The sequence below is a fragment of the Streptomyces sp. TRM49041 genome, from assembly GCF_008271805.1.
Classification (GTDB): Bacteria; Actinomycetota; Actinomycetes; order Streptomycetales; family Streptomycetaceae; genus Streptomyces.
Genome location: NZ_VSRY01000173.1, coordinates 224429 through 280865, shown reverse-complemented (window position 1 = coordinate 280865; position 56437 = coordinate 224429). Strand labels below are relative to the sequence as shown.

Below are 56437 nucleotides of genomic sequence, written 5' to 3'. Positions count from 1 at the left end.
CCGTGCAGGCCAGATCCGATCCACCCGCCAGTCACCAGGTATGGCCAAAACCCTCACCAGGGCATGACTATCGGTGACCGTGAGCTCTCCTACAGAGAGAGTTCGCTTCCTCACTGATCGTGGCATCAGCATCCGAGATCAACTCCGAGCACAGCCCAGCGAGCCGCTTGAGATCTTCCTCCGATTGGCAGCAGACGTTGTCGACTGCCATGCAGAGGTGATCGCCGGTGTCGTCGTCCGCGCTGGTAAGCGCGGCCAGAACCATGCGCAAGCCGCAGATGTCCCACCGTTCGAGCAGGGCTTCCGCCGCCTCTTGAGTGACAGCGGTGTCCTGACCGTCCAACAAGAGTCGGTGGAGGACTGCGGCTACTACGGCGACCTCCGCGGCGCTGGCTAGACGTCGTCCGGCAGCTGCCCTGGCGGACCATGATGCCGAGTCGGCGTCGTGAAGCGCCGACCTCAACTCGTCATCGATCTCGGGACGGCTCATGGCCCCACCTTGACACAAACGCTCAGGTCCCGGGCATCGGCCTTCACGGAATCACGGTCAGAGCCGTTTTTCAGAAGTCCGTGGCGAAGGCGGCGGAAGAGGAGGCCGAGAGCGCTCTCAAGCCCCGGGAACCTAAGACTCCTGAAACCTGCCTGTCAATACAAGCGACAGGGGCGGGAGTTGGGTGGAGACCCGAGCCGTTATCCGTTCGAGTCTTGACGCGGCAGGCCCCGCCGAGGCACGCTCCATCCACATTCTTGAGAGCGCTCTCAGGAAGTGGTTCCAGCTCGTTCGAAGCCAAGGAGGCTTCTCATGCCCATCGCCCGAGCCGCCAGAGCCAGAAGGGCCGCCGTCCGACTCGGTGTGGTCGCGCTGACCGGGGCCCTGCTCGCCGCCTGTGGATCCGGCACGTCGGACGGGACGTCCGATGCCGGGGGCGGCAAGGTCACGCTGACCGTCGACCTGTTCGGCTCGTTCGGCTACAAGGAGGCCGGGCTGTACGCCGAGTACGAGAAGCTCCACCCCGGCGTCACGATCAAGCAGACCGACACCGAGGACGAGCAGGACTACTGGAAGTCCCTGCAGACCCGGCTCGCGGGCGGCGGCGGACTCGCCGACGTCCAGGGCATCGAGGTCGGCCGGATCGCCTCCGTCACCCAGCAGCAGGCCGACAAGTTCGAGGACCTCACCAAGTACGGCGCGAGCGACCTCAAGAGCCAGTTCGCCGAGGCCAAGTGGTCCGCGGCCACCACGCGGGACGGCCGGGTACTGGGTCTCGGCACCGACGTCGGCCCGGAGGCGATGTGCTACCGCACCGACCTCTTCCAGCAGGCCGGCCTGCCCACCGACCGCGAGGAACTCGCCGAGAAGTGGTCCACCTGGGACGGCTACCTGGAACTCGGCAAGCAGTACAAGGCGAAGGCCCCCGCCAAGAGCGCCTGGCTGGACAGCGTCGGAAGCCTCTTCACCATCATGATCGGCCAGCAGGAGGAGCGGTACTACAACGCCTCCGGCGAGCTGATCTACGAGGACAACCCGGCCGTCAAGACCGCCTGGAACGCCGCCGCCGAGGCCGCCGCAGCCGGCCTGAGCGCCAAGCTCGACCAGTGGTCCCCGCAGTGGAACCAGGCGTTCGCCGCCGGGTCCTTCGCGACGATCCCGTGCCCCGCCTGGATGCTCGGCTACATCAAGGGCCAGGCCGGTGACGCCGGCAAGGGCAAGTGGGACATCGCCAAGCTGCCCGGCGGGGCCGGCAACTGGGGCGGTTCTTACCTTTCCGTGCCGCGTGCGGCCAAGCACAAGAAGGAGGCGTACGAGCTGATCAAGTGGCTCACGGCGCCCGAGCAGCAGGCCAGGCTCTTCGAGAAGCAGGGCAACTTCCCGTCCTCGACGGGCGCCATCGCCAAGGTCGCCGACGCCAAGGACCCGTACTTCTCGGACGCGCCGATCGGACAGATCTTCGGTGACGCCGCCAAGGACGCCCCCGTGCAGGTCCTCGGCATCCACGACAAGAACGTCGCCGACCAGATCACCAACGCGCTGAGCGAGGTCGAACGCAAGGGCACCTCCCCGGACAAGGCGTGGGCCAACGCGAGGAAGGGCGTCGCGAACGTCATGGGCTAGGGAACGTCCGGCGGATCACGCCAGGCCCCGGCCCAGGAGTGATCCGCCGGACACGACCTGACCGCCCCGGAGCCGGCCCCCGCCGGGCGCCGGCCGTCCGGCGGGGGCGGGGCGGGCTCGCTTCCCGTCCCGCGGAGGCGGGCCGGTCATGACGACCGCCTCCGCGCGCTTCCTCCCGTACCGACCTCCCGAAGGGCCGCACCATGACCCTCACCGCTCCGGCGGGCACCGCCGCGCCGCCGACCCCGCCCCCCGACCGGGCCGCACGGCCGTCGGCGGTCCGGCGGGCCTGGCGGACCGTATCGCCGTACGCCTACATCGCCCCGTTCTTCACGCTCTTCGCCGCCTTCGGGCTCTTCCCGCTGATCTACACCGCGTTCGTCTCGCTCTACCGGGTCGAGCTCCAGACGCCCGGCGACATGGAGTGGCGCGGGTTCGGCAACTACGCCGCGCTGTTCACCGACGAGTTCTTCTGGATCTCGCTGCGCAACACCTTCACCATCGGTGTCCTGTCCACCGTCCCGCAGCTGGTCATGGCGCTGGGGCTCGCGCATCTGCTCAACTACAAGCTGCGCGGCCGGACCTTCTTCCGGACCGCGATGCTCCTCCCGTACGCGACCTCCGTCGCCGCCGCGACGCTCGTCTTCGCCCAGCTGTTCGGCCGGGACTTCGGCCTGGTCAACTACGTCCTGGGACTCGTCGGGATCGCTCCGGTCGACTGGCAGACCGGGACCGTCGCCTCGCAGATCGCCGTCTCGACCATCGTCATCTGGCGCTGGACCGGCTACAACGCGCTGATCTACCTCGCCGGTATGCAGTCCATCCCGAGCGAGCTGTACGAGGCCGCCGAGATGGACGGGGCGTCCCGCTGGCGGCAGTTCCTCCATGTCACGCTGCCCGGGCTGCGGCCCACCATCGTGTTCACAGTCGTCGTGTCGACGATCGGCGCCACCCAGCTGTTCGGTGAGCCGCTGCTCTACGAGGGCTCGGTGTCGGGCGGCATCTCGCACCAGTACCAGACGCTCGGCCTCTACATGTACGAGCAGGGCTGGGGCTTCTTCCACCTGGGCCGGGCCGCCGCCATCGCCTGGGTGATGTTCCTGCTCATCCTGGTGCTCGTCGGGGTCAACGCCCTGCTCGCGCGCCGCCGTTCCCGCAAGGAGGCCGGTCGATGACCACGCGCGCGGGGCGCACGCTCCACGGCGGCAAGGTCGCGTACGCGATGCTGATCGTCGCCTTCCTCGTCTCGGCCTTCCCGTTCTACTGGACGATCGTCGCCGCCAGCCGGTCCAACGCCGATCTGGCGAAGGTGCCGCCCACGCTGTTGCCCGGGCCGAACCTGATCCACAACTTCGCGGCGGTGATGGAGGAGGCCGACATCGGCAAGGCCCTCGTCAACTCGCTGATCGTGTCCGGGTCCATCACCGTGGGCACCGTGCTGTGCTGCACTCTCGCCGGGTTCGCCTTCGCCAAACTGCGTTTCCGGGGCCGGGGCGCCCTCCTAGCGATCACCGTGGGCACGATGATGATCCCGCCGCAGCTCGGGGTGATCCCACTGTTCATGCTGATCGCCGAGTTGCAGTGGGTGAACCAGCTCCAATCCGTGATCCTGCCGGGCCTGGTGTCCGCGTTCGGGGTGTTCTTCATGCGGCAGTTCCTGGTGCAGGCACTGCCCGACGAGCTGATAGAGGCGGCCCGGGTGGACGGGGCGTCCACCGCGCGGATCTTCTGGTCGATCGTGGTGCCCATCGCCCGGCCCGGGATGGCGGTGCTCGGACTGCTGACGTTCATGGCCGCCTGGAACGACTTCTTCTGGCCGATCGTCGCCCTGTCGTCGCAGAACCCGACCGTGCAGGTCGCGCTCCGGCAGCTCGGCGGCGGCTATGTCCACGACCAGTCCGTGATCATGGCGGGCACGCTGCTCGGCACCCTGCCCGTGCTGCTGGTGTTCGGCCTGCTGGGCCGGCAGATCGTCGGCGGCATCATGCAGGGCGCGGTCAAGGGCTGACCCTCCACCACTCTTCTCCGATTGCTTTGACCGTTGGGAGTTCCATCCTCATGACCGCTGTCGACGCACAGCTCCGCCCGGCGACGGGGCACACCTTCCCCACCGGCTTCCGCTGGGGCACCGCCACCGCCGCCTACCAGATCGAGGGCGCCGCCGCCGAGGACGGCCGGACCCCGTCCGTCTGGGACACCTTCAGCCGTACGCCCGGCAAGGTCCGCAACGGCGACACCGGGGACATCGCCGCCGACCACTACCACCGGATGTCCGAGGACGTCGCCCTGATGAAGGACCTGGGCGTCACCGACTACCGGTTCTCCGTCGCCTGGCCCCGGGTGCAGCCCACGGGGCGGGGTCCGGCCGTGCGGAAGGGCCTCGACTTCTACCGGCGTCTGGCGGACGAGCTGCGCGGGGCGGGCATCCGCCCCGTCGCCACGCTCTACCACTGGGACCTGCCGCAGGAGCTGGAAGACGCGGGCGGCTGGCCGCACCGGCAGACCGCCGAGCGGTTCGCCGAGTACGCGGCCCTCGTGGCGGACGCGCTGGGCGACCGGGTCGCCACCTGGACGACGCTCAACGAGCCGTGGTGCGCCGCGTTCCTCGGGTACGCCTCGGGGGTGCACGCCCCCGGCCGCACCGACCCGGCCGCGTCCCTGCGCGCCGCCCACCACTTCAATCTGGCCCACGGGCTCGCCGTACAGGCGCTGCGGGCCGCCCTGCCGGCGTCGGCCGAGGTGTCCCTGACGCTGAACCTGCACGCCGTACGGCCGCTGACGGGCTCCGAGGCGGACCGGGACGCGGCGCGGCGCGTCGACGCGCTCGGCAACCGCGTCTTCCTGGACCCGGTGTTCCACGGGCGGCTGCCGGAGGACCTGGTCGCGGACACGGCCGCCCTCACGGACTGGTCGTTCGTACGGGACGGCGACCTGGAGGTGGCGGCCGCGCCCGTCGACTCGCTGGGGATCAACTACTACTCCCCCACGGTCGTCGCGGCCGGCACCCACGAGGGCCCGTCGCCGTGGCCGGGCGCCGAGCGGCATGTCCGCTTCGAGCCCGCGCCGGGGCCGCGTACCGCGATGGACTGGCCGGTGGACGCGGACGGGCTGTACGAGCTGCTGACCCGGCTCCGCGACGACCTGCCGCGTGTCCCGCTGGTCATCACCGAGAACGGCGCGGCGTACGACGACTACGCGGACCCGTCGGGCGCCGTCCACGACCCGGAGCGGGTGGCGTATCTGCACCGGCATCTGGCCGCCGTGCACCGGGCGCTCGCGGACGGCGTGGATGTACGCGGGTACTTCCTGTGGTCTCTGCTCGACAACTTCGAGTGGGCCTACGGCTACAGCAAGCGGTTCGGGATCGTCCATGTGGACTTCGCGTCACAGCGCCGTACACCGAAGGACAGCGCCCGCTGGTACGCGGACGTCATCGCGCGGAACGGGCTGCCGGGCCGCCCGCCCGGCTGACCGCGTAGCGCCTGCGCGCCTTCTCGCGCGCCTCCTTGCGCGCCTTCCGGGCCAGCGGGAGGTAGCGCAGCCGCTCGGGGAGTACGGGCACCACGGCCCGTACGACCCCGGCGAGGCGGCGCAGCTTCCGCTCCTGGGCGTCGGTCCACCCCAGGCCGATGGCCTCCCGGGCCTCGGGCGGCATGAAGCCGACGGTGAGGAAGGCGCGGAAGCGGGCGATGCGCGGCCGGAGCACGGGCCACAGGGCGCGCAGCAGGAGCCGGAGCGGCAGGGGGCCGCGGTCGGGCGGCGGGAACGGGCTGTCGGCCGACACCAGGTCCCGTACGACGGCGGTCATCCCGATCTCGTCGGCGAGGACCTTCCGGTAGTACGGCCAGAACTCCTCGATCGTCTGCGGCATGTCGCGGTCGTGGATGCCGAGTATCCGGCCGACCTGGAGCCACTCGCCGTAGAACTGCCGCTCCTGCGCCTCGGTCATGGGGCGCACGAGGTAGCGGGCGGCGTACCGGTGGACGGGGAAGCCGGTGGCGTGCACCCAGGCGTAGTTGGCCGGGGTGAGGGCGTGGTAGGGGCGGCCGCGGGTGTCGGTTCCCTGGATGGTGCGGTGGAGGCGGCGCAGGCGCCGCCCTTCCTCGGCCGCGGCCTCGCCGCCGTAGACCCACAGCTGGAGGGAGCGCAGGGAGCGTTCACCGCGGCCCCAGGGGTCGGTGCGGAAGACGGAGTGCTCGTCGACGCCGGCGCCGACGGCGGGGTGGGCGACCTGGAGGGCGAGCGCGGAGGGCAGCATGAGCAGGCCGCGGATGTCGCCCGCGAGGCTCCACAGGACCCCGCCGGGGGGCGGCGGTGCGGGCTGTGCGGGGGCCTGGGTCATGGGCGCTGCTCCGGGTCTGTTCCGTGTCCGCTCGGTGGACTTCCAGTATGCGATCAGAGGCGGGCGGAGGGCTTACGGGGCTTTGAGGACCGGAAGTGGGGATCTTCGCCCGGGCGCCCGGTCGTCGCAAGATTCTCTCCATCCGATGTCTACCAGAGAGTAACCGTGGCTGATTTGATGTGCGGCGCCGAGTCCGACCCCCCACCTCCGTAGGGAGTTTCCGTGCCGCGTTCCGTGCCGCGTTCCATGCTCCACCGCGCGCCTCGCGCCGCTCTGTCCGCCGCCCTTTCCGCCGCGCTCGCCGCCGTGGGCCTGGCCGCCTCCGCGCCCCCGGCGACCGCCGCCGCCGACGGGCCGCCGCGGCTGAAGGTCCTCACGTACAACGTGTTCCTCTTCAGCAAGAACCTGTACCCGAACTGGGGCCAGGACCACCGGGCGAAGGAGATACCGGCGGCGCCGTTCTTCCAGGGCAACGACGTCGTGGTGCTCCAGGAGGCGTTCGACAACTCCTCGTCGGACGCGCTGCTGCGGAACGCGGCCGACCGGTACCCGCACCGGACGCCCGTGATGGGGCGCAGCAGGAGCGGCTGGGACGCGACGGGAGGGGCGTACTCGGGGCTCACACCGGAGGACGGCGGGGTGACGGTGCTGAGCAAGTGGCCGATCGTCCGCAAGGAGCAGTACGTCTACCAGGACGCGTGCGGCGCGGACTGGTACTCCAACAAGGGCTTCGTGTACGTGGTGCTGGACGTGAACGGCACGAAGGTCCATGTCGTCGGCACGCACGCCCAGTCCACCGACCCGGGGTGCGCGGCCGGTGAGGCGGCGCGGACGCGCAGCCGGCAGTTCAGGGCGATGGACGCGTTCCTGGACGGCAAGAACATCCCGGCGTCGGAGCAGGTGATCGTGGCGGGCGACCTCAACGTGGACTCGCGGACGCCGGAGTACGCGACGATGCTCGCCGACGCGGGCCTGGCGGACGCGGACGGGCGCACCGGGCACCCGTACTCCTTCGACACGGCGGAGAACTCGATCGCGGCGGACCGCTACCCGGACGACCCGCGGGAGGACCTGGACCACGTCCTCCAACGGGCCGGGCACGCGCGCCCGGCGGGCTGGACGAACGACGTGATCAAGGAACAGAGCGCGCCGTGGACGGTCTCCAGCTGGGGGAGGTCGTACACGTACACGAACCTGTCGGACCACTACCCGGTGGTCGCGTCCGGCCGGTAGGACCCGTGCACGTACGGGGTCGTGGTGGACAGCACCTCGACCCCGAGGCGGCGCAGGAGGTTACGGCTGTCGTCGAAGGCGTCGGTCTGGAGCCGCCGCAGGCGTGAGCCGTCCGTGCCGGGCTACAGCTTTCACTCGAAGTCCAGCCCGAGCGCCCTGGAGTGGCGCACCTGCGCCTGGATCGCCCGGTCCGCGGAAGCGTCCGTCAGGTCGGGCCACTGCACCCGTTCCACGCCTCGGCGGGCCCCGTCTGCCGTACGACGTCCCCTGCCCGCTCCACCCGGCACCCGGGCCCGTCGTCGTGCACGCCGACCGCTGTGCCGCGCGCCGCCGGGCGGTCGGCCACCAGCGGCTCGACCCGGGGCCAGGTGCCGCCTGCCGGGCCGCGACCGATCCGGGGCACAGGGACCGACACGCCCGCCCGGCGGCCTCGGCCGTGAACGACCCGCACCGACCATCAGCGCCCGCGCTTTCACAGTGGTGGTGAGACAGCAATACTGTTGCAGCCGTGCGACACCACAGCGGAAGCGAGGCCCCCATGGAGACCGAGACCCAGCAGCCGGTGTTCACCGTGGACGAGCTCGCCGCGCGGGCCGGTGTCACCGTGCGCACCATTCGCTTCTACAGCACGCGCGGGCTGCTCCCGCCCCCGGTGATCGGGCCTCGCCGGGTGGGGCGGTACGGGCCTGAGCACCTGGCGCGGCTGGCGCTCATCGAGGAGTTGCAGCACCAGGGGATGACCCTGGCGGCGATCGAGCGGTACCTGGAGCAGCTGCCGCCGGACGTGAACGCCCATGACCTGGCGATCCACCGGGCTCTGGTGGCGACCTGGGCACCCGACACGGTGGAGCACCTGACGCGCGCCGAGCTGGAGCGGCGGGCCGGGCGGGAGCTGAGCGACGCCGACATGGATCTGCTCGCCGCCATGGACGTCCTGGCGGGCCCGGACGTGGAGGGTGTCCTCCGGGTCGATCTGGGGCTGCTGCGGCTGGGCGTGCAGCTGCTCGACGTGCCGATCCCGCACGAGACGATCGTGGCCGCCCGCACGGTGCTGGTGGAGCACACGCGCGAGGCGGCCCACGAGCTGACCCGGCTGTTCCGGGACGAGGTGTGGAACCCGTACCGGGAGCGCGAGTCGGACCCGGAGGACCCGCAGCACGTCAAGGCGATGAAGTCGCTGTCCGCGCATATGCAGCCGCTGGTGGTGCAGGCCCTCGTCACCGCCTTCCAGCGGTCCCTGACGGAGGAGCTGCGGGCCGCCTTCCGTGCCCCCGAGTGACGGGGCGTGGACGGCGGCCCCGGCCCTCAGTCCTTGAAGGTCTCCCCCCGCTCGGCCTTCTCCACCAGCAGCGCCGGGGGCTCGAACCGGTCGCCGTACCGCTCCGCCAGCTCCCTGGCGCGGGCCACGAAGCCGGGCAGGCCGACGCCTTCCCCGGCGCCGCCGTCGTAGCTGTTGATGTACTGGAGGACGCCGCCGGTCCAGGCGGGGAAGCCGATGCCCATGACTGAGCCGATGTTGGCGTCGGCGACCGATGTGAGGACGCCCTCCTCCAGGCAGCGGACCGAGTCGAGGGCCTCCGCGAAGAGCATGCGCTCCTTCATGTCCTCGAAGGGCACGGACGCCCCGGACCGGGCGAAGTGCTTCCGCAGTCCGGGCCACAGGCCGACGCGCCCGCCGTCCCCGTCGTAGTCGTAGAAGCCGGCGCCGCCGCTGCGGCCGGGCCGCCCGAACTCGTCCACCATGCGGTCGATGACGGCCTCGGCCGGGTGGACCTGCCAGGTGCCGCCCGCCTCCTCCACCGCGCGCCGCGTCTCGTTCCGGATCTTGCGGGGCAGCGTCAGCGTCAGCTCGTCCGTCAGGGACAACACCTTCGCCGGATATCCGGCCTGGGCAGCCGCCTGCTCGACCGACGCGGGCTCGACGCCCTCGCCGACCATCGCGACGCCCTCGTTGATGAACTGTCCGATGACGCGCGAGGTGAAGAAGCCGCGCGAGTCGTTGACGACGATCGGCGTCTTGTTGATCTGCCGCACCAGGTCGAAGGCCCGCGCGATCGCCTCGTCGCCGGTCCGCTCGCCCTTGATGATCTCGACGAGCGGCATCTTGTCGACAGGTGAGAAGAAGTGCAGACCGATGAAGTCGGCCTGCCGCTCCACGCCCTCCGCGAGGACGGTGATGGGCAGCGTCGAGGTGTTGGAGCAGAGCAGGGCGTCCGGCGCCACGACGTCCTGGACCTCCTGGAACACCTTGTGCTTGAGCGCGGTGTCCTCGAAGACCGCCTCGACGACCGCGTCGCAGCCCGCGAGGTCCGCCACGTCGGCGGTCGGCCGGATGCGGGCGAGCAGCGCGTCCGCCTTCTCCTGAGTGGTGCGGCCGCGCGCCACCGCCTTGGCGCACAGCTTCTCGGAGTACTCCTTGCCCTTGGCGGCGGCCTCCGCGGAGACGTCCTTGAGGACCACCTCGATGCCCGCCTTCGCGCAGGCGTACGCGATGCCCGCGCCCATCATCCCCGCGCCGAGGACGGCCGCCTTGCGGACCCTGCGCGGCTCGACGTCCTGGGGGCGGCTGCGGCCCGCGTTGACCGCCTGGAGGTCGAAGAAGAACGCCTGGATCATGTTCTTGGCCGTCCGGCCGGTGACCAGCTCGGTGAAGTAGCGCGCCTCGATGACGAGGGCGCTCTCGAAGTCGACCTGGGAGCCCTCGACGGCCGCGGCGAGGATGTTGCGCGGCGCCGGGTAGGGAGCGCCGTTCAGCTGCTTCTTCAGGTTCGCCGGGAAGGCCGGCAGGTTGGCGGCGAACTTCGGGTGCGCCGGCGTACCGCCAGGGATCTTGTGGCCGGGCAGGTCCCACGGCTGGTGCGACTCGGGGTGGGCGTCGATGAAGGCGCGTGCCTTGGCGAGCATCTCCTCGGGTGTGGCGGCCACCTCGTGGACGAGGCCGTTCTCCAGGGCCCGCCGCGGCGTGTACTGCGTGCCCTGGAGGAGCACCTTCAGCAGCGCGTCGGCGATGCCCATGAGCCGTACGGTCCGGGTGACACCGCCGCCTCCGGGCAGCAGGCCGAGCGTGACCTCGGGGAGGCCGATCTTGGAGCCGGGGGCGTCGAGGGCGATCCGGTGGTGCGAGGCGAGGGCGATCTCGTAACCGCCGCCGAGTGCCGCGCCGTTGAGGGCGGCGACGACCGGCTTGCCGAGGGTCTCGATACGGCGCAGCGAGCGCTTGATGTCCGAGGTGGTGTCGAAGACCTGCCGGGCGTCGGCCGGGCCGGCCCTCATCATGTCCTTGAGGTCGCCGCCCGCGAAGAAGGTCTTCTTCGCCGAGGTGTAGATGATGCCGCGGATGGAGTCCTTCTCGGCCTCGGCGCGGTCGGCGATCGCGGCGATCGACGCGCGGAACGCCTGGTTCATGGTGTTGGCGGACTGGTTCGGGTCGTCGAGGACGAGGGTGACGACGCCCGTCTCGTCCCGCTCCCAGCGGATGGTGGTACTCGTCGGCATGGCGGTCATGGCTGCTTCTCCGTTACGGGGTGCGGACGGGACGGTCAGAGTCGCTCGACGACGGTGGCGATGCCCATGCCGCCGCCGACGCAGAGGGTCGCGAGGCCGTACCGCTTGTCCTGGCGCTCCAGTTCGTCGACGAGGGTGCCGAGGATCATCGCGCCGGTGGCGCCGAGGGGGTGGCCGAGGGCGATGGCGCCGCCGTTGACGTTGATCTTGTCGAGGGGCAGTCCCATGTCCTTGGCGTAGCGCAGGACGACACCGGCGAAGGCTTCGTTGATCTCGACCAGGTCGATGTCGTCGATGGTGAGCCCGGCCCTGGCGAGTGCCTTGCGGCTGGCGGGCGCGGGTCCGGTCAGCATGATGGTGGGCTCGGACCCGGAGACGGCCGCGGAGACGATCCGGGCGCGGGGCGTCAGCCCGTACCGCTCGCCGATGGCGCGGGAGCCGATGGCGACGAGGGCGGCGCCGTCGACGATGCCGGAGGAGTTGCCCGCGTGGTGCACATGGTCGATCTTCTCGACCCAGTGGTACTTCTGCAGGGCGACGGCGTCGAAGCCGCCCATGTCGCCGATGCCGGCGAAGGACGGCTTGAGCGCGGCGAGCGAGTCGGCGGTGGTTCCGGGGCGCATGTGCTCGTCGTGGTCGAGGACGACGAGGCCGTTGCGGTCCTTGACGGGGACGACGGACCGGTCGAAGCGGCCCTCCTTCCAGGCGGTGGCGGCCCGCTCCTGGGAGAGCGCGGCGTACTCGTCGACGTCGCGCCGGGAGAAGCCCTCCAGGGTGGCGATGAGGTCGGCGCTGATGCCCTGCGGGACGAAGCCGGTCTCGAGATTCGTCATCGGGTCGGACATCCAGGCGCCGCCGTCGGAGCCCATCGGCACGCGCGACATGGACTCGACGCCGCCCGCGAGGACGAGGTCCTCCCAGCCGGAGCGGACCTTCATCGCGGCCATGTTGACGGCTTCGAGGCCGGAGGCGCAGAAGCGGTTCTCCTGGACCCCGGCGACGGTGTCGGGCAGCCCGGCGGCGATGGCCGCGATCCGGGCGATGTCGGAGCCCTGGTCGCCGAGCGGTGCGACGACGCCCAGGACGACGTCGTCGATCGCGGCGGGGTCGAGGCCCGGCCGGCGGGCCTGGAGTTCATGGATCAGGCCGACGACGAGGTCGATCGGCTTGGTGCCGTGCAGGGAGCCGTTGGCCTTGCCACGGCCGCGCGGGGTGCGGATCGCTTCGTACACATACGCTTCGGTGGTCACTGGTCGGGCCTTTCGCGTCGCAGCAGAGGTCGAGGAGGTCGCGGGGGTCGCATCACGTTCCGCAGTGGGTCAGCCGAGCAGCGAGCGGCCGATGATCTCCTTCATGATCTCGGTCGTGCCGCCGTAGATGGTCTGGATCCGGCCGTCGGTGAAGGCCCGGGCCACCGGGTACTCGGTCATGTAGCCGTAGCCGCCGTGGAGCTGGAGGCAGCGGTCGGCGGCCCGCTTCTGGAGTTCGGTGGCCCACCACTTGGCCATCGAGGCGTGCACGGCGTCGAGTTCGCCGGCCGCGTGGTCCTCGACGCAGCGGTCGACGAAGGAGCGCGTGACGGCGCACTCGGTGGCCAGCTCGGCGATCTCGAAGCGGATGTGCTGGAGCCTGGCGAGGGGCCGGCCGAACGCCTCGCGTTCCCTGACGTACGCGGTGGTGATCTCCAGCAGGTGTTCGGCGCCCGCGATGGCGGCGGCGGCGATGGCCATCCGCTCCTGCGCCAGATGGGTCATGAGATGGACGAAGGCGCCGTCGCGCTCGCCGAGGAGGTTCTCCTTGGGGACGCGGACGTCGTGGAAGAAGAGTTCGGCGGTGTCCTGGGCCTTCTGGCCGATCTTGTCGAGGTTGCGGCCGCGTTCGAAGCCGGGCGTGCCGCGCTCGACGACGAGGAGGGACAGGCCGTGCGCGCCGCCCTCGGGGGTGGTCTTCGCGACGACGATGACGAGGTCGGCGAGGATGCCGTTGGAGATGAAGGTCTTGGAGCCGTTGAGCAGCCAGTGGTCGCCCTTGTCCTCGGCGGTGGTGCGGATGCCCTGGAGGTCGGATCCGGCGCCGGGCTCGGTCATGGCGATGGCGGTGACGGTCTCGCCGGTGCAGAAGCCGGGCAGCCAGCGGCGCTTCTGCTCGTCGGTGGCGAGGCCGGTGAGGTAGGGGCCGATGATGTCGTTGTGGAGCCCGATGGCGAGGCCGGGGGCGCCGGCTCGGGTGAACTCCTCGGCGAGGACGACGCTGTAGCGGAAGTCGGGGTTGCCGCCGCCTCCGTACTCTTCGGGTACGGCGAGACCGAGGAGGCCCTGGCGGCCGGCGGCGCGCCAGGCGTCGCGGGCGACGATGCCGTCCTTCTCCCACTGCGCGTAGTGCGGCAGGACCTCCTTGGCGAGGAAGGTGCGGACGGTGTCGCGGAACGCGTCGTGCTCGGCCCTGAAGATGCGGCGCTTCAACTCGGCCTCCTGTCGGTGGGGTGGACGGCGGGCAGGTCCCAGTCGCGGGCGACCTCGTCGGCGTCGGCGCCCGGCCGGGCGGGCGCGCGGCGTACGGAGCCGGGCGTCGCGGAGAACCGGGGCGCGGGCGCCGGCTGGGTGAGTCCGCCGTGCCGGGTGAACGTGCCGCGCGCGGCGAGGTGCGGGTGACCGGGCGCCTCGCGCAGCGACAGGACCGGGGCGACGCAGGCGTCGGTGCCCTCGAAGACGGCCGTCCAGTCTGCGCGGGTGCGGGTCCGGAACCGGTCGGCGACGGCGGCGCGCAACTCGCCCCAGCGGGTGACGTCGTCGCGGTCCGCGGCCCGGTCCTCGATGCCGAGGAGCCGTACGAACTCGTCGTAGAACCGCCGCTCCAGCGCGCCGACCGCCATATGGCCGCCGTCGGCGGTCTCGTATGTGCCGTAGAAGGGGCAGCCGCCGTCGAGGAGGTTGGCGCCGCGCCGGTCCTGCCAGCCGCCGGCCGCCATCATGCCGTGGATCATCGTGGCGAGGTGGGCGGCGCCGTCGGTGATGGCCGCGTCGACCACCTGGCCGGTGCCGCCCTCGGTGCGGGCGTGGTGGAGGGCGGCGAGGACGCCGACGACGAGGTAGAGGGAGCCGCCCGCGTAGTCGCCGAGGAGGTTGGCCGGCACGGTCGGCGGCTCGCCCGCGTTGCCGATCATGGAGAGGGTGCCGGTGACGGCGATGTACGCGATGTCGTGACCGGCGCGCTGGGCGAGCGGCCCCTCCTGGCCCCAGCCGGTCATCCGCCCGTACACCAGTCGCGGGTTGCGGGCGAGGCACGCGCGGGGGCCGACACCGAGGCGTTCGGCGACACCGGGGCGGTAGCCCTCGATGAGGATGTCGGCGCGTGCGACGAGGTCGAGGACGCGGGCGGCGCCGTCGTCGGCCTTGAGGTCGACGAGGACCGAGCGTTTGTTGCGGTTGGTCAGGTCGTACGCGGGATCGATGCCGAGGCCCGCGCCGCCCGGCCGGTCGACGCGTACGACGTCGGCACCGAGGTCGGCGAGGAGCATGGCCGCGAAGGGGCCGGGCCCGATGCCCGCCAGTTCGACGACGCGCACCCCGGTGAGCGGGCCGTTGCCTGCCGTTGCCGCCATCCGGCCCCCTTGCCGTGTCGACTGTGACACTTCTGCTGTAACAGTGATGATGTTAAGAACGTGTTCCACTCCGCACAAGCCCCTTCGGCGCGCTCCCGGCGCGCTCGGCACCCTCGGGGAGCGCCACGCGTGCCGGGCGCTACCCTCTGCCTCCTTACAGCAGCGCACCGGAGCAGCGACGGAGGGCCGGATGGACACGCGGGACGGCACGGCACGGGCGTTTGACGTCGTTCTCTTCGGGGCGACCGGGTTCGTCGGCGAGATCACCGCCCGCTACCTCGCCGCACACGCGCCCGCGGGCTGCCGGTGGGCGATCGCCGGGCGCAGCCGGGAGAGGCTGGAGCGGCTGCGGGAGCGGCTCGCCGCCGAGCACCCGGCATGCGCCGCGCTGCCGTTGCTGGTGGCGGACGCCGCCGACCCGGACGCGGCGCGCGAACTGGCGGGGTCGGCGCGCGTGGTGGCCACGACGGTCGGTCCCTACGTCTGGTACGGCGAGCCGCTGGTGGCGGCGTGCGCCGAGGCGGGCACGGACTACGTCGACCTGACGGGTGAGCCGGAGTTCGTGGACCTGATGTACGTACGGTATGACGCGCGGGCCCGGGAGACGGGGGCGCGGCTCGTGCACGCGTGCGGCTTCGACTCGGTCCCGCACGACCTGGGCGTCTACTTCACGGTGCGGCGGCTGCCGCGGGACGTGCCACTGCGCGTGGACGGGTTCGTCCGGACGAACGCCTCGTTCTCGGGCGGCACGCTCGCGTCGGCGCTCACCGTGATGGCCCGGGGCCGGCACACGGCGCGGGCCGCCCGGGAGCGGCGGCTGTACGAGCCGCGGCAGGTGGGGCGGCGGGCCCGGGCGTCCCTGGGCGGGCCGCGGTTCAGCCGCGAGACCGGCGCGTGGGCGCTGCCGCTGCCGACGCTGGACCCGCGGGTCGTGGCGCGGTCGGCGGCGGCGCTGCCCGAGTACGGTCCGGACTTCCGGTACCGGCACTACGCGGCGGTGCGGACGCTGCCGGCGGCGCTGGGCGGGGCGGCGGTCGCGGGCGCGGGCTTCGCGCTGGCCCAGCTGCCACCGGCACGGCGCCGGCTGATGGACCGCTACGAGCCGGGGAACGGGCCGGACCCGGAGCGCAGGAGGCGCAGTTGGTTCAGGGTCCGGTTCGTCGGCGAGGGCGGCGGGCGGCGGGTGTGCACTGAGGTGTCGGGCGGCGACCCCGGCTACGACGAGACGGCGAAGATGCTCGCCGAGTCGGCACTGTGCCTCGCCTTCGACGAGGGCCTGCCCAGGACGTCCGGCCAGGTGACGACGGCGGTCGCGATGGGCGACGCGCTGCTGGAGCGGCTGGGTGCGGCGGGCATCCGGTTCCGGGTGGCGGACGCGCGCTGACGGATCGCGGGCCGAGAGGCCCGCGCCATCACTCCCGTACCAGGCAGAACGGGTGCCCGTACGGGTCGGCGCACACGGTCCAGCCCCGGTCCTGGCCGCCCTCGTCGAGGACCGCCGCGCCGAGCGCCACGGCCTCGGCCCGCGCCCGTTCCAGGTCGGCCACACCGACGTCCAGGTGGAACTGCTGGGGCCGCTCCGGGTCCGGCCGGGCGGGCGGGCGGTAGGGGTCGACGCGCTGGAAGGCCAGCACCCGCCCGTCGTCCAGGTGCAGCGTCGCCCAGTCGCCGTCGAGCGACCAGCGGGGGTCGGGCCGGTTCACGGCGCCGCCCAGGAGGCCCTGGTAGAAGCGGGCGAGGCGGCGGGGCTCCGGGCAGTCGAGCACCACACACTGCAGCCGGCCGATCATGCGCCGCTTCCCTGCCCTGCCGTGGCCTCCTGGAGGGCGCGGCGGCACAGGGAGTCGGCGTGCCGGGTCGTCTCGGGCAGCCGGTAACGCGGCGTCAGCGCCAGGGTGTGGGCACAGGCGTTGTCCAGCGTGACGCGGTGCCCGACGGACACGAAGACCGGTTTGACGCCGTCCCTGGTACGCAGGGCCCGACCCACCTCCTCGTGGCCCGCGAGCAGCGGTGCGGCGGAGCCGCGGCGGGTGTCCGGCTGCTCGTACGTGAAGGTGAACGGGTTCTTGGCGACGCCGATGACCGGCAGCCCGGTCAGGACGCCCAGGTGGCTGGCGAGTCCGAAGCGGCGTGGGTGGGCCTGCCCGTAGCCGTCGCACACGACAAGGCCGGGCCCGGCGGACAGGGTGTCCAGCGCCGCGAGCACGGCCGGGATCTCCCGGAACGCCAGCAGACCCGGGACGTAGGGGAAGGACACCCGGCCGACGGCGGTGGCCTCTTCGACGACGCGGAGCGTACGGGCGTCCAGGACGACGGCGGCCGCGGCGACGAGGTCCCGCTCGTCGTCGTACGCGACGTCGACCCCGGTCACGAGGCCGCTGCCGGGCGGCGGCCCCGGCTCGTCCAGGACGACGCGGCCGCGTAGTTCGTCCTGGACGGCCAGGGCCTCCGTCTCGTCGGCGGGCCAGCCTGCGGGCGTTTCGATGATCGTCATAGTGCCGCCACCCTACGGCGGACGGTCGGGTGTCAGCGGTGCGGCGGGCACGCCGGCCCGGCCCGGGCGCGGCCGGTTCCGGGGGCGGCCGCCCCCACGGTCCCCTGTCCGCTACGGCCGGTGCCAGGCGAGCCGGGACACATGGCCCTGGGCGCCCGACGCCCAGCAGCTGAGGTCCGCTGTGCAGTCGACGGTGTCGTACGAGCCGGTGTCGACGGTCTGCCAGGTGCGGCCGCCGTCCGTCGTGAGGTCCGTGCCGGTCGGGCCGACCGCGAGCGCCGCGGACCGGCTGTGCGGCAGCCAGGCCACGCCGGAGCGGTAGGCGGGCGGAGGTGTGGCCGCCGTACGCCAGTGGCGGCCGCCGTCCCGGGTGACCGCGGCGGCGTGCGGGGACGGTTTGCCGGCCCGGTAGTCGCCGCCGACGGCGATGCCGTGCGAGCGGTCCCGGAAGGCCAGCCCGAACACGCCGCGTGCGGGCTCGCCCGCCGGGATCGCCGCGTCGGCCACCGTCCAGGTCAGGCCCCGGTCCGCCGAGTGCAGCACCCGGCCGGTCGCCCCGCCGCCGGTCGCCAGCCACACATCACGCGGGCCGGCGGTCACCAGACACTGGCCGCTCGCGGCGAACCCGGCCTCGCCGGGCAGCGCGTCGGGCATGCCCGTGTCGGGCAGCGGCAGCCAGCTGCGGCCGCCGTCGGCGGTGGACAGGAGCCGGAACCTGCCGTCCACGGGGTCGCTCATCGCGAGTCCGTGGCGGCGGTCGAAGAACGTGAGGCAGTCGTAGAACGCGCGCGGGTCGGGGTTGCGGAACGTCTCCGTCCAGGTGGCGCCGCCGTCCTCGGTGCGCAGGATCCGGGACGCCTCGCCCTCTCCGATCGCCAGGACCACCGCGCGGCGCTCGTCGAACGCCTCGACGTCCCGGAACTCCAGGTCCTCCGCGCCGGGCGGTGACACGTCCAGCCACCCGCGCCCCCCGTCGGAGGTACGCAGCACGGTGCCCCGCGAACCGGCGACCCAGGCCGCGTCGCGGCTCACGGCCGCCAGGCCACGGAACCGTACCGTCGTCCCCGTCTCCGTCGGCCGCCAGCCGGACGCCACCGCGGCCGTGGAGGCCGCCGGTCCGGCCGCCCCGGCGGGCGGGCCCGCCACCAGAGCGGCCACGGCCACGACCGCCCCGCACAGCGCCGCCGCAACAGCCCGCCCGGTCTTCCCCATGGGTGTCATGGCGGGCGAACGTAGTCCCCGGCGACCACCCCGTCCAGACCGCCTTCCGAAGTGACACAGGTCACACGATCCGGCGTGCACGGACTGGCCCGATTCGTCGTCCTCTCCCGTGAGAGGGAGACCTATGAGGGAGCAGGACTTGTCCACCGTCATCGAGCAGGCCGTGGAAGCCCGCCTCGTCGCGTCCGCGCCCCGCATGGAGGTCGTTCCGGCCGTCCTGCGCTACGACTGCGACGACCCCTACGCCGTACGCATGGTGTTCCCCGCCCCGGCGACCCTGGAGGGCGTGGAGGTGGCGTGGGAGTTCTCCCGCGAGCTGCTCGCGGCCGGGCTGGACGCGCCGTCCGGCACCGGCGACGTCCGGGTGCGCCCGTTCGGGCACGACCGCACGGGTGTGGAGTTCCACGCCGTCGAGGGCGTCGCGATGGTCCATGTCCGGACCACCGATGTGCGCCGCTTCCTCAGGCGCAGCCGGCAGCTGGTTCCACTGGGATGCGAGTACCTCTTCCTGGACCTGGACCACGACCTGGCCGAGCTGCTGCGCGACGCGTACTGACCCGATCCGTACCGGCGCCGTAAACCGATTGCCGCGCCCGCGGCTCGGGGCCTAGCGTTCTTCCCGGCCCCTTTGCCGTCCGATCGGAGTAGGACATTGCTCGTCTGAGGTCTTGAGACACCGTGCCGCCGCACAGCGCGCGCTTTCCGCGCCGCGTGTGGCGCCGTGTTCGACCTCGGCGTACGAGCAGCCGTCCTCGGCCCCCGCTTGTGCTGTGCCGTCACGCGGACCGGTCGCCTTCCCGGTGTCTCACCCGTTGCCCTCTTCCTCTTCTCACGCAACCGGGAGACCCTTGTGTCATTTCCCTCCTCTCCTCCCTTTTCTTCCTCTTCTTCCTCTTCTTGCTCCTCCCCCGCCCTCGTCTGCGCGGATGTGTCCTTCTCCTGGCCGGACGGCACCACGGTCCTGGACGGGCTGAACCTGGGAATCGGCCCCGGCAGGACCGGGCTGATCGGCCGGAACGGCTCGGGCAAGTCGACCCTGCTGAAACTGCTGGCCGGGGAGCTGACCCCGGTGGGCGGAACGGTCCGCGCCGCGGGTGAGGTCGGCTGTCTGCCGCAGGACGCGACGCTCGACACCGGGCTGCGGGTCGACGAGGCCCTCGGTATCGCGGGCGCGCGGGCCGCCCTGCACGCGATCGAGTCGGGCGACGCGCGCGAGGAGCACTTCACGGCGGTCGGCGACGACTGGGACGTGGAGGAGCGGGCGCGCGCCACGCTCGACCAGTTGGGCCTTGGCCGGATCGGCCTGGACCGCACCACCGGTGAGGTCTCGGGCGGTGAGTGCGTCCTGCTGCGGCTCGCAGCCCTGCTCCTGGCCCGGCCCGCCGTACTGCTGCTGGACGAGCCGACGAACAACCTCGACCTGCACGCCAGGCGGCGCCTGTACGCGGCCGTGGACGCCTGGCCGGGCGTCCTCGTCGTGGTCAGTCACGACCGGGAGCTGCTGGAGCGCGTCGACCGCATCGCAGAGCTGCGCGACGGCGAGGTGACGTGGTACGGCGGCCCCTACTCGGCGTACGAGGAGGCCGTCGCCGCCGAACAGGAGGCGGCCGAACGGATGGTGCGGGCCGCAGAGTCCGACGTACGACGGCAGCGCCGCGAACTGGCCGAGGCGCAGGTCAAGCTGGCGAAGCGGAAGAGGTACGGCCAGAAGAGCGCCGAGAACAAGGTGGTCCCGGGGATCGTCGCCAACGCGCGCAAGCGCGCCGCGCAGGTGTCGGCAGGCAAGCACCGGACCGTGCAGACCAAGCGGCTGGAGCAGGCGCGGGGTCGGCTGGACGAGGCGGTGGAAGCGGTACGGGACGACGACGCGATCCGGGTCGAGCTGCCGTACACGGCCGTACCACCCGGCCGGGGAGTCCTCCTGCTGCGCGATCTGACGCTCCGCCACGGGACGCGGCTCGACGGTGAGTTCGAGGTGCGCGGTCCGGAGCGGATCGCCCTTGTCGGCAGGAACGGCTCGGGCAAGACGACACTGCTGCGGACGATCGCCGGTGAGGTCGGGCCGGTCGCGGGCGAGGCGGTGGCGCGGGTGCCGCTGCGTTTCCTGCCGCAGCGGCTGGACGTCCTCGACGACGAGCTGACCGTCGCCGAGAACGTGGCGCGGTTCGCGCCCGACGCCACCCCCAACCGGATCAGGGCGCGCCTGGCCCGCTTCCTGTTCCGGGGCACGAAGGCCGACCAGCGGGCCGGAACGCTGTCGGGCGGCGAGCGGTTCCGGGCGGCGCTGGCCGCACTGCTGCTGGCCGAGCCCGCGCCGCAGCTGCTGATGCTGGACGAGCCGACGAACAACCTGGACATGGCGAGCGTACGGAGCCTCACCGAGGCGCTGGAGGCATACGAGGGCGCGCTGATCGTGGCCAGTCACGATGTGCCGTTCCTGGAGGCGATCGGTATCACACGACGGCTCACGCTGGACGGGGGTGACCTCCACGCATAACGGAACGTAACCGGTCATTGCTCCGGGCGGGCTTGGCTCCGGCCTTACGACCCGCTTAACCTACGGTCTCGTAACCTACGAGCCCGTAGGTAATGATCGCTTCCCCTGGAGCCCCCGTGACCCTCACCTCTCCTCACCTCGGCAGTTCGGCGGAGTGGACAGATGCCCGGCTGCTGTACGCGCTGGAAGAGGTGGTCGAGAAGGAACTGAACCGCCACCTCAAGGTCGCCAAAGACTGGATGCCGCACGAGTACGTTCCGTGGTCGGACGGCCGTAACTTCCCGGGCGTCTTCGAGGACGGGGAGGCGTGGACGCAGGAGCAGTCGAAGGTGTCCGACGTGGGCAGGATCGCGCTGGTGGTGAACCTGCTCACCGAGGACAACCTGCCGAGCTACCACCATGAGATCGCCACCCTCTTCGGCCGGGACGGCGCCTGGGGCACCTGGGTGCACCGCTGGACCGCCGAGGAGGGCCGGCACGGCATCGTGATGCGCGACTACCTGCTCGCGTCGCGGGCCGTGGACCCGGACAAGCTGGAGCAGTTCCGGATGGCACACATGAGCGAGGGCTTCGAGTCGGACAACCGGCACTCGATGCTGCACTCGGTGGCGTACGTGGCGTTCCAGGAGCTGGCGACCCGGATCTCGCACCGCAACACCGGGCACCAGTCGGGCGACCCGGTCTGCGACCGCATGCTGGCGCGTATCGCGACCGACGAGAACCTGCACATGGTGTTCTACCGGAACCTGCTGTCGGCCGCCTTCGAGCTGGCGCCGGACCTGACCATGCAGGCCGTGCGGGACGTCGTCGTCAACTTCCGGATGCCGGGCCACGGCATGCCGGGGTTCGAGCGGGCCGCGGCGCAGATGGCGATCGGCGAGATCTACAACATGCGCATCCACCACGACGACGTGCTGCAGCCGGTGCTGCGGTTCCTGAAGGTCCTGGAGATCGACGGGCTCGGCCCGGAGGGCCTGAAGGCGCAGGACGAGCTGGGCCTGTACATGAACGGGCTGGACACGGAAGCGGCGAAGTTCGACGAGAAGCTCGCTACCCGCAAGGCCCGCATGGCGGCCCGCGCCGCCGCCGTCTGAACGACGCGGCGGCTCAGCGGCGGTCGGCCCGACCCCGCTTGAGCGCGTACCGCTCCTGCTCCGAGAGCCCTCCCCACACCCCGAAACGCTCGTCGTGCGTGAGCGCGTACTCCAGACACGCCTCGCGGCCCTCGCAGATCCCGCAGAGGAACTTCGCCTCACGGGTCGACGAGCCGGGCTCCGGGAAGAACAGCTCGGGCCCGGTCTGGGCGCAGAGGGCGGTCTCCTGCCAGGAGAGCTCGCCGTCGGTCAGGGCCGTACGGCCGGCGGTGCGGTCTGCGGTGGAGTTGATCGGCATGGCGGACACGCTGCACGACCGGCATAAACGTCCCGTCAACGAACGATCGACGCCGGGTGGTCCTGTCGCTGCCCGTCAGGATGGACCTGCGCACCGTGACGGCGCAAGGAGTTCACCGGCACGGCGTGTCACACACCGCCGCGCGTGCTGTGCAGCACCGCGAACCTGGCCCCGTAGGGGTCGGTGAGCTTCGCGCAGCGCCCCAGACCGGCCAGGTCGGACGGGCCGCGCCGCACCTTGCCGCCCAGCCGCTCCGCCTCTGCGACGCCCGCCTCCAGGTCGTCGACCTCGAAATACGGCGTCCAGGACGGGCCGTCGGCCGCCTCGGCCGGGTCGTCGGCGAGCGGCACGACCCCGCCGAACGCCTCGCTCGGCGACGCCAGACCTGTGCCGGGAGGCTGGATCAGGGTGTACGCCCCGGCGGGCTCCGCCGGTGCCGCGGTGTGCGCCTCCATGCCGAAGACCAGGTCGTAGAAGGACAGGTCCGCGACCGGGTCCGAGGTGTACAGCTCCGTCCAGGACAGGGCGTTCGCCTCGCCGACCACGTCGAGGCCCTTGTTCTCGCCGGGCTGCCAGACACCGAACCCCGCGCCGGTCGGGTCGGTGAAGAGTGCCATACGGCCGAGGTCCAGAACGTCCATCGGTTCGAGCGTCACGCTGCCGCCGCCCGCGCGTACGGCGGTCGCCGCCGCGTCGGCGTCGGGTGACTGGAAGTAGAGCGTCCAGGCGGAGCCGCCCCGCTCGGGCGGCACGGTCATGCCGCCCGCGACGGTTCTGCCCTCCCGCTGGAACATGCCGTACCCGCCGGCCTCGGGCCCGGCGTCCTGGAAGGTCCAGCCGAACAGTCCCTGATAGAAGGATCGGGCTCCGCCGAGGTCGGGAGTGCCGAGGTCGACCCAGTTCGGGGAGCCGGTGACGAAGCGGGTGGTCAGCATGCGCGCTCCTTCGGATGCCGGTGCGTGTCCGAGTGTGCTCCGATTCCGGGCCGGTCGCACGTGGGCTGCGCCGTCACTCCTTCTTGGCGCGGCTCGGCTGCACCCGTTTGGGCTCGCCCGGCATCTTGGGGTAGTCCGGCGGGTACGGCAGGTCGCCGAGGCCGTGGTCCCGCTCGTCGCGTTCGGCGAGCTCCAGGAGGCCCTCAAGACCGAAGGCGTGGTCGTCCATGTCGGCGTGGACGTCGCCGTGGTCGGCGTACCGGACCGGCATGGTGGCCAGGTCGAAGTCGCGGGGGTGGATGTCGTCGAGCTCGTGCCAGCGCAGGGGCGCGGAGACGGGGGCGTGCGGTCCGGGCCGGATGGAGTAGGCGGAGGCGATCGTGCGGTCCCTCGCGGTCTGGTTGTAGTCCACGAAGATCCGCTCGCCGCGCTGCTCCTTCCACCAGGCGGTGGTGACCTGGTCCGGCATGCGCCGCTCCAGCTCCCGGCCGACGGCGATGGCGGCGCGGCGCACCCCGGTGAACGTCCAGCGCGGCTCGATCGGGACGAAGACGTGCAGGCCGCGCCCGCCGGACGTCTTGGGCCAGCCGCGCAGCCCGTACTCGTCGAGCAGGGCGCGCAGTTCGTGCGCGGCGCGCACCGCTTCGGCGAAGCCGGTGCCGGGCTGGGGATCGAGGTCGACGCGCAGCTCGTCGGGGTGGTCGGTGGCCTCGCCGCGTACCGGCCAGGGGTGGAAGGTGAGCGTGCCGAGGTTGGCGGCCCACAGGACGGCGGCGACCTCGGTGGGGCGGATCTCGTCCGCGGAGCGGCCGCTGGGGAAGGCGATGTGGGCGGTGGGGATCCAGTCGGGGAGGTTCTTGGGGGCGCGCTTCTGGAAGAACGACTCGCCCTCGACGCCGTCGGGGAAGCGTTCCAGGGTGGTGGGCCGGTCGCGCAGCGCCCGCGTGATGCCCTCGCCGACGGCGAGGAAGTAGCGGGCCACGTCCAGCTTCGTGAAACCGCGCTCCGGGAAGTACACCTTGTCCGGGTTGGTCAGCCGGACGGTCCGGCCGCCGACCTCCAGCTCCACCGCTTGTGCCATGGGCGCAACGGTAGACGGATGGGGCATAGCGTGCATATCGAGCATATTCAGGCGCAGAATCGAGCCATGGAACTGCCGGTGATGCCGCCCGTGAAGCCGATGCTGGCCAAGAGCGTCAAGACCATCCCGCCGGGGATGCAGTACGAGGCCAAGTGGGACGGCTTCCGCGCCATCGTCCACCGCGACGGGCACGACGTGGTCATCGGCAGCCGTACGGGCAAGCCGCTGACCCGGTACTTCCCCGAGCTGGTCGACGCGCTGCGGGAGCGGCTTCCGGAGCGGTGCGTCGTGGACGGCGAGATCGTGATCGCGTACGGCGGGCGGCTGGACTTCGACCGGCTGACGGAGCGGATCCACCCGGCGGAGTCACGCGTCCGGACGCTGGCCGAGCGGACCCCGGCGCGGTTCGTCGCCTTCGACCTGCTGGCGCTGGGCGACGAGTCCCTGCTGGACACACCGCTGACCGAGCGGCGCGCGGCCCTGGAGCGGGTGCTGGAGGGCGTGCGGCCGCCGGTCCACCTGGCGCCGGCGACGACGGACGTGGAGGTCGCGCGGCAGTGGTTCGAGGAGTACGAGGGCGCCGGGCTCGACGGGGTCGTCGCCAAGCCGCTGGACCTGCGATACCGGCCGGACGCCCGCCTCATGTACAAGATCAAGCACGAGCGGACCGCGGACGTGGTGGTGGCCGGATACCGATTCCACAAGAGCGGCCCGATCGTGGGCTCCCTGCTGCTCGGCCTGTATGACGCGAAGGGCGCGCTCCAGCACGTCGGGGTGTGCGCCGCGTTCACGGCGCGGCGCAGGGAGGAGCTGGTCGAGGAGCTGGAGCCGCTCGTCATGGACCCGCCGGACGGCCATCCCTGGGCCTCCTGGACGGACGTGGCGGCGCACGAGAGGGCCCGGCTGCCGGGGGCACCGAGCCGCTGGTCGGGGAAGAAGGACCTGTCGTGGGTGGCGCTGCGGCCGGAGCGGGTGTGCGAGGTGGCGTACGACCATATGGAGGGCGGCCGCTTCCGGCACACGGCGCAGTTCCGCAGATGGCGCCCGGACCGCACACCGGAGAGCTGCGGCTACGCGCAGTTGGAGGAGCCGGTCTCGTACGACCTGGACGAGGTGCTGTCGGGTCCGTGAGAGGCCCGGGCCCGCTCGGAGGCGCGGGCCTCCCGTGTCGCGTTCGTCACCCTCCCGGCCTCACTCGCCGCGGTGTTCGGGCCCTGGGGCCGCGGCCGCGTTCGGCGCGGGGACCCCGGGACCGCCACTCGGGCCGCTCCCGCGGTTCCGCGTCCGCCTCCTCGTTGGTCCGCTGGTCGGAGACGCCGCGGTCCTCGGCCTCCTCGCGGAGCCGGGCCCGGTGGATGTCGTACTTCTCGCTGCCGGGCCCGGGCATGGCGATCTTCTCCGGCCCGTTCGCGTGCCCCTCAGGCGGACGGTAACGCCGAACGGTTGCGGTACGGATACGGCCCCCGGGGCAATCCCGCGTCCGGAAGCCGTCACCATAGAGGGGTAACCCAGCGCCCGGACGCCTGCCACAAGCAGGACAGCAGCAAAGGACCTCACGTGACCGTGTCGCGTCTCATCCCCGTCCCGATCCCCGACCGCGTCGCCGCCCTGATCGGGTCCTGCATGCCGCTGGGCGTTCTGCAGGCGGAGATCGACGCCGAGTGCGCGGCCCGGGAGGTGCACCGGTTCCGTGGCCCGATGTGCCAGGAGGACCAGGCGGACCGGGAGTACGCGCTGGCGGCGCTGGCCCGGGCGAACAAGGTCCTCGCCGCGTACAACCCGGGGCTGGTGCTCCGACCGGGCGGCGGGGTCCGCTAGCGGAGTCCGCTAGTCGAAGGTCCCGTCCACGTAGACCCACCGTCCGTCCGTCTTCTCGAAGCGGCTGCGCTCTCGCAGGGTTCCCGGTTCGCCGCCGTGGGTGTAGTGGGCGGCGAAGGTGACCGTGCCGGTGGTGTGGAAGAGGGTGCCGTCGGTGGTGTCCAGGATCTCCAGGCCCGTCCAGCGCGTCCCGGGGTCGAGGTCGACGGCGCGCGGGCGGGTCGCCGGTGACCAGGTGCGGAGCAGGTACGGCTCGTCGCGGACGACGAAGGCGCTGTAGCGGGAGCGCATCAGGCGCTCGGCGGTCGGGGCCGTCGCGTCGCCCGTGTGGAGGCGGCCGCAGCACTCGGCGTAGGCGGCGGTGAGCCCGCAGGGGCAGGGCGCTTCCGGCAGGACGGCGGGCGGCGCGGCGGTGGGCGTCGCCTTGCGGGTCGCGGCGGGAGCGGGCTTCGGGCGGGGCTTGCGTCGGGCCATGAAGGTCATTCTGCCCGGGAGCGGTTCTGGGCCGTGCGGGCGGGCGCCCGGGAGCGGTCCTCGGCTGTGCGGGCGGGTGCCCGGGGCGGTGCGGGGCGGGTCCTCTGGCTCGCGGGCGGTCCCGGGCTCTGGGGGGGCGGTTCTCGGCCATTGTGCGGAAGGGGCCGCACGGTGCTTCCGGGTCCTGCGGGGCGGCCCTATCCTCCTGCGCCGGACGTGGTTGCTACCGCCGGTAAAGGGGTGGGCATGGACCGTACGGGTACGACGCGACGCACGTTCGTGGCGGGCGCCGCCGCAGTCACCGGGGCGGGGGTGGCTGGGACCGTCGGCACGGCGCCGACCGCCCGGGCCGCCGCCCCGGACTCCGCACGCTCCGGGTCCGCGGGCCCAAGGTCCGCAGGCTCGTCCGTCGCCGTACTCGGCGGTGGCGTCGCCGGTCTGACAGCCGCGCACGAGCTGGCCGAGCGCGGGTTCCACGTCACGGTGTACGAGCGGCGGGCGCTCGGCGGGAAGGCCCGCAGCATGGACGTGCCCGGCAGTGCGCGCGGCGGCCGCAGACCTCTCCCCGCAGAGCACGGGTTCCGTTTCATCCCGGGGATCTACCACAACCTCCCGGACACGATGCGGCGCATCCCTTTCCCCGGGAACCCGAACGGCGTCTTCGACAACCTCGTCGCGCCCGGCGAGATGATGTTCGCCCGCACCGGCCGTGAGGACCTCCGCTTCCCCATCCCGTGGCCCGGCCACCGGCCCGAGCGCCTCACCCTCGACGAGCTGCGCCGCGCCCTGACCGCCTTACTGGACACCGCCGCCCATCTGCCGGCCCACGAGACCGCGTACTTCGTCAACCGCGCACTGGTCTTCCTCACCAGCTGCGACGAGCGGCGCGACGAGGTGTGGGAGCGCACGCCCTGGTGGGAGTTCACCCGGGCCGCCCGCATGTCGGTCGACTACCAGCGGATCCTGGCCGTCGGAGTCACCCGGAACATCGTCGCGACCAAGGCCGAGGAGGCCAGCACCCGTACGGTCGGCACGCTCGGCGAGGCGTTCGTCCTCAACGCGCTCGGCCGGGGCGCGGACGGCCCGCCGGACCGGATCCTGAACGCGCCGACCAACGAGGCGTGGATCGACCCGTGGGTCGCCCATCTGCGCGGGCTGGGCGTGGAGTTCAGGGTCGGCTGGACACTGCGCGAGATGCGCTACGGCGACGGGCGGATCACCGCCGCGCTGGTCGAGGACCCGGCGGGGGTACGGCGGGCCGTCACGGCCGACCACTACGTCAGCGCGCTGCCCGTCGAGCACGCCCGGCGGACCTGGGGACCGGCCCTACGGGCGGCCGACCCGCAGCTGGCGCGGTGCGACCGGCTCCGTACGGACTGGATGACGGGCATTCAGTTCTATCTGACCGAACGGCCGCCGCTGGTGCGCGGCCACGTCAACTGCGTGGACTCGCCGTGGGCGCTGACGGCCATCGCGCAGGCCCGCCACTGGAAGGGCCGGGACTTCGCGGCCGACTACGGCGACGGTGCGGTGGTCGACTGTCTGTCCGTGGACATCTCGGAGTGGGACCGGCCGGGCGTCCTGTACGGGAGGACCGCCAAGGAGTGCACGCGGGAGCAGGTGGCCCGGGAGGTGTGGGCGCAGCTGAAGGCCGCCCTCAACGACACCGGGCATCCGGCCCTCAAGGACGGCGCGCTGCACTCGTGGTTCCTGGACCCGGCGGTCGACGGGCTCGGCACGCCGCATCCGACGAACGAGGACGAGCTGCTCATCCACCCGGTGGGCACCTTCCACGACCGGCCGCGGGCGGCCACCCGCGTCCCGAACTTCTTCCTGGCCGGTGACTACGTGGCCGTCGACATCGACCTGGCGACCATGGAGGGCGCCAACGCCGCGGCCCGGCAGGCCGTCAACGCCCTGCTGGACCGGGTCGGCTCCGGTGCGCCGCGCTGCACGGTCCGGCCGCTGTTCCGCCCGCCGGAGATCGAGGCGCTGAAGCGGCACGACCGGTTCCGCTACTTCCTGGGGCTGCCGAACGCGCTCGACCTGGGGTGAGGGCGCAGTAGCGTACGGGTATGAGGCTGACGATTCTGGGCGGTGGCGGGTTCCGGGTGCCGCTGGTGTACCGGGCGCTGCTGGCCGACCGCGGCGAGGGCCGGGTCACCCGGGTCGTCCTGCACGATGTGGACGCCGGCCGACTGGCGGCGATCGGCAGGGTGCTGGCCGAGCAGGCGGCGGACGTTCCGGACGCCCCGGCCGTGACGGCGACCACGGACCTCGACGAGGCGCTGCGCGGCGCGGACTTCGTGTTCTCGGCGATCCGCGTCGGCGGGCTCGCCGGGCGGGCGGCGGACGAGCGGGTGGCGCTGGCCGAGGGCGTGCTGGGCCAGGAGACGGTGGGCGCGGGCGGCGTCGCGTACGGGCTGCGCACCGTCCCGGTGGCCGTGGACATCGCCCGCCGGGTGGCCGGACTGGCGCCGGACGCCTGGGTCATCAACTTCACCAATCCGGCCGGTCTGGTGACCGAGGCGATGTCCCGGGTGCTGGGCGACCGGGTCATCGGCATCTGCGACTCGCCGTTGGGCCTGGGGCGCCGGGTGGCGCGGGTGCTGGGCGTCGACCCGGCGGAGGCGTGGATCGACTACGTGGGCCTGAACCATCTGGGCTGGCTGCGCGGCCTGCGGGTCGGCGGGCGGGATGTGCTGCCGCGGCTCCTCGCGGACGGCGACGCGCTGGGCTCCTTCGAGGAGGGCAAGCTGTTCGGCGCCGAGTGGCTGCGGTCGCTGGGGGCGGTCCCCAACGAGTATCTGCACTACTACTACTTCAACCGCGAGACCGTACGGGCCTACCGGGAGGCCGAGCGGACGCGCGGCGCCTATCTCCGGGACCAGCAGGCCGGGTTCTACGCGCGCGCGGCCCGGCCCGAGGTGCGGGCCCTGGATACCTGGCGGCGGACGCTCGCCGAGCGGGAGGCCACATACATGGCGGCCAACCGTGCGGCGTCCGGCGACACCGGCGGGCGCGCCGAGGAGGACCTGGAGCCGGGCGGCTACGAGCAGGTGGCGCTCGCGCTGATGCGGGCCGTCGCGCGCGACGAGCGGGCCACGCTGGTCCTGAACGTCCGCAACGGGGCGACGCTGCCGGTGCTGGACGCCGACGCGGTGGTGGAGGTGCCGTGCCTGGTGGACGCGAACGGGGCGCACCCGGTGGCCGTGGCCCCGCTGCCGTACCACGCAGTGGGGCTGGTGACGGCCGTCAAGGCGGTCGAGCGCGAGGTGCTCACGGCGGCTGAGAGCGGTTCGCGGGAGGCGGCCGTCAAGGCGTTCGCGCTGCACCCCCTGGTCGACTCGGTGACGGTGGCGCGGCGGCTGCTGGACGCGTACCGGGCGGAGCACCCGGGGCTCGACTATCTGGCCTAGTCGGCCGGATGGCCGACTCGACCGAATCGCCGACTCGGCTGCCCTCACCCGGGCGTCCGGGCATCCGGCCGCCCGTACGCCTCGGACCGTCGCCGCCGGCCTCATCGGCACCACCGTCGAGTGGTACGACACCTCATTCGATCGGAGCTACGACGAGCACCGGGGTTCCACGACGTCGCGTCGCCTGTGGACCTCGCGGTCGAAGGCGGGCAGGGGCCGCCCCGGCTGCGGTGCCGGAGCCGGTCGCAGACACGGTCGGCCCACTCCGGGACGGCGTATTCGCCTTCGACGCGGTGTCCGAGCTCCTGCCTCGCTCCTGCCTCGCTCCTGCCTCTTGCTCCGCCTTGCCCTCGCGGGCCGGCGCCGCAGCTGAGACGGACGCTGCCAACCGGGTCATTCTGCACCCCCAACCCACCCGAAAAGACGATGAAATGCCCCGAATGCGGCGCGCCCCGGTGGTGAGGCGCCGCGATCCCGCTGAAGGTGATCACGTCGTAGTTGCGATCCCAGTGAGCTGACGCTGTGTCGGCCCTCGCAGGCGCGACGAAAGGAACACCCCCATGCGATTCACCCGGACCCTGTTCGCATCTACAGCGATCGCCGCGGCTGTCGCGATCTCTGCTCCCGCCGCGAACGCCATGACCCCGGCCGAGTTCCGGGCCGACGACAGTGGCTGGAGCAAGAAGGAGGAAGACTCCAGCCACGAGAAGAAGGAAGACGGCCGACACAAGGACAAGCCCCACGGCGGCGTACACGCCGGCGGCGGCGCCCTCGCCATGCTCCCCACCGACGACAACGACTGGAACAAGAAGAAGGAAGACTCCAGCCACGAGAAGAAGGAAGACGGCCGACACAAGGACAAGCCCCACGGCGGCGTACACGCCGGCGGCGGCGCCCTCGCCATGCTCCCCACCGACGACAACGACTGGAGCAAGAAGGAGGACTCCAGCCACAAGGACAGCGGTGACAGCAACTGGTCGAAGGAGCAGAAGGAGGACGGCCGGCACCAGGGCAAGCCGCACGGTGGCGTGCACGCCGGTGGCGGTGGCCTCGCGGAGTCCGGAAGCAGCATGAGCGCGGGCTCCGTACTGCTGCTCGGCGGCATCGGAGCCGGCGCCTACATGCTGCGGCGTCGCCGCGCGTCAGGCGCTTCCGCGGCCTGATCGGGTTCCGGCCGTCGGCTCCCTGTGCTGTCGCGGTCTCCGTCCCCCTCGGAGGGGGACGGAGACCGCGACAGCGGCGTTCGCACCAGTCTCCCGGCTCGCTTCCCCTCCGTTCACGAAAGGCACCACCCCATGGCCGCTCCGCAGCCGCCCCAGCCGGACCAGCCGGACCAGCCGCCTCAGCCGGACCAGCCCTGCACCAAGTCCGCGCCCGGTACCACCCGATACTCTCTGCTGTTGGCGGCCATGCCCATCGGTCTGGGTGCTCTGCTTCTCCACAACTCCGTCGACGGCTCCACCGTCGATCAAGCACAGCAGACCCCACCCGCGGCCGTTACCTCCGCAGCCCCTGCACCCCCCGCATCCCCCGCATCCCCCGCGGCGCCCAAGCCGACCGCAACCGCTCGTGATCAGGCGCTGCCCCGTTCCGCGCCGAAGCGGCTCTCGATCCCGGCGATCGGCGTGGACGCGCCGTTCACCGGGCTGTCCATCGGCAAGTCCGGACAGCTCAACGCACCGCCCGCCAACGACGACAACCTCGTCGGCTGGTTCGAGGGCGGTGCTTCGCCCGGCGAGCGCGGCTCGTCGATCGTCGTGGGCCATGTCGACACCAAGACGGGCCCGGCCGTGTTCGTGCTGCTGCGGACACTCAATCCCGGCGCCATGGTGAACATCACCCGTGCGGACGGCACCGTCGCTCGGTTCAAGGTCGACTCCGTCGACACGTTCAGCAAGGCGAACTTCCCGGACGACAAGGTCTACGCCGACACTCCCACCCCCCAGCTGCGCCTGATCACCTGCGGCGGCAAATACAACCGCACCAGCCGCGACTACGAGGCCAACGTGGTGGTGTTCGCCCACCTCGACGGGGCCACGCGCGCGTGAGGCAGGGGTGGGGCTCCTCCGTGCTCCCCCGCGACGCGACACTCCGGCAGCCGATCACGATTCGGACGTCACACCGCCGGATGGCCGAAATCAGGCTCCCCAGCGGGCTAACGCGCGTGGCGAAAGGAGAGGAGTGGACATACGTCAAAATATGACGAAACGCCAGATCACGTACCTCGCATGCACCGCAGTGGCCGTCGCATCGGTACTGGGCGCCGCTCCGCCCGACGCCGGTCCGACGACCCATCTGGTGCGTCCGGGGGAATCGGTTCAGCAAGCTGTGGACGCCGCGAAGCCGGGAGACACCGTTCTCCTCTCCGTCGGCACCTACCGGGAGAGCGTCCGTGTGACCACATCCCGACTGACGCTCCGGGGGATGGGGCCCGGCACCGTACTCACGCCAGGCCCTGCGCAGGCCGGGAACACCTGCGCTCAGGCCGGGAACGGAATCTGCGTGGAGGGGACGGACGGCAGCCCGGTCGAGGGCACCACCATCGGCCTTCTGACACTGTCCGGATTCGCCCAGAACGGTCTCTGGGCGACGCGGACCGACCGGCTGACCGTCCAGATGGTGACCGCCGAGGAGAACGGGCAGTCGGGTATCGCCCAGGAGAGGTCCGTCCGCAGCGTGTTCCAGGACAACACCGCCCGGAACAACGGTGACGCGGGCCTGTTCGTCTCCAACACGACCGACACCGAGGCGGGAGCCACAGACACCCAGGGGACGGTGATCGAGCGCAACCGTCTCCAGGACAACCGGATCGGCGTCACCGTCAAACGCCTCAGAAACCTCACCATCGAGAACAACACCATGACCGCCAACTGTGCGGCGCTGTTCATCGTCGGCGACGAGTCCCGGCCTCGGGCCGGGGCCCTGACCGTGCGCGGCAACTTCGTGCACAGGAACAACAAGTTCTGCCCGAAGACCGAACGGCTGCCCTTCATCCAGGGCTCCGGCATCGTCCTGACCGGTGCCGAGGACACACTGGTGACGGGGAACCATGTCACGGAGAACGCGGGCACCTCCCCGTTCTCAGGCGGCATCGTGCTCTACAAGAGCTTTGTGGGCGCCCTGAGCGAGCGAAACGTGATCAGCGGCAACCTGGTGCGTCACAACGCGCCGGGGGACCTGATCAACGGCGACACCGGACAGGGCAACAACCTCCAGGGCAACATCTGCGGCGCCTCCCAGCCCGCGGGACTGTGCTGACCATGCCGGCCCCATTCACCTTGGGCCAAGACGACGAAGGCGGCACATGACGACCGAAAGCCCTCCCTGCCCGCCGTCCATGCGGCTGAGGGAACTCGTATTCGGGGCGGCATACGCAGCCGCCGTACGCGCGGCAGCCCGCCTGGGCGTCGCCGACGCGCTGGGTGAGTCACCCATGAGCGTGGAGAAGCTCGCGGCCGCGGTGAAGACCGAGGCACAGCCGCTGCGGCGGCTGCTGCGGGCCCTGTCCTGCCACGGCGTCTTCATCGAGAACCAGGACGGCACGTTCGCACACACCGACATGTCCCGACTGCTGCGCGAGGACGATCCGCACAGCCTGCGGTACATCTCCCTGTGGTGCACCGAACCCTGGACCTGGGACGCATGGCCCCGGCTGGACGAGGCGGTGCGCACCGGCGAGAACGTGGTCCAGGGCCTCTACGGCAAGGGGTTCTTCGACTACCTGCACGAGGACGCCCCGGAGTCGGCCGAGGTCTTCAACCGGGCCATGACGACGTCCAGCGAACAGTCGGCGCGGGACGTCGCCGAAGCCCTCGATCTGTCGGGGAGTTCGTCGGTCGCGGACATCGGCGGCGGCCAGGGGCATGTGGTGGTGAGCCTGCTGGAGAAGTACCCGTCGATGCGCGGCGCCCTGCTCGACCTGCCGAGTGTCGTGGAGAACGCCGATCCCCGACTGCGCGAGGGCGGCGCACTCGCGGGCCGGGTGCGCATCGTGCCCGGCGACTGCCGTGTCGCCATCCCGGTCCGGGCCGATGTGTACATCATCAAGAACATCCTGGAGTGGGACGACGGCAGCACCCGCAGGGCGCTGCGGAACGTCATCGAGGCGGGCGGGCCCGGGGCCCGGGTCGTGGTCGTCGAGAACCTGGTCGACGACACCCCCTCGATGAGGTTCACGACCGCCATGGACCTGCTGCTGCTCCTCAATGTCGGAGGGGCGAAGCACACCAGGCAGAGCATGGTGGACCGGCTGCGGGACGCGGGTCTGGTCATCGACGGGGTCCGTCCGGTGAACCCGTATCTGCACGCGTTCGAATGCACCGTCCCCGGATGACCCGGGCGGACCACGGATTACCATCCGTGGTCCGCTCCCGACACGCCGATCGCCGGTCCGCGGGTCTCGCGGGCCGGCGATCGGCGTGTCGGGAGCGAGGTCAGGCGCCGGAGCCCCGCTCCCACTCGTGCCCACTCGTGGAACAAGTGCGTGCAGGCGGTTACACGTCGGGCGACCGGCGGTCGGTGATGAGGTCCATGCCGACGAGGGTGAGGAGGCGCGCGACGTCCCCGTTCTGAGGCACGGCACCGTCCTCACCGAGCGCGTCGCCGTCGAGGAGAGACATCAGTTCGGCCGCCTGCCCGGGGGCCTTCAGGCCGAGCGCGAGGGCGGGGTGGTCGTCGATGTCGCCCTGTACATCGATCAGTCTCACCACGACGTCGTCGCGCTGGAAGATCGTGCTGTTGCGGACGGGGCTCTGCGCATCGCCCGCCATCGCGTCGCCGTGCCGGGCGAGCAGCCGGGCGAGCTCCATTCCGCAGCCCTGCCGAGCGGGGTAGCACAGGGCGTGGCGCTGTGCGTCCGCCGGCACCGGCCCGCCCGTCGTCACATGGTGGACGGCGGGCAGCGCGGCCCGGGTGAAGAAGACCCGGGCGGACTCGGGGTCGCTGAGGTCCCGGTCCTGCTCGAGGTGGGGGTTGATGGCCTTCTCCACGGCCTCCACCTCCGGCTGCCGGGCGACGTGGCGCAGTGCCGCGAGCAGGTCGCCGCGCACCTCGATGGCCCGTACGACCCGGTTACCGTGCATGAACAGGGAGGTGCGGCACAGCCGTGTGGTGTCGTCGACCCGCGGCTCGGGCGCCGCGTAGTCGGCCAGCAGCCGGGCGACGGCCTGCTCGCTGCCGGGCTTGACGGTGAACGTGAGCGCGTGGCGGATCACACCGTCGCCGATCCGGGGAGACGGCTGCAGCCGCCCCTTCGCGCCCTCGGAGGCGGACGCCGATCCGCCGGTCTCCCGCAGTACGTGGAAGCGCAGCGACCTGGTGTCCCGCACACAGTTGTGCAGCGGCTTGACCATCTGCACGTGTTCCTCGCTGTTCACCCAGGCGAGGAAGGGCGGGGCGCTCTCCCATTCGCTGGTGATGAGCCATTGGGACGGATTCTCGATCGACTGGCACAACTGCTCGCTGACGTGGCCCGGGACGGACGCCACGTGGTTGCGCAAGTGTTCGTACGTTTCCAGGAACTGCTGCTGGGCCCCGTCGTACAGGTCCAGCAGGAGGACGACACGGAGCCTGGAGTCGTCGAACACGGACTGTGAGACCCGCTCCGACAGCCGTTGCGGCAACTGCTGCGAAACTTCTTCCAACGTGGTCATCCTGCGCACATCTCCTTCAGTGACAGAGGCGAACGCCGCACCGGTGTGAGCGACATCGGCGGGTCTCGATCTTGTGCCGCTGGTGTGCGGTTGCGCGACTTGCGTGAACCACATGGGTGATTGGGCACGCAGATCGGCTATCGAGGGGGCATGGAAACCCCATCGCGTTCCGTATACTGCACTGCCGCGCCTGGAGGCGTTGATGAAAGAAGATGCCGACCACCGCGTCCCGGTCCTCATCGCAGGCGGCTCCCTGGTGGGCCTGTCGCTCTCCCTGTTCCTGGGCCGTCACGGCGTACCGCACACCCTTGTCGAGCGGCATGCGGCAACCTCGATCCATCCGCGCGGACGCGGCAACAACGTCCGCACGATGGAGCTGTTCCGGGTGGCCGGCATCGAGCCGCGGATCAGGGAGGCCGCGTCGCTCCTGGCCGACAACCACGGCATCCTGCGGACGCCGTCCCTCGTCGGTGACGTCGGCGAGTGGTTGTTCCGGCAGATCGACCCGGGGGGCGGGCTCGCGCGGTTCAGCCCCGGCTCATGGTGTCTGTGCAGCCAGAACGACCTCGAGCCCGTGCTGCTGGAGGGCGCTCGGGAGCTCGGCGGCGATCTGCGGTACGCCACGGAGATGGTGTCCTTCGACCAGGACTCCGAAGGAGTGACCGCGCTGGTGCGGAACCGGGACACGGAGGAGCACTACACCATCCGCGCGGACTACCTCGTCGCGGCGGACGGTCCGCGAAGTCCGGTCCGCAACCGGCTCGGCATCGGCCAGACCGGACCCGGCGAACTCTTCCACAACGTGAGCATCACGTTCCGGTCCAAGATGCTCGCGAACGTGGTGGGCGACCGGCGCTTCATCGTGTGCTACCTGACCGGCCCAGAGGCCGACGGGGCTCTGCTGCCGGTCGACAACGAGGAGAACTGGGTCTTCCACGCGCCCTGGCATCCGGAACGCGGCGAGACCATGGAGCACTTCATGGACGAGCGGTGCGCACGGCACATCCGCCGGGCCACCGGAGTTCCCGACCTCGACGTGGAGATCACCGGCAAGGCGTCGTGGCACGCGGCGGAGCGCGTCGCCGACCGGTACGCGGTCGGCCGGGTGTTTCTCGCCGGGGACTCCGCCCACGAGATGTCCCCGACCGGAGCATTCGGTTCCAACACAGGCATCCAGGACGCGCACAACCTGGCCTGGAAACTGGCCGCCGTGCTGGACGGCTGGGCCGGTCCGGGACTGATGGAGACGTACGACACGGAGCGCCGGCCGGTGGCACGGGCGACCAGCGCCCGCGCGTCGGCGCGCTCGGTGGAGCACAGCCACCCCGGCTACTCCCCGGGCCCCGGTCCGGCCGGGGGCGGCAGGCAGGGCGGGATCCTCAAGGTCGCCCTGGGCTACCGCTACCCGCGCGGCGCCGTCGTGGCCGCCCCTCCTGCGATGGCGGTGGTGCCCGAGGAGATGCGCCTGACGGGTGAACCGGGCAGCCGGGCGCCCCACATGTGGCTGCGACGGTCCGGTGCACAGCCGACCCGGCTGTCCACTCTCGACCTGTACGAGCGGTCCATGGTGCTGCTCAGCTGCGCGCAGGGCACGACGGGGTGGCACGCTGCCGCCCGGAAAATCGCCGATGGTGGGTCCGTACGGCTCGAGTCGTACCGGATCGGCACGGGTCCCGGCGCCGAACTGACCCAGCAGGACGGGGCCGACTGGGCTCAGGTGCACGGCACGACGGCCGAGGGGGCGGTGCTGGTGCGGCCGGACGGGTTCGTGGCGTGGCGGTCGCGGGGACCGGCGCCGGACCCGGAGGGGATGTTGCGGCAGGCGATGACGGACGTACTCCGGATGGGCTGAGCCCGCGCCTCCGCCCGGGCGCCCCGCACCGGAGACGAGTCCCGTGCGGGGGGACGGGCCGCCCGGCGCACGCATCGGCCATGTGCCCGCCACGACCGGGCGCCGGGGCGTCAGCAGCGCGGGAGAGGGGACGGACCGCGGCGGCGCCCCCCGACGCCGCCCCGACCGTTGCCCCTCTCCTTATGACGGGCCCCGCGGCGAAACGGTTCAACCTGATGTTCCTCGGTGACGGATACACGGCCGACGAGCCACCGCGGTTCCAGTCGGCGGTAGCCGTTGCCCGCCGTTACGGCTTGCGGGCGACTGCGGCGTAGCCCGGGATGGGGTCGTTCCCGGCGACGGGGACGGGCTCGCCCAGCTCCGGGTGCCACTCTGCGGTCAGTGAGACACCCGGCTCGACGAGCTCGAGACCGTCGAAGAACCGGGCGAACTCCTCTCGCGTGCGGGGCCGCAGGGTCAGGCCGCGCCCCTGGTACATCGCGCGGGCCTTGGCGGCGCCCTCCGGGTCGAAGTCACCGGTGACGTGCGACAGGACCAGGTAGCTGCCGGGCGCCAGCCGGTCGACCAGCCGGCCGACCAGCTCGTAGGCGCCGTCCTCGTCGTCCACGAAGTGGAGCAGCGCGAGGAGGGAGAGGGCGACCGGTTGCGTGAAGTCCAGGGTCTTCCCCGCCCGTTCGAGGATGAGCTGGGGGTCGCGGGCGTCGGCCTGGATGTACTCGGTGGCGCCTTCGGGGGTGGAGCGCAGCAGCGCCTCGGCGTGCGCGAGGACGATGGGGTCGTTGTCGCAGTAGACGATCCGCGACTCCGGGGCGACCTGCTGGGCGATCTGGTGGAGGTTGGGCTCGGTCGGGATGCCGGTGCCGATGTCCAGGTACTGGCGGACGCCGCCCTCGGTGCCGAGCCAGCAAATCGCCCTGTGCATGTAGGCCCGGTTGACCCTGGCCATGTCCCGGCCCCGGGCGTCGATGGTGAGAAGCTGCCGTGCCATCTCCTCGTCGACCGGGTAGTTGTCCTTACCGCCGAGGAACCAGTCGTACATCCGGGCGGGATGCGGCTTGCTGGTGTCGATGCGTACGCCTTCGGCAGCGGTGTCGTTTCCGGTCATCTGACACTCCGGTGGTCGTGGGTGGAAGCGGCTTCGTCGGCTAAGTGAGCGTAGATCAGCACTCTATGACTCCCAATCAGGTGAGCAGGAAGTCGGCCTGGCCGGACTTGGCGCCCCGGATGAAGGCGGCGATCTCCCCGGGGGTGTAGATGAGTGCGGGGCCGTCAGGGTCGGCGGACTGGCGTACGGCGACTCTGCCGTCGGCCAGCTTCATGGCCTCGATGCAGTTGCCGCCGTTGCCGCCGCTCCACGGCTTGTGCCACCCCTCGGCGCCGAGGTCGGCGGCCGGCATGCCGTTGTATATGCGAACCATTCACAGCTCCTTGCGGAAAGCCCGGAGGATTTCCTTCGTACGTTGTGCGGTGGCGGCCTGCGCCGCCATGCGGTCCATGACCTCGAGGTGGGAGGCCACCTCGGGGCGCGCGTCGAGGTAGACCGCGCCGGTCAGGTACTCGCTGTAGACCATGTCCGGGAGTTCCGGCATGGCGAACCGGAAGAGCACGAAGGGGCCGTACGTGCCGGGGTGGTGGCCCGTCGCGAACTCCGCCACCTGGAGGGTGACGTGCGGCAGCTCGGCCGCCTCGACGAGCCGGTCGAGCTGCGCGCGCATGAGCGCGGGGCCGGCCCCCGGCGGGCGGCGGCGCAGCACCGTCTCGTCCATGATCACCCAGAACCGCGGGGGGTCGGTCCTGGTGAGCAGGGACTGCCGTTCCATGCGCAGGGCGACATGGCGCTCGATGTCGTCGGGCCTCACCTCTCCGACGGCGCCGGCGCGGAGCACCGCCCTGGCGTAGTCCTCGGTCTGGAGGAGTCCGGGGACGAAGTGCGGTTCGTAGGCGCGGATGAGTCCGGCCGCGCCCTCCAGGCTGACGTACATGCTGAACCAGCCGGGCAGGACGTCGTGGAACCGCTGCCACCAGCCGGGCTTGTTCGCGTCTTCGGCGAGCCTGATGAAGCTCTCCGCCTCGTCCGGGTCTACCGCGTACTCCCGGAGGAGCAGCTGGACGTACGGGATCTTCAGCGCGACCTCCGCTGTCTCCATCCTGCGGATCGTGGCCGGGGCCACGTGCAGGACCTTCGCGGCCTCCTCCCGCTTCAGACCCGCCCTCTCCCGCAGATCCTGGAGACGCTTGCCGAGTACGACCTGTCCCACCGTGGGGGCGGACCGCGGCTCGCTCACTTCTGACCTCCCCACGCGCTGTTTCGTTGAGTGTGCCATGCGAAGGACAGAGAGAACACAGCACTCTGCATTTTCCAGAGTGCCACTTGCCAAGTGTCCGCGACGGGAGGAAAGTATTCCGATGAACCAGTCGGTGAACCAGTTCACGCGGCTGCCGCGCGCTCTGCCCCGGGGAGATGCGGCGTATGGCGCCGCTCCCATGTGAGGAATCGGTCGTGGCACCTGGTAATGCGCTCACCCCCCAGCTCATAGCCGCACGACCGGTGACCGGTTCCACACATGTGTATCCGCCCCTGTCGGTGCCACGGCCGCGCATCCTCGACGTCCGCCGGTTCGCCTTCGAACTGCCCGCGCGCGCGGAGGCGGTGGCCAGAGCGAGACGGCTCGCGACGGAGCGGCTGGGGCTGTGGGGCATCGAGGGGGACGTGCGCGACACTGCCGAGCTGGTCGTCTCCGAGCTGTTCACAAACGCCGTGGTGCACACCGCCAGCGGCCGTGTCGTCTGCGAACTGCGCGACCGCGGCGAGCACGTCCGGATCGCCGTGCACGACGAGGGATGCCGGGTCACGGGGCCGCGTCCGCGCTCGGCGGACCGCGAGGAGTGCGGCCGGGGACTGCTGCTCGTCGAGGCGGTGAGCAGCGCCTGGGGCTCCCATGACGCCCGGCACGGGGCGGGCCGCGTCGTCTGGGCGGAGCTGATCCACGACACGGCGGCCCCATGCTGAGATCGATGGTCTCGCTGCTGTCCACGCGCGGCGGCCGGCACGCCGGCCGGGGCGACCAGGGGCATCGGGATGCGGGCGCGCCGTGGGAGGAGTCGCTCGGTGAAGTGCAGCTGATCCCGCCGCCGCAACTCCCGGCCACGCTGGGCTGCGACGCGGTCGGCGTCCCGGCGCGACACGGACTGCGACTGCTGGGCCGGCTGCCCGGCAACGGCTGCGTCTTCACCGACTCCGACTGGTGGTGGTGGCTCGTGCCCGCCGGATCCGACGCGGATCTCCGCTGGCCGCTGCCCGCGTATTACGCCCGCGGCGCATATGTCCCGGACCGGCGGCCCCGGCTGATGCGCCGTCCGGTCTGCACCTCCCCGTACACGCCGCCCATCCCGCTGTATCTGATGGTCTGCCAGCTCACCGGTACGGCCCCGGCATGGACGGTCCCCGGGGTCGAGTCCCGGCTCTGACCGGCGCCCTGTGGCAGGGGGCCTGGCGACACGGTCGCAGCCCGGTCGGCGGTCCCGGAGGCTGCGGCCGACCCGGTGTCAGCAGACCCCTGAGCACGGCGAGTACACGAGACGGTCACCAGGGCGTGTCTGGCGGTGTCCCGCTGTGCGGGCATCACCGTGTGGTGCTTCACCCGACTCCGACTTCTCCGCCGCGCCGGCCACCGGCCGAGGGCGGGTGCTCCCGGCCGGTACGGCCACGTCTGACGGGGCGACCTGCACGGCGCCCGCGGGCCCGCGGATCGTGGGCTTCGCCGCCCGGTCGGGCGACGAGGTCGACAAGCCGGGCGTCATCCACGCGCCCATCGGCCGACGAGCCCCTGGGCCCGCAGCTCGCCCAGCACGAGCCGGGCGTACTCGGTGGCGCCGCGCACCGAGGTGTGGGTGTTGTCGCGCTTCTCGTCCGTGAGATACAGGGCCTTGGACTCATCGGGGCCCAGCGCCTCCACCCGCGACTTGGTGAGCGCGGTCAGGTCGATCAGCGGGGTGCCGAGGCGGGCCGCCATGGCACGGATCTCGGCGGGGTGGTTCACGCCGAGACCGTTGACCAGGAGGGCGATGCCGTTGTCCAGGGTGCCGTCGCGGTTGAACCAGCGGCGCACGACGGGAGTGACCAGGACCGGGCGGCCGCCCTGGGCGCGTACGCCGTCGACGAGCGCGGTGAGGTTGTCGCGGTAGGTCGCGGCGTCGGTCTGTTTGTCGTTGTGGGCGAGCTGGACGAGGACGAGGTCGCCGGGGCGTATCCGGCCGCGGACGGTGTCGAAGAGCGCCCGGTCCGCGAGGTAGCTGACGGTGGACTCGCCGGAGTCGGCGTGGTTGGCGACGGCCGTGCCACGCCCGAGGAACTGGGGCAGTCGCTGCCCCCAGCCCGTGTACGGCTCGCCCGGCTGGTCGCACACCGTCGAGTCGCCGATCAGCAGGATCTGCCGGGTCCGGGGCGCGGGCGTGACCCGGATCGCGTCGAGCGCGGGGGCGGGTCCGGCGAAGGTCAGGTCCAGGCCGGGTGAGCCCTCGGGGCCGGTGGGTTCTCCCTCCGGGGTGCGGACGTCGACGGTGAACGACCGGGTGATCCGCTCTCCCGCGGCCGTGGCCGTCTCGGCGACCACGGCGCGGCGGGCCTCGGCGGTGACGGAGGTGGCCGCGGGGGTGTCCGCGCCGAGCGTGACGGTCACGTCGTACGTGCCGGGGGCCACGTCGAAGTGGCAGGTGACGGGCGCGGTGCCGGTGCAGTGGTCGAGGCCCTGGCCGTAGGGGCCGGTGGCGAGGGCGGGGGCCGCGGGCAGGGCGGGCAGCGCGGTCAGGACGGTGGCGGCAGCGGTGGCGAGCAGCGCGAGGCGTCTTGTCCGGGCCATATGGGGGCTCCTCAACGTGTCCCAGACCGTGGTGATGCCGCCCTTCTCGGTCCAGGTGCCATGGAAGGGAACCGCGGAGGCGTTCTCCAGTACCCACATGCGGATGCGCCACACGTCGTGCGCGAGTGCGGGTGCGCGTGCGGCGGCGGCGAAGTGGATGTACCGGCGGCCTTCGATGCGGTGGGTCTCGGGGCCCGGATGTGGGCGCCCGCGTCGCCGCTGGTGTGCCCGCGCCGGATGACCGCCTCGTCGGGCGGTGGCGAGGCCGCGCGGGGTGCGGGAGCGGCGCCGGTGCCGCCGCGAAGGCTCCGGCGGCGACGGCGCCTTGCAGGGGTATGCGCCGACCGGGGATGTGACCGCGGTTCATGGGGTGTCGCCACCTCTTCGTTCGTCATACCGAACAACATCTGCAATTCCGAACGGCGAAACCGTAAAGGCGTGTCAGGAAGAGGTCAACGCGGCGGGAGCGACTCACTTCGCTAACTTCACGCCCATGACCACCGCCGCACCCCCCTCGCTCGCCGACACCCTCGCCTCCCCGTCCGCCGTCGTGGTCCTCGACGGCGGGCTCTCCAACCAGCTGGAGTCCGCCGGGCACGACCTGAGCGACGATCTGTGGTCGGCCGGACTGCTCGCCGAGGAACCCGAGGCGCTCGTCGCGGCCCATCTCGCCTACTACGAGGCGGGCGCCGACGTGGCGACCACCGCCAGCTACCAGGCCACCTTCGAGGGCTTCGCAAGCCGGGGCATCGGCCACGACCGGGCCGCCGGGCTCCTCGCGCTCAGCGTGGAACTGGCCCGCGAGGCCGCCCGCCGTGCCCAGGCGCGCGGGGTCACCCGCCCGCTCCGGGTCGCCGCGTCGGCGGGCCCGTACGGGGCGATGCTCGCCGACGGGTCCGAGTACCGGGGCCGGTACGGTCTGAGCGTGGCGGAACTGGAGGCGTTCCACCGGCCCCGCCTGGAGGTACTGGCCCAGGCGGAGCCGGACGTCCTGGCCCTGGAGACGGTGCCGGACGCCGACGAGGCGCGGGCCCTGTTGCGCGCGGTGCGCGGGCTCGGCGTACCCGCCTGGCTGTCGTACACGGTCGCCGGGGAGCGGACGCGGGCGGGCCAGCCGCTGGAGGAGGCGTTCGGGCTCGCGGCGGACGCCGACGAGATCGTGGCGGTCGGAGTGAACTGCTGCGCGCCCGAGGACGCCGAGCGGGCGGTCGCGGTCGCGGCCCGGGTGACGGGCAAACCGGTCGTCGTGTACCCGAACAGCGGCGAGGCGTGGGACGCGGCCGCGCGCGACTGGCGCGGGCGGGCCACGTTCTCGGCCGAGCTGGCGGAGGCGTGGCGGCGGGCCGGGGCGCGGCTGATCGGCGGCTGCTGCCGGGTGGGGCCGGACGCGATCGCGGGCGTGGCGGACCGTCTTCGAGCGTAGCGCTCCCACGGGACGTTTCACGGAACTGGACTGACGCCCCGTCATGGCCATTCCGCACGGGGCCCGCGGGTCCTGGAGGACGTCGGCGCCGTGGGGTTCGGTGGTCTGCCGGAGGCGCGGTGGACCGTGCCGGGGCTGACGACCGTGCGGCGGCCGCTGTCTCAGATGGCCGCGACGGCGGTGGACCTGCTGGTGCGGACGGCGGCGTGCGAGCGAGCGGAGAGCGCCCGCGCGGAACCGGCCGCGCGGAACCGGCCGCGCGCCTGGTCGTGCGGTCGAGCACGGCCGCGCCGCGTCAGCGGTGGGCGGCGGAGACGCTGTACGCGTACACGCCGACCGCGGCGATGACGCCGAGGAGGACCAGCCAGGAGGTCAGGCTGGTGTGCCGGGAGCGGCCCTTGCCCGTACCGCCCTTCGGCGCCTTGCGATCGGCCCGGCCGGCAGCGCGGTCGGCGACGCGCTGGGCGCGCTTCTCGGACCGCGTACGGCGCTTGCCGGTGCGGGCCGCCGCACTCTCGGCGCGTACCGCCGCCGGCTCCGTGTCGGCGGCGGTGTCGGCGAGCAGGCGGCGGCAGACGGCGGCCAGTCCGTCCCGGCCCGTGGCGAGGCTCACGACCACCTCGGAACGGGCCGGCGCGGTCGTGCCGCCGTCCAGGATGCGGCCGGCCCGTATCAGGACCTCGTCCCGGGTGCCCCGGGGCGAGAGACTGATCCAGCGCCGTACGTGCTCGCCCCGTATGACGACGCCCCCGGACCGCTCGCGGTACAGCGTGTGCTCCCGCCACAGCAGGGTGGCCAACTCGGCGGCCACGTCTCTGAGTTGCGTGTGCATGCTCTCCCCTTCCCTGCGCCACACGCGTCTCGAACACGCATGCGCACCGGGAACTGTAGCGTCCGCCGCCGACAGGCGTTCACTGGGCGGCGAGGAAGGAGCGCAGGGAGATCTTCAGATTCGTGACGAACGCCTCGCGCGCGTGCTCCGGGAGCCGGTCGAGGGACAGATACGGGTTGAGGTCCTCCAGCTCGACCAGCAGCAGCTCGCCCTCGCGGGTGCGGCAGGCGTCGACGCGCTGGATGCCGTGGCGGACGGTGTTCCAGTCGATGAAGCGCTGGGCGAAGGCCAGGTCCCCGCCGGCCGGTTCGTACGGTTCCAGGACCCATCGCCGGTCCGGGTCCGGGGCGTACAGGGCGTACTGGAAGTCCCGGTCGACGAAGTAGAAGGACACCTCGTGGCGGATGTCGACGCGCGGCTGGACGAGGAGGTCGCCGCCGCGCGAGATCGCCTCGGGGAGCCGTTCCCGGGGCAGCACCCGCAAGCCGATGGAGTCGGCGCCCTGCTTGGGCTTGACGACGTACGCGTCGGCGTCCGGGAGCAGGCAGAGGTCCTCGGCCCGGTCGACGGTCGGGATCACCGGGTGTCCGGCGGCGGAGAGGTCGACGAGGTACTGCTTGCCCGCCATGTCGGCCCGGCCGGTCAGCTCGTTGTAGACGCGGACGCCGTCCTTCAGGGCCTGGACGCGGAAGGCGTCGTACGCGGCCCGGTAGTGCAGCACGGGCCCGCTGTTGCGGACGACGACGGCGTCGAAGGAGCCCATCAGCGCGGCCGCGTCCAGCGGGTGGCACAGGGCGATGTCGAAGTCCTCACGGAGCCGCGCCGTCAGGAGGATGTCCTCGTCGCAGTAGCGGCGCCCGCGCGCGGGGTAGGCGAGGTCGGTGACGTACAGGATGCGGGGGCGCTGGGGCGGTGACACGTTTCTCCTCGCGGGGCTGAGGTGCTTCGGCGAGCAACCTACCTCCCCGCGCCGGCCCGGAACGTCCGCCGGCAGGCGAGCGGGGACACACCGATCGCCACGTGCGGTTGCTGCCGGAGCGAGGCCGCGGTGGCGGGTCCGGCCTCTCCCCCGGCACGTCCACGGGCAGGTCGTCGGCCTCCAGGACCTCCCGGGCGCGGGCGATCCGCTGCTGGATGAGACAGCGGCCGGGGCCCGTCCCACAGGGACCGGTCGCCGACCTGACCGGCACGACCGACGCCCTGACCGGCCTCAACACGCAGGGCGCCACCGCGTCCGCGGCCGGCCTCTGAGACATACCGCCGCAGTCGCGGTGACGGCCCGGCCGGCGTCCTCCCACAACGCACACCGATGCCGGCCGGGCCGTCCGGCCGTGTGTCCCGGGAATCCGCCGTCCGGGACACGCGGTCCGCCGGCGTGCATTTCTTCCCTTCCCAATTCCCGCGACCTTCGCGCAGTTCGAGGAATTGTGTCGTGCAGTTCCGCCAACAGGCCCTTTCCAAGCTGCAGTCACCGGAGGAGATCGACCTTCCGGTGCGTTTCGCGCGCCCGCAGGGCCTGCTCGAGCTCGCCGTCACCGTCGTGGCCGTGACGGCCTCGGCCGTCTGGGCGGTCACCGGCTCCGTGTCGGCGACGCTCCTCGCGTCCGGCGTCCTCACCCACGCGCAGGGCAGTTATGTCGTCCAGAGCCCCGTCGCCGGTCAGGTCGCCACCGTCCTCGCCGAGGAGGAGGGCGAGCGGGTCGCCGCCGACGCACCCCTGGTCGGCATCCGCACCGCGCGGGGCGACGCGACCGTCGTACGCGCGCCCGCGGCCGGGCGCGTCACGGCGCTGACCGCCGCCATCGGAGCCGTCGTCGGCACCGGGGCCGACATCGCGGCCGTGGAGCGCGTGGACAAGGAGGACGCCCCCCTGATGCCGATGGTGTACGTACCGGCGGGCAGCGCCGCCTCCGTGCCCGAAGGCGCCTCTGTCGACCTGACCGTGGAGTCGGTGCCCGCACAGCGGTACGGCGTGCTCCGCCGCCCCGTCAAGGAGGTCGGGTGCGCCCCGCAGACCAGCCGCCGGATCGCCGTGTTCCTGGGCAGCGCGCAGCTCGGTGAGGAGTTCCCGCGGCAGGGCAGGCCGGTCGCCGTCCTCGTCGAGCTGGACCGCTCGTCGGCGACCCGCACCGGCTACGCGTGGTCGAGGTCCGACGGCCCGCCGTTCCCGCTCGACTCCATGACCCTCGCCACCGCGACCGTCCACCTCACCGCGCGCGGCTCCAGCTCCGCCGCTGTCCGCCGGTCCACCCGCCGCCGCAGCCCCGACGCCCGGCGGGGCCGCCGCCGGGCTTCCGGGAGCCGCCCGGGTCCGGTCATCCGCCCTTGGCGGCTCCCGGCGCGTTCGCGAGGCGTTCGCGGCATTCACGCGGCGCACCGGGAGGCACGGGCGTTCGAGCAAGGTTTCTGCAGGGACGCGGCAAGGACGCCGTCCACTCGAACGGGCATCCGCCACCCCGTCAGCCGACCTGGCGATTTCGGGGGGACATGCAGTGGAGGCGATCAGCAGGTTCACGCGGCCGGTGCCGGCCGTGTCGGGCGCCCGTCAGTGGCTCACACTGACCGGGCGCAAGACCGTGCTGGTGGTGGCGCACACCATCACGTACGGAAAGCGGCTCCTCGACGTGGTGCCGCTCCTGGAGTCGGACTTCCGGATCCAGGTGGTGTTCACCGTGCCGCCGCACGAGCTGGGTGACGGCACGGCGCGCTTCCTGCACGGGGCGGGCAGCGCGGTGGTGCCGTGGGAGGAGGCGGTACGGACGGAGTTCGACCTGGCCCTGGCGGCCGGCCCGCGCCACATGGACGAGGTGCGCGCCCGGGTCGTGATGCTGCCGCACGGGGCAAACTTCGTGAAGCGGCCGCCGGGCGGCCGGGAGTCGGGGGTGTTCGGGCTGCGCCGCCAGGACCTCCTGCTCGACGGCAGGGTTCCGGCCGCGGTGGTCCTGGCCCACGGCGACGACCTGGCCGCGCTGGCCCGCGGCTGCCCGGAGGCGCTGCCGGTGGCGTCGGTGGTGGGCGATCCGGCACGGGACCGGATCGTGGCGAGCCTGCCGCACCGGGACACCTACCGGGCGGCGCTGGGCCTGGGCCCGGGCGAGCGGCTCGTCACGGTCACGTCGACGTGGGGGCCGGGGTCGGCGTTCGCGCGGTTCGACCTGCTGTTGCCGCGTCTGATGGACCAGGTGCGGGGCACCGGGGACCGGCTGGCCGTACTCCTGCACCCCAACGTGTGGTCCGGGCACGGGTCGCGCCAGGTGCGGGCGTGGCTCGGGTGCTGGGCGGAGCAGGGGCTCGGGATCGTACCGCCCGACATGGACTGGCGGCCGGTGCTGTGCGCCGCGGACCTGATCATCGGCGACCACGGCTCGGTCACGCTGTACGGGACACTGACGGGGGCGCCGATCCTGCTGGCGGCGTCCCCGGAGCACGAGATCAACCCTGCGTCGCCCGCCGCCGACCTTGCGGTCCTGGCGCCGTCCCTGTCGCCGGTCCACCCGCTGGACGAGCAACTCGCCTACGCGACGGCCGAGTACCGCAGGCCCGTGTACGAGGCGCTGTCCGCGCGCATCACCTCCGCGCCGGGCCGCTTCGACCGCGGGATGCGGGCCCTGCTGTACCACCTGCTGGGTCTGGGCCAGCCTGCCCACGCCCCGCGGACCCAGCCACTGCCCGCGCCGGACCGGCTACGGGTGTGGCCTCACACGGGGCGGGAGGCGACGGCGTGAGCGGCGTCGCACGGCGCGTGCCGGGTGCGATGGGGCTGCCGGGCGACTGGCTGGTGGTGGATGCCGACGACCCCGGGCAGGAGCGGCTGCGGGAGATCGCGGACGTCCTGTACTGCCGGCGTCCGCGCGGCCTCGCGGAGGCGAGGGCGCTGCTGCGGCGCCACCCCGGGTGCGCCTTGGTGGTGCTGGCGGAGGCGGAGGCTGCGGTCGGCGGTTCACGGGCCGAGTGCCGCCAGCCGGTCGGCGAGTCGGCGGGAGTCCTCGGGACTGAGGGCGGTGAAGAGGGCGTGGGCGCGTGCGTAGGCGTCGCGCGCGATGTCCGTGTCACCGCCTTCCTGTGCGCTGAGGCCGAGCATCTCCAGGGTGCGGGCCTGCCAGTGGACGGCGCCCGACTCCTCGAACGTCCGTAACGCCTGGCGGAGTTGTGCGAGGCCCGCCGCGTACTGTCCGGTGCGGGTCCGCGCGCGCCCCAGGAGGGCGAGCGCGCGGGCCGCGTCGTGCGGGTCCCGGACCGCGAGCAGCACTCCGCGGGCCTCCTCCAACCTGGCCACCGCGTGCGGGGCGTCACCCACGGCGAGGGCTATCTCGCCGAGCACGGTACGGGCGAGCCCGACACCGCGCCGGTAACCGGCGTCCTCCCAGAGGTGGATGGCCCGCTCCAGGTGCGCGGCGGCCTCGTCGGGCCGCCCCGCCTGGAAGTGGGCCGAGCCGATGCCGTGCAGGGCCTGGCCCTCGTCGCGGCGGTCGCCCGCGCGGGCGGCGGCGGCACGGGAGTCCTCGTACCAGGAGATCGCGTCGTCCGGCTGCCCGGCCGCGCTCAGGCCGATCGCCCCGGAGTTGAGCATCTGGCGCTCGGCCTCCGCGTGCCCGGCGCGGCGCGCGGCGGCGAGGCCGGTCCGGTGGGCGGCGATCCACAGGTCGTACACGCGCAGGCGGAGGAAGAGCGGCCACATCGCGTCGACCAGCTGCCAGACGAGCGTGTCCCAGCCCTGGCCCTCGGCGGCGCCGAGCACCGCGCGCAGGTCGTCCTGGTGGTCGCTCAGCCAGCTCAGCGCATCCGCCTCGTCCGTGAAGACCGGCTCCGGTCCGGGCGGGCCGGACTCGTAGGCACGGTCCAAAGTCAACTGCGCGGGGGTGATGAGCTTCTCGGCCTCGGTCGTCGTGGCGAGGTACCAGTCGCAGACGCGGCGGAGGGCGGCGGTGCGTGTCTCGTCCGGCTCGTGGGCGAGGCCGCATTCGCGCGCGTGGAGCCTCGTCAAGTCGTGGAACCGGTAACGGTCGGGGCCGGTGTCCTCGATGAGGTTCGCCTCCACGAGCCCGTCGAGGAGTCCGCCCGCCTCGTCGAGTGTGAGCGCCGCGGCGGCGGCCGCGCTTCGTGTCTCGAAAGCGGGTAGGGGGACGGTCCCCAGGAGACGGTAGAGGCGGGCAGCCGGGGCGGTGAGTGCGCCGTAGGAGGCGTCGAGGGCGCTGCGCACGGCGGGTGCTCCTTCCACGGACAGGACGGCGAGCCGGTTCTGGTCCCGGGCCAGCGCGTCGGCCAGGTCGCTGACGGGCTGGCGGGGGCGGGCCGCCAGGCGGGCCGAGGCCACGCAGACGGCGAGGGGCAGCCCGGCGCACAGCCTCACGACACGCCGGGCGGCGCCGGGTTCGCCGTCGGCCCGGGCGCGGCCGATGCCCCGTACGAGGAGTTCCTCGGCCGCGTCGTGCGGCATGAGGCCCAGGGGGTGGAAGAGCGCGCCGTCGATCCGCAGCCCGGTGAGCCGGCGGCGGCTGGTGACGGCGACCAGGCTCTGACCCGAACCGGGCAGGAGGGGTCTGGCCTGGGCGGCGGTGCAGACGTTGTCGAGCATGACGGCGAGCCGCAGCCCCGCGGTGAGGGAGCGCCACAGCGCGGTCATCTCGGCGGTGTCGGCGGGTACCGGCCCGGGGTGGATCGCCCGCAGGAACCGGCCGAGTATCTCGCCCGGCGGCACCGCGTCCTGGAGGGTGTGGCCGCGCAGATCGGCGTAGAGGTGCCCGTCGGGGTAGGCGGCGCCGGTCCGGTGCAGCCAGCGGGTGACGAGCGCCGTCTTGCCGACCCCGGCGGGCCCGGTGACGACGACCAGCCGGGGCGGGCCGATGCCCGAGGCACCGGGCCCACCGGGGCCGCCGGGGCCGCCGGGGCCGCCAGGACCGCCCGGACCGCCGGGACCGGCAGGTCGGCGGGCCGGAGCGCCGGCCAGCGTGTCCAGGGCCGCCAGGTCGCTCTCCCGGTCGGTGAAGTGCGGTGACACGGGCAGCAGTTGGCGGGGCACGGGCACGCTCGGGGCGCGCTGGATGTGCGTGTGGATGCCGCCGTGGACGGCATGGGCCTGCACGGTGACGCCGTGGAGGGTGGCGGAGCCGCCGATCTCGTTGACATGGTGTGTACGGCCGCCGCTGTGGCCGGTTCTACCGGTGTGGCCCAGGTGGCTGTTCTGATCCGTCATGCCGCCCCCAGTGGTCAGTTCCCCGCTCCTCCCCTACCCGTCGGTGCCCGCGCGTAAGGGACGGGAATCCGCCGGTAATTCGCCCCACACGCTCTGGTCCGGCCTCCGGTCCGGTGACATCCTGTGCAGTCCACACCGCGAGCCGGCGGGAGGAACACTGGTGGACATCCACATCCTCGGCCCGGTCGGCCTCGGTCTCCGCGAGCGCCGGCTCGGTCTCGGTTCGGACAAGGAGCGGCTGCTGCTGGCCGCCCTGGCGCTGGAAGTGGGCCGTCCCGTCGCGCTCGACACCCTCGTCGAAAGGCTGTGGGACACGGGCCCTCCCCCGGCCAAGGCACGCGAGAACGTCCACACGTACGTCTCCCGGATCCGCCGCGCGCTCCGTTCGGCCGCCGGGCCGGAGGGCCCCGTCGCGTCGCTCACCCACCGCGCGCACACCTACACGCTGCGGGCGGAGCCGGACGCGGTCGACTGGCACCGGTATCTGCGGCTGGCCGACCGGGCGCGCACGGTCGCGGCGGAGGGCGACGACGTGCGGGCGGCGGAGCTGATGCGCCGGGCCGAGCAGCTCTGGGAGGGAGACGCGCTGGCAGGTCTCCCGGGCGTGTGGGCGGAACGGATCCGGGCGGGCCTCGGGGAGCGGAGGCGCGGGATCGCCGCCGCGCGGATCGCGATCGACCTGCGCCTGGGCCGGTTCGCGGAGGCCGCGGCGGAGCTGTCGCTGCTCGTGGACGAGTACCGGGGCGACGAGACGCTCGTCGGGCAGCTGATGGTGGCGCTCTACGGCGGGGGCCGCCACGCCGACGCCCTGCTGGCGCACCAGGCTCTGCGTAGGGCGCTGCGCGACGACTTCGGTACGGAGCCGGGCGAGGAACTGACCCGCATCCACCGGCACATTCTGGCCAGAGGACCGGTGCGGGAGCTGACGGGCGGGCCCGCAGGCGACTCCCGGGCGCCCTCGGGAGCGGAGCCGCCGCCCCGACCTCGCCCCCACGCCCTGCGCGGCCAGCTGCCGTCGCAGGCGCCGCTCATCGGGCGGCAGGACGAGATGCGGCGCATCCTGGCGGCCATCGACACGGCCGGGGCGTACGGCTCGACGATCGCCCTGGAGTCCATCTCCGGCATGGCGGGGGTCGGCAAGACCGCACTGGCCGTGCGGGCGGCGCACGCATACGCCGACCGGTTTCCGGACGGCCAGCTGTACCTCAACCTACGGGCGCACGCCCAGGGTCAGGAACCGCTGACGGCGGGCGCGGCGCTCGCCACGCTGCTGCGCCTCCTCGACGTCCCGCCGCAGTCCATCCCCACGGACGTGGAGGAGCGCGCCGCGCTGTGGCGGCGGGCGCTGGGGCAGCGGCGGGTGCTGATCGTGCTGGACGACGCGGCGGGGCCCGATCAGGTGCGCCCGCTGCTGCCGGGTGCCTGCGCGGAGTGCTTCACCATCGTCACCAGCCGCCGCAGCCTGGTCGGTCTGCCGCAGAGCCGGACGCTGCCGCTGGACGTGCTGCCGCCGCGGGACGCGATCGCGCTGTTCCGGGAGGTGGCGGGGGCGGACCGGGGCGGCGGCGACGAGGCGGAGATCGCCCGGATCGTCGAGTTGTGCGGCCACCTGCCCCTGGCCATCGAGATCGCGGCCAACCGCCTCAACACGCACCCCTCCTGGGATCTGGCCGTCCTTCGCGAGCGGTTGACGCGTACGACGGGCCGGCTGGGCGAGATCCGGGACGGCTACTCGGAGATCGGGCGGGCCTTCGAGATGTCGTACCAGGCCCTCACGGCGGAGCAGCGGACGACGTTCCGGATGCTGAGCCTGCATGTGGGCCCGGAGCTCGGGCCGCACGCGGCGGCCGCGCTGTGCGGCAGGCCGGTGGACGAGACCGAGCGGGTGCTGGAGAGCCTCCTCCAGTGCCATCTGCTCCAGGAGCCGGCCCCGCACCGATTCCGCTTCCACGACCTGCTGGGCGAGTACGCGCGCGTGCTGTGCGCGGCGACGGAGAGCGAGGACCAGCGGGACGCGGCGGTGGACCGGCTGACCGGCTTCTACCTGCGGACGGCGGCCGGCTGCGACCGGGTGCTGTACCCGAGGCGTATCCGGATCCCCGGGGAGCCGTCACAGGACCTCCCCGGTGGGCCGGGGGTGCCGGTCACCCGCGAGGAGGAGGCGCTGTCCTGGTTCCGGACCGAGCGGTCCAACCTGGTGAGCGCGGAGCGGCACGCCCGCCTGCGCGGCTCCGGCGACCGGGCCGCGCTCCTCAGCCACGTCCTGGCGGGCTTCCTGTACGGCGAGTGCCACTGGACGGACGCGGTACGCATGCACGGCGCTGCGGCCGGACACTGGCGCCGTACGGGGCGTGACGCCGCCCTGTGCCGCTCCCTCCTGGACCTGACGACGGCGCACGCGGCGACCGGCGACTACGGCGAGGCGGAGGCCCGGGCCCGGGAGGCCCTGAGACTGGCGGAGGCCACCGCCGACACGGACGCCCAGGCCGAGGCGCTGCGCGAACTGGGCGTCCTCCAGTGGCACATGGGCCGCAACCAGCCCGCGCTGGGCTTCCACCGGAGAGCGCTGGACCTGTGCGCGCCGTCCGGGGACGGCTGGCGGCAGGCCCGCTGCCAGAACCACATCGCGATCTCCCTGATGTATCTCGGGCTGCACGACGAGGCGCTGCGGCATTTCCGCCATGCGATCCGGGGTTTCCGGGACGCCCAGGACGAGCGGCTGCTGGCCAAGACGCTCAACAACCTCGGGAACCTCCATATGCACATGGGAAATCCCGTGCTGGCCCGCCGGACCCTGGAGAGCGGGCTGCGGATCGCGGAACGGACGGGCAGCCGCCTGGACCGGGCGACCCTGCAGATCAACCTGGCGGAGGTCCTCGCAGGCTCCGGGAACCCGCGCAAGGCCATCACGATGTACCGGCGGGCCCTGCCGGTGTTTCAGGAGCTGGGCGACCGCAAGAGCGAGGCGATCACGTCGGCCGGCCTGGGGATGGCGCACCAGGCGATGGCCGAGACGGAACGGGCCGTGGCCTGTTTCCAGCAGGCCCTGGCCCTGTCCCGCGGCATCGGCGCGGCCCTGGAGGAGGTCCGGGCGCAACGCCTGCTGGGCGGCGCGGAGTTCGCTCGCGGCAACACACGCGAGGCCGTACTGCACCTCACCACGGCCGTCGCCGCGGCCCGGCGCATCCACTCCCCGGAGGAGGAGGCCCGCGCGGAGGACTGCCTGGCCGAGGTCTACGTGGCGACGGGCCGCCGGGCGGAGGCACGGGAGTTGTGGCAGCACGCGTGTACGCTGTTGGAGGCGTTGGACGCGGGGGCGGCGGGGCGGATCAGGGTCCGGATAACCGAAGTCGATCAGTTATCGGAGTAACCGATCCGGGTGGCCGAAAACCTGATATTCAAGGCCCATGTTCATAGATCAAACACAACGCCGCCCCGTCGGCCGCGGCCGCAGGGCGACGTACGCCGTGCTGCCGATCGCCGGCGCAGCGGCCATGGTGATGGCGCTCAGCAGCACTTCGAGCGCCGTGGAACATCCCGACGACAACCGCGCCGCACTGTCGGCGGCCGACCTCAGTGCCTCACTTCTGGACACGACCGACGGCGCGTGCCTCCCGACGTAGGAAACCCTAGGGGGCGGCCACCATGGGGCGCCCCCACTTTCGTGCCCTGGCAGGCCCCCGGGTGCGCCGCAAGTTCCGCGGTTGACGGCGGAGTTCGCCCGGCCCGCCAGATCGTCTTCGGTCACCCTCGTCCGTGGACCGGGTGGGTACGAGGGAAGCGTGCGACGCACGACTGCGCGTGTCCACGACGTACCGGAAGGTTTCGTCGGTGCGGAGGCCGAGCGGCTCGTCGCCGCCGACTCGCATCTCGCACCGGTGGCCGACCAGTTGGAAGTCGCGGTGGCGCGGCGCCCCCACCGCGCATGTAGCGCTGCGTGCGGGCATACCCGACGGCCCTCGCACCGGGCCAGCGATCCTGGGCCCCGCCCCGTCGGCTCTTCGACCGCTACGAGGAGGTCGTTCCCCGGCACGTTCCTCGACCCCGTCGTCGGCGCCGTGATGCGCTGCCTCGTCGGCGACACCCGCGCGGACCGGCTCGGCGTCCCGCGCACGCACATCGGCGCCTGGGGCCCTGGACCGCGTCGGCCACTTCACCACCCTCCTGGAGCTCGGCTCGCCGACCCGCATCCGCGTCATGCGCTCCGCCCCGACCGTCACGACATGGCGGCCGGGACGACGGAGCGGCATCGAGGCGTCCGCCGTCCGGATGACGCACCGGCCCGGCGTCCACGGGGGACACAGCCCGGGTGGACCACGATGGGCGCGGGCAGCCGAAGAAGGGGGGCCAGGTGGTGGACGGCTTCACCGCGGCGCTCGCCCTGCTCGGCGTCGCGCTCCTCGGTGTCGGCCTCCTTCACGGACTCGCCGCCAGGGTACGGGTGGTCCACGAGCCGCTCGCCGCCCAGCCCTTCGGCTCCGGACTCGAACCGGCGGAGCACGCGGTGAGCCGTTTCCATGTCCGCTGGTATCCGGTGACGATGCTGTTCCTCGCCTTCGACATGGAAATGGTCTTCATGTATCCGTGGACGCGGGTCATCTCCGCCATGGGTACGAGCGCGGTCGTCGAGATGTTCGTCTTCCTGGCCGTGCTGGTGGCGGGTGTGGTCTACGCCTGGCGGGAGGGCGCCCTGCGATGGACCTGACCGCCGTGCTCCTGCGTGCCGCGGCCGCCCGTCCGCATGTCCTGCTGGTCGAGATGCCCGGCGGGACGGAGGTGCGGCTCGCGGCCGAGCGGGATCTTCGGGTACGTGGCCTGCCGGTGGCCCTGACCCCTGCCGACGCCGATGTCGTGCTCGTCGCCGGGCCCGAGGTGCGGGCGCTGCGCGAGCCGGTCGACCGGCTCGTAAGGGACACCCCGGCGCCCCGGGCCGTCGTACGCGCCGGCACACCGGAGCAGGTACGTCCGGCCCTCGCTGCGGCCCGCGAACGGCTCGCCGACCTGTCGGGGCAGCGGGCGGCGGCGCGGGCCGTTGGGCAGGACGACGACCCCGAGCACGCGGGCGGGCACGAGACCGATGACGAGGACCGTCGGACGGGGCACGGCGGCCATGAAGGCCGCGAAGGACATGGGGACCACGGGCACGGCGAGCGCGGAGGGCACGACGGGCACGGGCACGGCGGGCCCCACGACCACCACGGCGACGGCGGTGAGACGGAAGCTCCCGCCGGGCGGCCGATGGCCGGGACGGGGGACGACCGGGACGGGCTCACCCTCGACCGGCTGCACCTCTCCCTCGGGCCGCTGCTTACCGACTGGCCCGCCGGGCTGACCGTACGCGCCACGGTGCAGGGCGATGTGATCCAGCGGGCCGAGGTCGACGCGTCCGCATGGCAGGAGCTCGCCCCCGGTTCGGCGTTCTGGACCGAGCCCTGGCGCCACGCGGCGGAGGGCCGGCCGGTCACCGCGGGTGCCGCCGCGCGCCGCCGCGCCGCCGCGCGGC

At 72.5% G+C, this 56437-nt stretch carries 48 protein-coding genes and 2 pseudogenes; 28 read left to right on the top strand and 22 right to left on the bottom strand.

Annotation, left to right across the window (positions count from 1 at the left end; genetic code table 11):
- Nucleotides 1-67: 67 nt before the first annotated feature.
- Nucleotides 68-490, bottom strand: a complete 423-nt coding sequence (locus FVS66_RS34100; protein WP_149185099.1) for a hypothetical protein — start codon at nucleotides 488-490, stop codon at nucleotides 68-70.
- A 312-nt stretch (nucleotides 491-802) separates the two neighbouring features.
- Between FVS66_RS34100 and FVS66_RS34095 the strand changes: the two genes are divergently transcribed.
- The 4 genes from FVS66_RS34095 to FVS66_RS34080 all read left to right on the top strand — a co-directional run bounded on the left by FVS66_RS34095 (nucleotide 803) and on the right by FVS66_RS34080 (nucleotide 5584).
- Nucleotides 803-2113, top strand: a complete 1311-nt coding sequence (locus FVS66_RS34095; protein WP_149185098.1) for an extracellular solute-binding protein — start codon at nucleotides 803-805, stop codon at nucleotides 2111-2113.
- 203 nt (nucleotides 2114-2316) lie between these two features.
- On the top strand, nucleotides 2317-3288 hold the full coding sequence (locus tag FVS66_RS34090) for a carbohydrate ABC transporter permease (RefSeq protein WP_149185097.1): 972 nt from the start codon (nucleotides 2317-2319) through the stop codon (nucleotides 3286-3288).
- The gene (locus tag FVS66_RS34085) at nucleotides 3285-4121 is read left to right on the top strand and encodes a carbohydrate ABC transporter permease (RefSeq protein WP_149185096.1); all 837 of its coding nucleotides are present in this window, start codon (nucleotides 3285-3287) and stop codon (nucleotides 4119-4121) included. Before FVS66_RS34090 ends, FVS66_RS34085 begins: the two co-directional genes overlap by 4 nt.
- A gap of 50 nt (nucleotides 4122-4171) precedes the next feature.
- The gene (locus FVS66_RS34080) at nucleotides 4172-5584 is read left to right on the top strand and encodes a GH1 family beta-glucosidase (protein ID WP_149185095.1); all 1413 of its coding nucleotides are present in this window, start codon (nucleotides 4172-4174) and stop codon (nucleotides 5582-5584) included.
- Here FVS66_RS34080 and FVS66_RS34075 read toward each other — a convergent pair.
- Complete coding sequence (locus tag FVS66_RS34075) at nucleotides 5544-6455, bottom strand: oxygenase MpaB family protein (RefSeq protein ID WP_149185094.1); 912 nt, start codon at nucleotides 6453-6455, stop codon at nucleotides 5544-5546. The genes FVS66_RS34080 and FVS66_RS34075 overlap by 41 nt on opposite strands.
- Nucleotides 6456-6701: 246 nt before the next feature.
- Between FVS66_RS34075 and sph the strand changes: the two genes are divergently transcribed.
- Both sph and FVS66_RS34060 read left to right on the top strand, forming a co-directional pair.
- The gene (gene sph, locus FVS66_RS34070; protein WP_149185205.1) at nucleotides 6702-7688 is read left to right on the top strand and encodes a sphingomyelin phosphodiesterase; all 987 of its coding nucleotides are present in this window, start codon (nucleotides 6702-6704) and stop codon (nucleotides 7686-7688) included.
- A 538-nt stretch (nucleotides 7689-8226) separates the two neighbouring features.
- The gene (locus FVS66_RS34060; protein WP_149185204.1) at nucleotides 8227-8967 is read left to right on the top strand and encodes a MerR family transcriptional regulator; all 741 of its coding nucleotides are present in this window, start codon (nucleotides 8227-8229) and stop codon (nucleotides 8965-8967) included.
- 26 nt (nucleotides 8968-8993) lie between these two features.
- Here the strand turns inward: FVS66_RS34060 and FVS66_RS34055 are convergent, their stop codons facing one another.
- The 4 genes from FVS66_RS34055 to FVS66_RS34040 form a co-directional block, all read right to left on the bottom strand.
- On the bottom strand, nucleotides 8994-11183 hold the full coding sequence (locus FVS66_RS34055) for a 3-hydroxyacyl-CoA dehydrogenase NAD-binding domain-containing protein (RefSeq protein WP_149185202.1): 2190 nt from the start codon (nucleotides 11181-11183) through the stop codon (nucleotides 8994-8996).
- A 44-nt stretch (nucleotides 11184-11227) separates the two neighbouring features.
- Nucleotides 11228-12442: an acetyl-CoA C-acetyltransferase gene (locus FVS66_RS34050; RefSeq protein WP_149185092.1), complete on the bottom strand. Its 1215-nt coding sequence runs from the start codon at nucleotides 12440-12442 to the stop codon at nucleotides 11228-11230.
- Nucleotides 12443-12511: 69 nt separating this feature from the next.
- Nucleotides 12512-13654 (bottom strand): acyl-CoA dehydrogenase family protein, encoded by a 1143-nt coding sequence (locus FVS66_RS34045; RefSeq protein WP_149185091.1) that lies wholly within the window; start codon nucleotides 13652-13654, stop codon nucleotides 12512-12514.
- Nucleotides 13651-14793 (bottom strand): CaiB/BaiF CoA-transferase family protein, encoded by a 1143-nt coding sequence (locus FVS66_RS34040; RefSeq protein WP_187645821.1) that lies wholly within the window; start codon nucleotides 14791-14793, stop codon nucleotides 13651-13653. Before FVS66_RS34040 ends, FVS66_RS34045 begins: the two co-directional genes overlap by 4 nt.
- A 190-nt stretch (nucleotides 14794-14983) precedes the next feature.
- Between FVS66_RS34040 and FVS66_RS34035 the strand changes: the two genes are divergently transcribed.
- Nucleotides 14984-16177 (top strand): saccharopine dehydrogenase NADP-binding domain-containing protein, encoded by a 1194-nt coding sequence (locus tag FVS66_RS34035; RefSeq protein ID WP_149185090.1) that lies wholly within the window; start codon nucleotides 14984-14986, stop codon nucleotides 16175-16177.
- Between the two features lie 28 nt (nucleotides 16178-16205).
- On the opposite strand, the gene FVS66_RS34030 is transcribed toward FVS66_RS34035, so the two are convergent.
- The 3 genes from FVS66_RS34030 to FVS66_RS34020 all read right to left on the bottom strand — a co-directional run bounded on the left by FVS66_RS34030 (nucleotide 16206) and on the right by FVS66_RS34020 (nucleotide 18508).
- Entirely contained in the window at nucleotides 16206-16583 is a 378-nt protein-coding gene (locus FVS66_RS34030) for a VOC family protein (protein ID WP_149185089.1), read from the bottom strand.
- Nucleotides 16580-17287 (bottom strand): endonuclease V, encoded by a 708-nt coding sequence (locus FVS66_RS34025; protein ID WP_149185088.1) that lies wholly within the window; start codon nucleotides 17285-17287, stop codon nucleotides 16580-16582. Before FVS66_RS34025 ends, FVS66_RS34030 begins: the two co-directional genes overlap by 4 nt.
- A gap of 111 nt (nucleotides 17288-17398) precedes the next feature.
- Nucleotides 17399-18508, bottom strand: coding sequence for an oxidoreductase (locus tag FVS66_RS34020; protein ID WP_187645820.1), 1110 nt, complete (start codon nucleotides 18506-18508; stop codon nucleotides 17399-17401).
- Nucleotides 18509-18647: 139 nt separating this feature from the next.
- On the opposite strand from FVS66_RS34020, the gene FVS66_RS34015 reads away from it, so the two are divergent.
- From FVS66_RS34015 to FVS66_RS34005, 3 genes are all read left to right on the top strand, one after another.
- Nucleotides 18648-19064 carry an SsgA family sporulation/cell division regulator gene (locus tag FVS66_RS34015; protein WP_149185200.1) on the top strand — a complete coding sequence of 139 codons (417 nt, stop codon included), beginning with the start codon at nucleotides 18648-18650 and terminating at the stop codon, nucleotides 19062-19064.
- Nucleotides 19065-19436: 372 nt separating this feature from the next.
- Nucleotides 19437-21005 (top strand): ABC-F family ATP-binding cassette domain-containing protein, encoded by a 1569-nt coding sequence (locus FVS66_RS34010; RefSeq protein WP_262387360.1) that lies wholly within the window; start codon nucleotides 19437-19439, stop codon nucleotides 21003-21005.
- 116 nt (nucleotides 21006-21121) lie between these two features.
- On the top strand, nucleotides 21122-22099 hold the full coding sequence (locus FVS66_RS34005) for an acyl-ACP desaturase (protein WP_149185086.1): 978 nt from the start codon (nucleotides 21122-21124) through the stop codon (nucleotides 22097-22099).
- A gap of 13 nt (nucleotides 22100-22112) precedes the next feature.
- On the opposite strand, the gene FVS66_RS36460 is transcribed toward FVS66_RS34005, so the two are convergent.
- The 3 genes from FVS66_RS36460 to ligD form a co-directional block, all read right to left on the bottom strand.
- On the bottom strand, nucleotides 22113-22397 hold the full coding sequence (locus FVS66_RS36460) for a WhiB family transcriptional regulator (protein ID WP_149185085.1): 285 nt from the start codon (nucleotides 22395-22397) through the stop codon (nucleotides 22113-22115).
- A gap of 128 nt (nucleotides 22398-22525) precedes the next feature.
- Nucleotides 22526-23332 (bottom strand): VOC family protein, encoded by an 807-nt coding sequence (locus FVS66_RS33995; RefSeq protein WP_149185084.1) that lies wholly within the window; start codon nucleotides 23330-23332, stop codon nucleotides 22526-22528.
- A 73-nt stretch (nucleotides 23333-23405) separates the two neighbouring features.
- Nucleotides 23406-24413, bottom strand: coding sequence for a non-homologous end-joining DNA ligase (ligD, locus tag FVS66_RS33990; RefSeq protein WP_149185083.1), 1008 nt, complete (start codon nucleotides 24411-24413; stop codon nucleotides 23406-23408).
- A 66-nt stretch (nucleotides 24414-24479) separates the two neighbouring features.
- Here ligD and FVS66_RS33985 point away from each other — a divergent pair, with 66 nt between their 5' ends.
- A complete protein-coding gene (locus FVS66_RS33985) occupies nucleotides 24480-25544 on the top strand; it encodes an ATP-dependent DNA ligase (RefSeq protein ID WP_149185082.1) in 1065 nt (354 codons plus the stop codon).
- A 46-nt stretch (nucleotides 25545-25590) separates the two neighbouring features.
- Here FVS66_RS33985 and FVS66_RS33980 read toward each other — a convergent pair whose 3' ends face one another.
- Nucleotides 25591-25800 (bottom strand): hypothetical protein, encoded by a 210-nt coding sequence (locus FVS66_RS33980; protein ID WP_149185081.1) that lies wholly within the window; start codon nucleotides 25798-25800, stop codon nucleotides 25591-25593.
- A 170-nt stretch (nucleotides 25801-25970) separates the two neighbouring features.
- On the opposite strand from FVS66_RS33980, the gene FVS66_RS33975 reads away from it, so the two are divergent.
- Nucleotides 25971-26231: a hypothetical protein gene (locus tag FVS66_RS33975; protein WP_149185080.1), complete on the top strand. Its 261-nt coding sequence runs from the start codon at nucleotides 25971-25973 to the stop codon at nucleotides 26229-26231.
- 9 nt (nucleotides 26232-26240) lie between these two features.
- Here the strand turns inward: FVS66_RS33975 and FVS66_RS33970 are convergent, their stop codons facing one another.
- Nucleotides 26241-26705 (bottom strand): YchJ family protein, encoded by a 465-nt coding sequence (locus tag FVS66_RS33970; protein WP_149185079.1) that lies wholly within the window; start codon nucleotides 26703-26705, stop codon nucleotides 26241-26243.
- Between the two features lie 246 nt (nucleotides 26706-26951).
- Here FVS66_RS33970 and FVS66_RS33965 point away from each other — a divergent pair, with 246 nt between their 5' ends.
- From FVS66_RS33965 to FVS66_RS33940, 6 genes are all read left to right on the top strand, one after another.
- A complete protein-coding gene (locus FVS66_RS33965) occupies nucleotides 26952-28760 on the top strand; it encodes an FAD-dependent oxidoreductase (protein ID WP_149185078.1) in 1809 nt (602 codons plus the stop codon).
- 20 nt (nucleotides 28761-28780) lie between these two features.
- Nucleotides 28781-30124, top strand: coding sequence for a 6-phospho-beta-glucosidase (locus tag FVS66_RS33960; protein WP_149185077.1), 1344 nt, complete (start codon nucleotides 28781-28783; stop codon nucleotides 30122-30124).
- 560 nt (nucleotides 30125-30684) lie between these two features.
- Nucleotides 30685-31287 (top strand): hypothetical protein, encoded by a 603-nt coding sequence (locus tag FVS66_RS33955; RefSeq protein WP_149185076.1) that lies wholly within the window; start codon nucleotides 30685-30687, stop codon nucleotides 31285-31287.
- Between the two features lie 132 nt (nucleotides 31288-31419).
- Nucleotides 31420-32172, top strand: coding sequence for a class F sortase (locus tag FVS66_RS33950; RefSeq protein ID WP_149185075.1), 753 nt, complete (start codon nucleotides 31420-31422; stop codon nucleotides 32170-32172).
- A 151-nt stretch (nucleotides 32173-32323) separates the two neighbouring features.
- Complete coding sequence (locus FVS66_RS33945) at nucleotides 32324-33382, top strand: right-handed parallel beta-helix repeat-containing protein (protein ID WP_149185199.1); 1059 nt, start codon at nucleotides 32324-32326, stop codon at nucleotides 33380-33382.
- A 46-nt stretch (nucleotides 33383-33428) separates the two neighbouring features.
- Complete coding sequence (locus tag FVS66_RS33940) at nucleotides 33429-34457, top strand: methyltransferase (RefSeq protein ID WP_149185074.1); 1029 nt, start codon at nucleotides 33429-33431, stop codon at nucleotides 34455-34457.
- Nucleotides 34458-34617: 160 nt separating this feature from the next.
- Here the strand turns inward: FVS66_RS33940 and FVS66_RS33935 are convergent, their stop codons facing one another.
- The gene (locus FVS66_RS33935) at nucleotides 34618-35775 is read right to left on the bottom strand and encodes a SchA/CurD-like domain-containing protein (protein ID WP_149185073.1); all 1158 of its coding nucleotides are present in this window, start codon (nucleotides 35773-35775) and stop codon (nucleotides 34618-34620) included.
- Nucleotides 35776-35977: 202 nt separating this feature from the next.
- On the opposite strand from FVS66_RS33935, the gene FVS66_RS33930 reads away from it, so the two are divergent.
- Nucleotides 35978-37627: an FAD-dependent monooxygenase gene (locus FVS66_RS33930; RefSeq protein ID WP_149185072.1), complete on the top strand. Its 1650-nt coding sequence runs from the start codon at nucleotides 35978-35980 to the stop codon at nucleotides 37625-37627.
- Between the two features lie 286 nt (nucleotides 37628-37913).
- Here FVS66_RS33930 and FVS66_RS33925 read toward each other — a convergent pair whose 3' ends face one another.
- From FVS66_RS33925 to FVS66_RS33915, 3 genes are all read right to left on the bottom strand, one after another.
- A complete protein-coding gene (locus FVS66_RS33925) occupies nucleotides 37914-38732 on the bottom strand; it encodes an SAM-dependent methyltransferase (protein ID WP_149185071.1) in 819 nt (272 codons plus the stop codon).
- A gap of 76 nt (nucleotides 38733-38808) precedes the next feature.
- Nucleotides 38809-39045, bottom strand: coding sequence for a DUF397 domain-containing protein (locus tag FVS66_RS33920; protein ID WP_149185070.1), 237 nt, complete (start codon nucleotides 39043-39045; stop codon nucleotides 38809-38811).
- Nucleotides 39046-39912 (bottom strand): helix-turn-helix transcriptional regulator, encoded by an 867-nt coding sequence (locus FVS66_RS33915; protein WP_149185069.1) that lies wholly within the window; start codon nucleotides 39910-39912, stop codon nucleotides 39046-39048. It lies immediately after the preceding gene.
- A gap of 215 nt (nucleotides 39913-40127) precedes the next feature.
- Between FVS66_RS33915 and FVS66_RS33910 the strand changes: the two genes are divergently transcribed.
- Both FVS66_RS33910 and FVS66_RS33905 read left to right on the top strand, forming a co-directional pair.
- Nucleotides 40128-40637, top strand: a complete 510-nt coding sequence (locus tag FVS66_RS33910; RefSeq protein ID WP_399226834.1) for an ATP-binding protein — start codon at nucleotides 40128-40130, stop codon at nucleotides 40635-40637.
- Nucleotides 40631-41095 (top strand): hypothetical protein, encoded by a 465-nt coding sequence (locus tag FVS66_RS33905; protein ID WP_187645819.1) that lies wholly within the window; start codon nucleotides 40631-40633, stop codon nucleotides 41093-41095. The genes FVS66_RS33910 and FVS66_RS33905 overlap by 7 nt, the downstream gene beginning before the upstream one ends.
- Before the next feature lie 329 nt (nucleotides 41096-41424).
- On the opposite strand, the gene FVS66_RS33900 is transcribed toward FVS66_RS33905, so the two are convergent.
- The gene (locus tag FVS66_RS33900) at nucleotides 41425-42486 is read right to left on the bottom strand and encodes a rhamnogalacturonan acetylesterase (RefSeq protein ID WP_149185067.1); all 1062 of its coding nucleotides are present in this window, start codon (nucleotides 42484-42486) and stop codon (nucleotides 41425-41427) included.
- A 493-nt stretch (nucleotides 42487-42979) separates the two neighbouring features.
- On the opposite strand from FVS66_RS33900, the gene mmuM reads away from it, so the two are divergent.
- Complete coding sequence (gene mmuM / locus FVS66_RS33895) at nucleotides 42980-43909, top strand: homocysteine S-methyltransferase (RefSeq protein WP_149185066.1); 930 nt, start codon at nucleotides 42980-42982, stop codon at nucleotides 43907-43909.
- 295 nt (nucleotides 43910-44204) lie between these two features.
- On the opposite strand, the gene FVS66_RS33885 is transcribed toward mmuM, so the two are convergent.
- Nucleotides 44205-44741 carry a hypothetical protein gene (locus FVS66_RS33885; protein WP_149185065.1) on the bottom strand — a complete coding sequence of 179 codons (537 nt, stop codon included), beginning with the start codon at nucleotides 44739-44741 and terminating at the stop codon, nucleotides 44205-44207.
- 79 nt (nucleotides 44742-44820) lie between these two features.
- Entirely contained in the window at nucleotides 44821-45660 is an 840-nt protein-coding gene (locus tag FVS66_RS33880) for a hypothetical protein (protein ID WP_149185064.1), read from the bottom strand.
- A gap of 513 nt (nucleotides 45661-46173) precedes the next feature.
- Here FVS66_RS33880 and FVS66_RS33875 point away from each other — a divergent pair.
- Nucleotides 46174-46950 (top strand): annotated as a pseudogene (locus FVS66_RS33875) (HlyD family efflux transporter periplasmic adaptor subunit); the annotation flags it as partial.
- Nucleotides 46951-47326: 376 nt separating this feature from the next.
- The gene (locus tag FVS66_RS33870) at nucleotides 47327-48466 is read left to right on the top strand and encodes a hypothetical protein (protein ID WP_262387359.1); all 1140 of its coding nucleotides are present in this window, start codon (nucleotides 47327-47329) and stop codon (nucleotides 48464-48466) included.
- 215 nt (nucleotides 48467-48681) lie between these two features.
- Here the strand turns inward: FVS66_RS33870 and FVS66_RS33865 are convergent, their stop codons facing one another.
- Nucleotides 48682-50934, bottom strand: a complete 2253-nt coding sequence (locus FVS66_RS33865; RefSeq protein WP_149185062.1) for a tetratricopeptide repeat protein — start codon at nucleotides 50932-50934, stop codon at nucleotides 48682-48684.
- A gap of 160 nt (nucleotides 50935-51094) precedes the next feature.
- On the opposite strand from FVS66_RS33865, the gene FVS66_RS33860 reads away from it, so the two are divergent.
- The 4 genes and pseudogenes from FVS66_RS33860 to FVS66_RS36975 all read left to right on the top strand — a co-directional run.
- Complete coding sequence (locus FVS66_RS33860; protein WP_262387358.1) at nucleotides 51095-54304, top strand: tetratricopeptide repeat protein; 3210 nt, start codon at nucleotides 51095-51097, stop codon at nucleotides 54302-54304.
- Nucleotides 54305-54341: 37 nt separating this feature from the next.
- Nucleotides 54342-54557 carry a hypothetical protein gene (locus tag FVS66_RS33855; RefSeq protein WP_149185061.1) on the top strand — a complete coding sequence of 72 codons (216 nt, stop codon included), beginning with the start codon at nucleotides 54342-54344 and terminating at the stop codon, nucleotides 54555-54557.
- Between the two features lie 731 nt (nucleotides 54558-55288).
- Nucleotides 55289-55639 carry an NADH-quinone oxidoreductase subunit A gene (locus FVS66_RS33845; RefSeq protein ID WP_149185196.1) on the top strand — a complete coding sequence of 117 codons (351 nt, stop codon included), beginning with the start codon at nucleotides 55289-55291 and terminating at the stop codon, nucleotides 55637-55639.
- Nucleotides 55630-56437, top strand: a pseudogene (locus tag FVS66_RS36975) (hypothetical protein); the annotation flags it as partial. The gene FVS66_RS33845 and the pseudogene FVS66_RS36975, both read left to right, overlap by 10 nt.

Coding starts and splice junctions, on each gene's coding strand:
- FVS66_RS34100 (WP_149185099.1), bottom strand. CDS start 490: ATGAGCCGTCCCGAGATCGATGACGAGTTGAGGTCGGCGCTTCACGAC.
- FVS66_RS34095 (WP_149185098.1), top strand. CDS start 803: ATGCCCATCGCCCGAGCCGCCAGAGCCAGAAGGGCCGCCGTCCGACTC.
- FVS66_RS34090 (WP_149185097.1), top strand. CDS start 2,317: ATGACCCTCACCGCTCCGGCGGGCACCGCCGCGCCGCCGACCCCGCCC.
- FVS66_RS34085 (WP_149185096.1), top strand. CDS start 3,285: ATGACCACGCGCGCGGGGCGCACGCTCCACGGCGGCAAGGTCGCGTAC.
- FVS66_RS34080 (WP_149185095.1), top strand. CDS start 4,172: ATGACCGCTGTCGACGCACAGCTCCGCCCGGCGACGGGGCACACCTTC.
- FVS66_RS34075 (WP_149185094.1), bottom strand. CDS start 6,455: ATGACCCAGGCCCCCGCACAGCCCGCACCGCCGCCCCCCGGCGGGGTC.
- sph (WP_149185205.1), top strand. CDS start 6,702: ATGCTCCACCGCGCGCCTCGCGCCGCTCTGTCCGCCGCCCTTTCCGCC.
- FVS66_RS34060 (WP_149185204.1), top strand. CDS start 8,227: ATGGAGACCGAGACCCAGCAGCCGGTGTTCACCGTGGACGAGCTCGCC.
- FVS66_RS34055 (WP_149185202.1), bottom strand. CDS start 11,183: ATGCCGACGAGTACCACCATCCGCTGGGAGCGGGACGAGACGGGCGTC.
- FVS66_RS34040 (WP_187645821.1), bottom strand. CDS start 14,793: ATGGCGGCAACGGCAGGCAACGGCCCGCTCACCGGGGTGCGCGTCGTC.
- FVS66_RS34035 (WP_149185090.1), top strand. CDS start 14,984: ATGGACACGCGGGACGGCACGGCACGGGCGTTTGACGTCGTTCTCTTC.
- FVS66_RS34030 (WP_149185089.1), bottom strand. CDS start 16,583: ATGATCGGCCGGCTGCAGTGTGTGGTGCTCGACTGCCCGGAGCCCCGC.
- FVS66_RS34025 (WP_149185088.1), bottom strand. CDS start 17,287: ATGACGATCATCGAAACGCCCGCAGGCTGGCCCGCCGACGAGACGGAG.
- FVS66_RS34020 (WP_187645820.1), bottom strand. CDS start 18,508: ATGACACCCATGGGGAAGACCGGGCGGGCTGTTGCGGCGGCGCTGTGC.
- FVS66_RS36460 (WP_149185085.1), bottom strand. CDS start 22,397: ATGCCGATCAACTCCACCGCAGACCGCACCGCCGGCCGTACGGCCCTG.
- FVS66_RS33995 (WP_149185084.1), bottom strand. CDS start 23,332: ATGCTGACCACCCGCTTCGTCACCGGCTCCCCGAACTGGGTCGACCTC.
- ligD (WP_149185083.1), bottom strand. CDS start 24,413: ATGGCACAAGCGGTGGAGCTGGAGGTCGGCGGCCGGACCGTCCGGCTG.
- FVS66_RS33985 (WP_149185082.1), top strand. CDS start 24,480: ATGGAACTGCCGGTGATGCCGCCCGTGAAGCCGATGCTGGCCAAGAGC.
- FVS66_RS33980 (WP_149185081.1), bottom strand. CDS start 25,800: ATGCCCGGGCCCGGCAGCGAGAAGTACGACATCCACCGGGCCCGGCTC.
- FVS66_RS33970 (WP_149185079.1), bottom strand. CDS start 26,705: ATGGCCCGACGCAAGCCCCGCCCGAAGCCCGCTCCCGCCGCGACCCGC.
- FVS66_RS33965 (WP_149185078.1), top strand. CDS start 26,952: ATGGACCGTACGGGTACGACGCGACGCACGTTCGTGGCGGGCGCCGCC.
- FVS66_RS33960 (WP_149185077.1), top strand. CDS start 28,781: ATGAGGCTGACGATTCTGGGCGGTGGCGGGTTCCGGGTGCCGCTGGTG.
- FVS66_RS33955 (WP_149185076.1), top strand. CDS start 30,685: ATGCGATTCACCCGGACCCTGTTCGCATCTACAGCGATCGCCGCGGCT.
- FVS66_RS33950 (WP_149185075.1), top strand. CDS start 31,420: ATGGCCGCTCCGCAGCCGCCCCAGCCGGACCAGCCGGACCAGCCGCCT.
- FVS66_RS33945 (WP_149185199.1), top strand. CDS start 32,324: ATGACGAAACGCCAGATCACGTACCTCGCATGCACCGCAGTGGCCGTC.
- FVS66_RS33940 (WP_149185074.1), top strand. CDS start 33,429: ATGACGACCGAAAGCCCTCCCTGCCCGCCGTCCATGCGGCTGAGGGAA.
- FVS66_RS33935 (WP_149185073.1), bottom strand. CDS start 35,775: ATGACCACGTTGGAAGAAGTTTCGCAGCAGTTGCCGCAACGGCTGTCG.
- FVS66_RS33930 (WP_149185072.1), top strand. CDS start 35,978: ATGAAAGAAGATGCCGACCACCGCGTCCCGGTCCTCATCGCAGGCGGC.
- FVS66_RS33925 (WP_149185071.1), bottom strand. CDS start 38,732: ATGACCGGAAACGACACCGCTGCCGAAGGCGTACGCATCGACACCAGC.
- FVS66_RS33920 (WP_149185070.1), bottom strand. CDS start 39,045: ATGGTTCGCATATACAACGGCATGCCGGCCGCCGACCTCGGCGCCGAG.
- FVS66_RS33905 (WP_187645819.1), top strand. CDS start 40,631: ATGCTGAGATCGATGGTCTCGCTGCTGTCCACGCGCGGCGGCCGGCAC.
- FVS66_RS33900 (WP_149185067.1), bottom strand. CDS start 42,486: ATGGCCCGGACAAGACGCCTCGCGCTGCTCGCCACCGCTGCCGCCACC.
- mmuM (WP_149185066.1), top strand. CDS start 42,980: ATGACCACCGCCGCACCCCCCTCGCTCGCCGACACCCTCGCCTCCCCG.
- FVS66_RS33885 (WP_149185065.1), bottom strand. CDS start 44,741: ATGCACACGCAACTCAGAGACGTGGCCGCCGAGTTGGCCACCCTGCTG.
- FVS66_RS33865 (WP_149185062.1), bottom strand. CDS start 50,934: ATGACGGATCAGAACAGCCACCTGGGCCACACCGGTAGAACCGGCCAC.
- FVS66_RS33855 (WP_149185061.1), top strand. CDS start 54,342: ATGTTCATAGATCAAACACAACGCCGCCCCGTCGGCCGCGGCCGCAGG.